This is a genomic window from Brevundimonas sp. GN22 (assembly GCF_054824005.1).
In genome coordinates, this window is the sequence record NZ_JSYD01000033.1 from 1 (window position 1) to 41,907 (window position 41,907).

At 61.7% G+C, this 41,907-nt stretch carries 39 protein-coding genes and 1 pseudogene; 28 read left to right on the forward strand and 12 right to left on the reverse strand.

What is annotated here, in order from left to right; all coding sequences use genetic code 11:
* Positions 1 to 166: 166 nt before the first annotated feature.
* The 5 genes from OB03_RS05185 (at position 167) to OB03_RS05205 (ending at position 4,852) form a co-directional block, all read left to right on the forward strand.
* The gene (locus tag OB03_RS05185) at positions 167 to 1,612 is read left to right on the forward strand and encodes an AMP nucleosidase (RefSeq protein WP_461343425.1); all 1,446 of its coding nucleotides are present in this window, start codon (positions 167 to 169) and stop codon (positions 1,610 to 1,612) included.
* 150 nt (positions 1,613 to 1,762) lie between these two features.
* Positions 1,763 to 2,389, forward strand: coding sequence for a hypothetical protein (locus tag OB03_RS05190; RefSeq protein WP_242912918.1), 627 nt, complete (start codon positions 1,763 to 1,765; stop codon positions 2,387 to 2,389).
* Position 2,390: 1 nt separating this feature from the next.
* Positions 2,391 to 2,705: a winged helix-turn-helix domain-containing protein gene (locus tag OB03_RS05195; protein ID WP_242912920.1), complete on the forward strand. Its 315-nt coding sequence runs from the start codon at positions 2,391 to 2,393 to the stop codon at positions 2,703 to 2,705.
* Between the two features lie 37 nt (positions 2,706 to 2,742).
* Positions 2,743 to 3,519, forward strand: coding sequence for a tyrosine-protein phosphatase (locus OB03_RS05200; protein WP_461343426.1), 777 nt, complete (start codon positions 2,743 to 2,745; stop codon positions 3,517 to 3,519).
* A gap of 1 nt (position 3,520) precedes the next feature.
* Positions 3,521 to 4,852 carry an anthranilate synthase component I family protein gene (locus OB03_RS05205; RefSeq protein WP_461343427.1) on the forward strand — a complete coding sequence of 444 codons (1,332 nt, stop codon included), beginning with the start codon at positions 3,521 to 3,523 and terminating at the stop codon, positions 4,850 to 4,852.
* Here OB03_RS05205 and OB03_RS05210 read toward each other — a convergent pair.
* Positions 4,820 to 5,407 (reverse strand): TadE/TadG family type IV pilus assembly protein, encoded by a 588-nt coding sequence (locus OB03_RS05210; protein WP_242912927.1) that lies wholly within the window; start codon positions 5,405 to 5,407, stop codon positions 4,820 to 4,822. The two genes, OB03_RS05205 and OB03_RS05210, sit on opposite strands and share 33 nt — an antisense overlap.
* Positions 5,407 to 5,925, reverse strand: coding sequence for a TadE/TadG family type IV pilus assembly protein (locus tag OB03_RS05215; protein ID WP_461343428.1), 519 nt, complete (start codon positions 5,923 to 5,925; stop codon positions 5,407 to 5,409). The genes OB03_RS05210 and OB03_RS05215 overlap by 1 nt, the downstream gene beginning before the upstream one ends.
* Before the next feature lie 408 nt (positions 5,926 to 6,333).
* On the opposite strand from OB03_RS05215, the gene OB03_RS05220 reads away from it, so the two are divergent.
* The 9 genes from OB03_RS05220 to OB03_RS05260 all read left to right on the forward strand — a co-directional run bounded on the left by OB03_RS05220 (position 6,334) and on the right by OB03_RS05260 (position 15,653).
* Entirely contained in the window at positions 6,334 to 6,513 is a 180-nt protein-coding gene (locus OB03_RS05220) for a Flp family type IVb pilin (RefSeq protein WP_242912931.1), read from the forward strand.
* A 109-nt stretch (positions 6,514 to 6,622) separates the two neighbouring features.
* Entirely contained in the window at positions 6,623 to 7,129 is a 507-nt protein-coding gene (locus OB03_RS05225) for an A24 family peptidase (protein ID WP_461343429.1), read from the forward strand.
* A gap of 111 nt (positions 7,130 to 7,240) precedes the next feature.
* Positions 7,241 to 8,227: a Flp pilus assembly protein CpaB gene (gene cpaB / locus OB03_RS05230; protein WP_242912934.1), complete on the forward strand. Its 987-nt coding sequence runs from the start codon at positions 7,241 to 7,243 to the stop codon at positions 8,225 to 8,227.
* A gap of 11 nt (positions 8,228 to 8,238) precedes the next feature.
* A complete protein-coding gene (locus tag OB03_RS05235) occupies positions 8,239 to 9,684 on the forward strand; it encodes a type II and III secretion system protein family protein (RefSeq protein WP_461343430.1) in 1,446 nt (481 codons plus the stop codon).
* Between the two features lie 5 nt (positions 9,685 to 9,689).
* Positions 9,690 to 10,370, forward strand: coding sequence for a CpaD family pilus assembly protein (locus OB03_RS05240; protein WP_461343446.1), 681 nt, complete (start codon positions 9,690 to 9,692; stop codon positions 10,368 to 10,370).
* A 3-nt stretch (positions 10,371 to 10,373) separates the two neighbouring features.
* Entirely contained in the window at positions 10,374 to 12,119 is a 1,746-nt protein-coding gene (locus tag OB03_RS05245) for an AAA family ATPase (protein WP_461343431.1), read from the forward strand.
* Between the two features lie 3 nt (positions 12,120 to 12,122).
* Positions 12,123 to 13,667 (forward strand): CpaF family protein, encoded by a 1,545-nt coding sequence (locus OB03_RS05250; RefSeq protein WP_461343432.1) that lies wholly within the window; start codon positions 12,123 to 12,125, stop codon positions 13,665 to 13,667.
* Positions 13,668 to 13,672: 5 nt separating this feature from the next.
* Positions 13,673 to 14,656: a type II secretion system F family protein gene (locus tag OB03_RS05255; RefSeq protein WP_242912942.1), complete on the forward strand. Its 984-nt coding sequence runs from the start codon at positions 13,673 to 13,675 to the stop codon at positions 14,654 to 14,656.
* Between the two features lie 13 nt (positions 14,657 to 14,669).
* Positions 14,670 to 15,653, forward strand: coding sequence for a type II secretion system F family protein (locus OB03_RS05260; protein ID WP_242912943.1), 984 nt, complete (start codon positions 14,670 to 14,672; stop codon positions 15,651 to 15,653).
* 24 nt (positions 15,654 to 15,677) lie between these two features.
* Here the strand turns inward: OB03_RS05260 and OB03_RS05265 are convergent, their stop codons facing one another.
* Positions 15,678 to 16,109, reverse strand: coding sequence for an SRPBCC family protein (locus tag OB03_RS05265; protein ID WP_461343433.1), 432 nt, complete (start codon positions 16,107 to 16,109; stop codon positions 15,678 to 15,680).
* A 141-nt stretch (positions 16,110 to 16,250) separates the two neighbouring features.
* On the opposite strand from OB03_RS05265, the gene OB03_RS05270 reads away from it, so the two are divergent.
* From OB03_RS05270 to OB03_RS05280, 3 genes are read left to right on the forward strand one after another with little or no spacing between them, the layout of a single operon-like run.
* Entirely contained in the window at positions 16,251 to 16,397 is a 147-nt protein-coding gene (locus tag OB03_RS05270) for a hypothetical protein (protein WP_461343434.1), read from the forward strand.
* 50 nt (positions 16,398 to 16,447) lie between these two features.
* The gene (locus tag OB03_RS05275) at positions 16,448 to 16,789 is read left to right on the forward strand and encodes a RidA family protein (RefSeq protein WP_242912946.1); all 342 of its coding nucleotides are present in this window, start codon (positions 16,448 to 16,450) and stop codon (positions 16,787 to 16,789) included.
* Positions 16,789 to 17,004: a hypothetical protein gene (locus OB03_RS05280; RefSeq protein WP_242912947.1), complete on the forward strand. Its 216-nt coding sequence runs from the start codon at positions 16,789 to 16,791 to the stop codon at positions 17,002 to 17,004. The genes OB03_RS05275 and OB03_RS05280 overlap by 1 nt, the downstream gene beginning before the upstream one ends.
* Positions 17,005 to 17,016: 12 nt before the next feature.
* On the opposite strand, the gene OB03_RS05285 is transcribed toward OB03_RS05280, so the two are convergent.
* Both OB03_RS05285 and OB03_RS05290 read right to left on the reverse strand, forming a co-directional pair.
* The gene (locus OB03_RS05285) at positions 17,017 to 17,325 is read right to left on the reverse strand and encodes a hypothetical protein (RefSeq protein ID WP_242912949.1); all 309 of its coding nucleotides are present in this window, start codon (positions 17,323 to 17,325) and stop codon (positions 17,017 to 17,019) included.
* Between the two features lie 140 nt (positions 17,326 to 17,465).
* Positions 17,466 to 17,999 carry a hypothetical protein gene (locus OB03_RS05290; RefSeq protein WP_242912954.1) on the reverse strand — a complete coding sequence of 178 codons (534 nt, stop codon included), beginning with the start codon at positions 17,997 to 17,999 and terminating at the stop codon, positions 17,466 to 17,468.
* A 161-nt stretch (positions 18,000 to 18,160) separates the two neighbouring features.
* Between OB03_RS05290 and OB03_RS05295 the strand changes: the two genes are divergently transcribed.
* Both OB03_RS05295 and OB03_RS05300 read left to right on the forward strand, forming a co-directional pair.
* Positions 18,161 to 19,363 (forward strand): threonine ammonia-lyase, encoded by a 1,203-nt coding sequence (locus tag OB03_RS05295; protein ID WP_242912955.1) that lies wholly within the window; start codon positions 18,161 to 18,163, stop codon positions 19,361 to 19,363.
* Positions 19,344 to 19,886, forward strand: a complete 543-nt coding sequence (locus tag OB03_RS05300; RefSeq protein WP_242912957.1) for an FKBP-type peptidyl-prolyl cis-trans isomerase — start codon at positions 19,344 to 19,346, stop codon at positions 19,884 to 19,886. The genes OB03_RS05295 and OB03_RS05300 overlap by 20 nt, the downstream gene beginning before the upstream one ends.
* Before the next feature lie 4 nt (positions 19,887 to 19,890).
* Here the strand turns inward: OB03_RS05300 and queG are convergent, their stop codons facing one another.
* The 3 genes from queG to OB03_RS05315 form a co-directional block, all read right to left on the reverse strand.
* Positions 19,891 to 21,000, reverse strand: coding sequence for a tRNA epoxyqueuosine(34) reductase QueG (queG, locus tag OB03_RS05305; protein WP_461343435.1), 1,110 nt, complete (start codon positions 20,998 to 21,000; stop codon positions 19,891 to 19,893).
* A gap of 25 nt (positions 21,001 to 21,025) precedes the next feature.
* Positions 21,026 to 21,712: an FtsZ-binding protein FzlA gene (gene fzlA / locus OB03_RS05310; RefSeq protein ID WP_461343436.1), complete on the reverse strand. Its 687-nt coding sequence runs from the start codon at positions 21,710 to 21,712 to the stop codon at positions 21,026 to 21,028.
* A 67-nt stretch (positions 21,713 to 21,779) separates the two neighbouring features.
* Entirely contained in the window at positions 21,780 to 22,727 is a 948-nt protein-coding gene (locus OB03_RS05315; protein ID WP_461343437.1) for a cation diffusion facilitator family transporter, read from the reverse strand.
* Positions 22,728 to 22,847: 120 nt separating this feature from the next.
* Between OB03_RS05315 and OB03_RS05320 the strand changes: the two genes are divergently transcribed.
* A complete protein-coding gene (locus OB03_RS05320) occupies positions 22,848 to 23,654 on the forward strand; it encodes an undecaprenyl-diphosphate phosphatase (protein WP_461343438.1) in 807 nt (268 codons plus the stop codon).
* A 63-nt stretch (positions 23,655 to 23,717) separates the two neighbouring features.
* Here the strand turns inward: OB03_RS05320 and OB03_RS05325 are convergent, their stop codons facing one another.
* Positions 23,718 to 24,683, reverse strand: a complete 966-nt coding sequence (locus tag OB03_RS05325; RefSeq protein ID WP_461343439.1) for a complex I NDUFA9 subunit family protein — start codon at positions 24,681 to 24,683, stop codon at positions 23,718 to 23,720.
* A 336-nt stretch (positions 24,684 to 25,019) separates the two neighbouring features.
* On the opposite strand from OB03_RS05325, the gene OB03_RS05330 reads away from it, so the two are divergent.
* Entirely contained in the window at positions 25,020 to 25,430 is a 411-nt protein-coding gene (locus OB03_RS05330; protein ID WP_242912967.1) for a hypothetical protein, read from the forward strand.
* Between the two features lie 76 nt (positions 25,431 to 25,506).
* On the opposite strand, the gene OB03_RS05335 is transcribed toward OB03_RS05330, so the two are convergent.
* Positions 25,507 to 27,552 (reverse strand): M1 family metallopeptidase, encoded by a 2,046-nt coding sequence (locus tag OB03_RS05335; protein WP_461343440.1) that lies wholly within the window; start codon positions 27,550 to 27,552, stop codon positions 25,507 to 25,509.
* 53 nt (positions 27,553 to 27,605) lie between these two features.
* Positions 27,606 to 28,850, reverse strand: coding sequence for a multidrug effflux MFS transporter (locus tag OB03_RS05340; RefSeq protein WP_242912970.1), 1,245 nt, complete (start codon positions 28,848 to 28,850; stop codon positions 27,606 to 27,608).
* A 115-nt stretch (positions 28,851 to 28,965) separates the two neighbouring features.
* Here OB03_RS05340 and OB03_RS05345 point away from each other — a divergent pair, with 115 nt between their 5' ends.
* The gene (locus OB03_RS05345; RefSeq protein WP_242912971.1) at positions 28,966 to 29,943 is read left to right on the forward strand and encodes an MBL fold metallo-hydrolase; all 978 of its coding nucleotides are present in this window, start codon (positions 28,966 to 28,968) and stop codon (positions 29,941 to 29,943) included.
* On the opposite strand, the gene OB03_RS05350 is transcribed toward OB03_RS05345, so the two are convergent.
* A complete protein-coding gene (locus OB03_RS05350) occupies positions 29,940 to 30,521 on the reverse strand; it encodes a PadR family transcriptional regulator (protein WP_461343441.1) in 582 nt (193 codons plus the stop codon). The two genes, OB03_RS05345 and OB03_RS05350, sit on opposite strands and share 4 nt — an antisense overlap.
* Positions 30,522 to 30,598: 77 nt before the next feature.
* On the opposite strand from OB03_RS05350, the gene OB03_RS05355 reads away from it, so the two are divergent.
* The 6 genes and pseudogenes from OB03_RS05355 to OB03_RS05380 all read left to right on the forward strand — a co-directional run.
* On the forward strand, positions 30,599 to 32,614 hold the full coding sequence (locus OB03_RS05355; RefSeq protein WP_461343442.1) for an oxidoreductase: 2,016 nt from the start codon (positions 30,599 to 30,601) through the stop codon (positions 32,612 to 32,614).
* A gap of 19 nt (positions 32,615 to 32,633) precedes the next feature.
* The gene (locus OB03_RS05360; RefSeq protein WP_242912973.1) at positions 32,634 to 33,071 is read left to right on the forward strand and encodes a nuclear transport factor 2 family protein; all 438 of its coding nucleotides are present in this window, start codon (positions 32,634 to 32,636) and stop codon (positions 33,069 to 33,071) included.
* A gap of 168 nt (positions 33,072 to 33,239) precedes the next feature.
* Complete coding sequence (locus OB03_RS05365) at positions 33,240 to 37,913, forward strand: Ig-like domain-containing protein (protein ID WP_461343443.1); 4,674 nt, start codon at positions 33,240 to 33,242, stop codon at positions 37,911 to 37,913.
* A gap of 122 nt (positions 37,914 to 38,035) precedes the next feature.
* Positions 38,036 to 39,316, forward strand: a complete 1,281-nt coding sequence (locus tag OB03_RS05370) for a TolC family protein (RefSeq protein WP_461343444.1) — start codon at positions 38,036 to 38,038, stop codon at positions 39,314 to 39,316.
* Positions 39,313 to 41,430 (forward strand): type I secretion system permease/ATPase, encoded by a 2,118-nt coding sequence (locus OB03_RS05375; protein ID WP_461343445.1) that lies wholly within the window; start codon positions 39,313 to 39,315, stop codon positions 41,428 to 41,430. Before OB03_RS05370 ends, OB03_RS05375 begins: the two co-directional genes overlap by 4 nt.
* Positions 41,423 to 41,907: pseudogene (locus OB03_RS05380) on the forward strand (hypothetical protein); the annotation flags it as partial. The gene OB03_RS05375 and the pseudogene OB03_RS05380, both read left to right, overlap by 8 nt.

Here is a 41,907-nt window from a genome sequence, read left to right on the forward strand (position 1 = left end):
TCAGAGGTAGAACGTCAGCTTCCCAAGCTGAATGTCAGGGGTTCGATTCCCCTTACCCGCTCCAATATCCTCGACCGTCTAGCTCCGCGCATCTCTGAAACACGATGTTGCGGGCTTTGACATTGGGGTGTCTCGCCTTTGTCATGGTTTTCCGTTAGAGGAAGCCATGACAGATAAGATGACCCCCAAGGCGGTAATCGACCGCCTCGAAACCCTCTACAATCAATCGGTGGCCAACCTTCGCGATGCGGTGAAGGTCTTTTTGGAAACCGGCGAACGTGCAGACCCCGAAGCCCGCGCTAACGGCCTGTTCTCCTATCCGCGAGTGACGGTGAGTTGGTACGGCGAGAAGCCCGAGAACCTCGAAACGCGCGCCTTTGGCCGCCTTTCGCGTCCGGGCACATATACCACCACGACCACGCGCCCTGACCTGTTCCGCAACTATCTGTTGGAACAGCTGACCCTGCTGGCCGACGAATATGACGCGACCTTCGAGGTCGGCCCGTCGGATCAGGAAATCCCGTTCCCCTACGTACTGGATGGTTCGGGTGTGGTGCTGGACAGCTCGATGACCGCGGCGATTGCCCGCTGGTTCCCGACCACGGATCTGGCCCACATCGGCGACGAGATTTCGGACGGTCTGTTCGATCTCGACAAGGATTTCCCGCTGTCGCAGTTCGATGGCCTGCGCACCGATTTCTCGCTGGCCCGCTTGCGTCACTACACCGGCACGCCGGTGGAGTCGGTACAAAGCTATATCCTGTTCACCAACTACAACCGCTATGTGGACGAGTTCGTGCGCTGGGCAGCTTCGGAGTTGCAAAAGCCGGACAGCCCCTACGATAGCCTGACCTGCTCGGGCGGTGTGGTTGTGACCAAGGACACCCCGAACCCCGAAGCGGCGGTGATGGACTCGGCCTGGCGCAAGCATCAGATGCCGGCCTATCACCTGACGCGTCCGGACGGTCAGGGCATCACCCTGGTCAACATCGGTGTCGGCCCGTCGAACGCCAAGACTATCTGCGACCACCTTGCGGTTATGCGTCCGCACGTGTGGATGATGATCGGCCACTGCGGCGGTCTGCGCGGCAGCCAGACCATCGGCGACTATGTGCTGGCCCACGCCTATCTGCGCGACGACCACGTTCTGGATGCCGTCCTTCCGGCGGATATCCCGATCCCCTCCATCGCCGAAGTCCAACGTGCCCTTTATGATGCGACCAAGCAGGTCTCGGGCGCGCCGGGCGAAGAAGTGAAAAAGCGTCTGCGCACGGGCACGGTTGTGACAACCGACGACCGTAACTGGGAGCTTCGCTACACCAAGTCGGCCCTGCGCTTTAACCAGAGCCGCGCCGTCGCCATCGACATGGAAAGCGCTACCATCGCTGCCCAAGGCTATCGCTTCCGTGTCCCGTACGGCACCCTGCTGTGCGTCTCGGACAAGCCGCTACACGGCGAGATCAAGCTGCCGGGTCAGGCCAACCGCTTCTATGAAGGTGCGATTTCCGAACACCTGCAGATCGGTATTCAGGCTGTCGATCTTCTGCGAGCCGAGGGCGCTGCTCTTCACTCGCGCAAGCTGCGTGCGTTCGACGAGCCGCCGTTCCGTTGAATGCGGGACCTTTGCTGGACCGTATGTGGGCCGCTCCGAAAGGGGCGGCCTTTATGCTGGACTAAACCTGATTAGAACAGCGTTATAAAAAGTACTTTACAACACAAAGTGGATTGTAGATAAGAGGGGCAACACGAAGGAAACCCGCCCATGTCCCAGGAACCGCTCGCCGATATCCATGGTGATATCGCCTATATGAAATCCCTTGCCGCCGAGGGGCGCGATGCCCCCGTGCTGGTCGGACCTATTCTGGTTGCCGCCGCGCTTTGGTTCGGAGCCGCTACGGTCGGACAATGGCTGATCGCGCTGGGCAAGATCCCGCTGTCGGGCTGGGGCGTGATGTGGATGTGGGTCGGCGCGGGCATAGGCTTTGCCGCTCTGCTCTATGTCCTAATCCGCCGCATCGACGCCAAGTCGGGTAGCAAGACCAAGGACAATACCGCCATCGGAGCCGCTTGGTCGGCGTGCGGCTATACGATTTTCGGCCTGTGGCTGGTGTTGATGGCCTTTGCGCTATCGACGGGCAACTGGTCGGTCATGGCCCTGATGCCTGCCATCGTGATGATTGCGTATGGAGCCGCATGGCTAATCGCAGGGCAGGTCGCCCGGCGCGGTTGGATGATGCTGACGGGTCTAGTCAGCTTTGCGGGCGCGGCAGCCTTGGGCTGGTTCGCCTTCACCCACTGGACCTACGCCATCTATCTGGTGCTGCTGGTTCTGGTCGCTTTGGCCCCGGGCCTGCATCTGATGAAGCTGGCCGCGCGTTCGAGGGGCTGAGATGTCGGAGCCAAAGCACGATGCGTTCGACATCAACCGCATCGACGAAGTCATCCACGGACGCATCCGGCTGGGCATCATGGCCTATCTGTCCGGGGCTGAAGTGGCCGACTTCGCAGAGTTGAAGACCCGCCTTGGCACGACAGACGGAAACCTTTCCGTCCATCTGCGCAAGCTTGAGGAAGCCGGCTTTGTCGAGGTCGAGAAGACCTTTCAGGGTCGCAAACCTCTGACCCGCGCCAAGCTGAGCGCGCAGGGGCGCGAGGCCTTCATCACCTATCTTGACCAGATTTCCGCTCTGGTGGCCCAACGCTAGGTGGAATGGTGACGTAATCAGGTTATGGAAGGCGGTCATGAGCGACCGCCTTCTGCCATTTGAAGCCATCGAAAACTTCCGCGACTTCGGGGGCTATGCCACGCCGTCAGGGACGGTGCGGCGGGGCGTGCTCTACCGCTCCGGCCAGTTGGCCCGCGCGACCGATGCGGACATTGCGCGCTTGGGTGATCTGGGGTTGGGCCATGTGGTGGACCTGCGCCGCTCCAGCGAGCGCGCCAAACAGCCCGACCGTCTGCCGCAAGGATGGGCGGGCCGTATGGTCACGACCGATCTGGGCGGCGAGGGCGAGGCCCCGCATATCCAGTTTCTCAAGACCCAGCCACTGACCGAGGATTCCGGCCGTCGCTATATGGGGCAGACCTATGAGCGCATGCCGTTCGAGCCGTCGCATGTGGCACTGTTCCGCGATTACTTCGATGCGCTGGCGTCTTCGAACAAGGCTGTGCTGGTCCACTGCGCGGCGGGCAAGGATCGCACGGGACTTCTGGTTGCGCTGACGCACAGTCTGATGGGCGTTCACGATGACGACCTGATGGCCGACTATCTGGCCACCAATGCCGCCGTGGACCTTGAAGGCCGCGCCGAGGAGTTCGGGCGCGCGCTGCAGAAATGGACAGGCAAACCGGTATCGCATGGTGCAGTGGTCGCCTTCCTCGGTGTAGAGCCAGCTTTCCTGCACCGCGCTATCAAGGCCATGGAGCACAAACACGGCTCGCTGGAGGGTTACCTCGCGGCTGTTCTGGGCGTGGACACGGCCAAGCGCGACGCGATTATCTCGAGGTTGAGCCTTTAGCATGCCTGTTTCGCGCCGCCCGCTGGAGTGGGTGTCGCCGCTGGTGATCGCCACGGCGCTGAAGGACGAGACCGATCCGCTGGCTCTGGTCGCAGGGGCCGATGATCCGGACCGCCACGGGGGGCGATGGTCCTATGTGGCTATAGAGCCCGATCAGGTCGATGTGGTGGAACGGGCCGACGATGGCGCGTTATTCGACGCGCTCCGCTCGGACAGGTGGTCGAATGGACCCTGTGTGGGTCTGTTGTCCTATGACGCAGGCGCGCGCGTGGCGACGGGCTCGCGTGCGCCGATCTGGCCGGATTTGATACTGGCCCGCTATCGGGCATGGCTGGCGTTCGACCACGCAAAGCAGATCGTTTGGGCCTGTGGGTGGGGCGAGGACGAGGCCTCAGCCCAACAGACGTCCGATCACGCCGCGATGTGGCACAAGAGGCGGGCGCACGGGTATCTACCCGCGCCTCCGTCCGACCAGTTTACCCCCGAAGCCCCCGATCAGGATTATTGCGATGCCGTGGCCGATGTGGTCCGGCGCATCGGCGAGGGCGAGCTGTTTCAGGCCAACATCGCCCGCGCTTGGTCCGGCACGCTGCGGCCACATGCAGAGCCCTTCGATGTATTCGCCCGACTGGCCGGTCGGGGCGCGGCCTACGGGGCGTGCTGGCGCATCGGGGATCACGCGGTGGTATCGAACTCGCCCGAGCTGTTCGTGTCCTTTGACCAGCAGCAGCGCCGCATCGAAGCCCGCCCGATCAAAGGCACGCGCCCGCGCTATGCCGATCCCGTCAGCGACCGCTCCGCCGCCGAGGACCTGTTAACCAGCGAAAAGGACCGCGCCGAAAACCTGATGATCGTCGATCTGATGCGCAACGATCTGGGCCGTGTTGCCGAGGTGGGTTCGGTGCGCGTCGATGATCTGTGGGGGCTGGAGAGCCATCCCACGGTCCACCACCTGACCTCGGTCGTGGTCGCCACCACTAGGCCGCAGGTCACGTGGCCCGATGTGTTGGAAGTGACCTTCCCCGCAGGCTCCATCACCGGCGCGCCAAAGCATCAGGCCATGAAGGTCATAGCCGCGCTGGAGCCACCGCGCGGCGCGTGGTGCGGCACGCTGTTTGCCAGCGGGCTTGGCGAGGCGGGAGTAACGTCGGCCTCTGTGCTGATCCGCTCCGCCTTCTTCCAGCGCCACGGCCAAGGCTGGCGGTGGCGCACTCTGGCCGGCGCAGGGATTACCGCCGACAGCGACCCTCAGGCCGAACTGGAAGAAACCGATGCCAAGATCAGGGCCTTGGCGGATGCCCTATGTCTTCGGACAGTCGGTGCAGCTGACTGAGGCCACCTCGCGCGGGCGCAGATAGAACTGGCGCTGGAAGGTGGTCACGCCCGACAGGAAGTCCGGGAATCCCGGAACGGCAATGTCGAAAGGCGAGTTATAGCGATAGATGGTCTCGGCATAGATGACGCTATCGGTCGCCTTTTCCAGCAAGCCGCTAGGGACGGTCATGACCGTGCCCGGCTTCAGGGGCGTCATGGTGCTGCCATAGCTCCACACGACCACATCCTGATTTTTGGCATTGCGCTGGATGCTGGTCACGCGCCCTTCCAGAGGGCCGGCCGAATAGGGGGCCATGATTAGCCCGCCCACCGCGAAATAGTCGGCCAGTTGCGATTGCGTCACCGTGCCGGACTGCGAGACGATATCGGCCATCATCGAGGCGGAGTGGTGCGCGCGCCGCTGCACCATAAAGGCCTGTGTGAACTCGATGACGCACAGGTAAATGATCAGGAACAGCGGCAGCAGCAGCGCGAATTCCACGGCAGCAGCGCCTTCGCGCGCTTCGACGAAACGGCTGACTGACTGGCGGATATGTTTAACGACCTTGCTCATCAGAACGGCTCGTTTCGGAAGGCTGTCGCGGCGTGCAGCAGATAATCTCCATTGGCCAGCTTGGTCATGGAATGGCCGAGGAAGGGCGAGATCACCGGCTGTTTGTACCAGACGCGCATCAGCATGAAGCTACGCGGGTCGCCGATGTTGAACTTCAGCGTTTCGGGCTTGAACTCGCCATTGTCGATCGGGGTGGAAATACCGGGGTTGGAGAAGGAGGCCACCGGCTGCAGGTCGATCTCGATGCGGTTCATACAGGCACCCTTGAAGACCGACATGCGGTCACAGACCTCCTGTTTGAACTCTTGCGCCGTAGCATTTTTGGAAATCTGGCCGGTACGCACCAAACGGCCGCTGTTGGCGACGGCCGATTCCAGAATAGTGTTCAGGGTCAGTACGACGGCGACTTCGAAGATCCCCAGCAGTAGCCCAAAGAATGGCAGAGCAACGAGCGCAAACTCTACGGCTGTTGCGCCCTCGCGGCGTGATCGGTTCTTTCGAACAAGAAACTTTCTCAACGCGTTTTCCCCGTTCAGTATTCGCGCGGTTGTCCGGCGGATTTGGCAGCAACCTCTGTCCGCGAGGCTTAGTCGATAAGTGTAAAGCAAACCCTGTAGGTGTGGGGGAATGGTCGGGCAGGGCAGTCCTTGGACGTCACCGGTGCCCATAAATAGGCGCATAAGGTGCCATATTTATATAAGGGCCTTCAAGCGGCGCGGATCGCAATAGAATATGCCGCACCCAAATCTGCCTTTTGTTTACAATCAGCTAACCATCATTTTCGCGCTCTAGGTGCCAGAACTTTACTCGCGTTTAAGGGATGGCGCGCATTTTGTCCTGCAATGGCTACACGGTTTGCTGTGTGGCCAGTCGAGGCGGGGGAGCAAATCTGTTTCCTCCCGATAATAACCGAGAGAGGACTACACATGCGTAACCTGCTGAACCGTTTTGCTAAAGACGAGTCGGGTGCAACGGCAATCGAATACGGCCTTATCGCCGCTCTGATCGCTGTTGTTCTGATCGGTGCCCTGACTGCCGTCGGTGGCTCGCTGAAAGACAAGTTCCAGAACGTTTCTGACGAACTTGAAGCCGCACCTACGAAGTAAGACACGTCTCCACTTAGGTGTATTAGAGGGTCGGAGCCAAAAGCTCCGGCCCTTTTATTTTGGAGTTGCCGCAACCTTGGCTTAACCAAATTATGGCACTTACGGGGCCATGTTCTATGTCTTGAGCGCGCTACTGTTCTTTTTCCCGGCCTTGGTCATCCTTGGCGGTGTTTACGATCTGACTACGATGAAGATCCCCAATTGGATATCCATCGCGCTGGCGGTCGCGTTTGTTCCGGTCGCCTTGATGGTCCAGTTGCCGTGGCAGGACATTGCGCTCTCGCTGGGCATCGGTCTGGCGGCTCTGGTCATCGGTATCGCGCTTTTTGCATTCCGTATCCTCGGCGGCGGTGATGCCAAGCTTCTTTCAGCCTCGCTGATGTGGGTGGGAATGTCAGGGGCGCTGGGCTTTGTGCTGGTGACTGCAATCGCCGGAGGGGCGCTGTCCCTTTACCTGCTGGCCGCGCGCAAATGGTGGCCGATGATGCCGTGGACGGCTCCGAAATGGTTCACCCGGCTGATGGAGCCTAAAGGCGACATCCCGTACGGAATAGCAATTGCGGTCGGCGCTGTACTCGCTTTTCCGAATTCAGAGTTGTTGTTGAAGTTATCGTAACGAGTTTCTGTAGTAACATCGTTCTGGTGTGCTGCATGGTAAACAATATCTAAAGCCTTTGGGTAAGGTCGGCGTGGAGATTTACTGCATGTTGCCTGCCGGAGAACGTCGATGAAGCCTGCAAAAATTGCTGTAATCTGCGTTGCTGCACTGGCCGCTGTCGGTCTTGCGCTCGTAGTGCGGTCTATGGGGTCGCCCGGGGGCGACAAACCTACTGCGGCTGCGACCGCGCCGGTGGCCGCAACAACCAAGGTACTGGTTGCTGCCGTCGACCTGGCACCGGGTCATCAGCTGACAGCCGCCGATATGGTCTGGAAGGATTGGCCCGTGGCCGACCTGAATCCGGCCTTCGTCACCGACGGTTCGGTGCCGATCCCCGCTGCTGACACCCCGACGGCCGCCGCGGTCGAGTCCGAAAAAGGCAAGGAAGAGGGCACGGTCAGCAAGGTTGTTGATGCCGTCGTATCCCTGAACAGCCCGACCGCGATGGACGCCTTTGTCGGTGCCATCGTCCGTGATCAGATTTTGTCGGGTGAACCCATTCAGGCCCGCAAAGTCGTGCGGGCCGGCGAAAGCGGCTTCCTCGCGGCCTTCCTCGATCCGGGCATGCGCGCCATGAGCGTGCCGGTATCGGCCGACACTGCCGCCGGTGGCTTCATCCTGCCGGGCGACCGTGTGGACGTACTGTTGACCCGTGAAGTCGACCAGCAGGTCGGCGAGGACACTCGCAAGCGCACCGTCAGCGCAACCGTCCTGCAAAACCTCAAGGTTCTGGCCATCGACCAAGCCACCCAGGCTCCGACCGAAGACAAGTCGGTCGTTGGCACCACGGCCACGCTTGAAGTGAACAACAGAGATGCCGAGACGCTGGCACTGGCCCGCGCTCAGGGTGATCTGACGATCGTCCTACGCTCCTACGCCGATGCCGGTGGGCCGCGCGGCCTGATCCCGGGCGCTGTGCGCCGCGGCGAAAGCTTTGGCGGTGGTGCACGCACCTCGGCTCCGGTGACTGCAGCGGCCGGTAGTGCCGCTGGTAACGAACGCAGCGTCCGCATTTTCCGCGGTGACGCCGCTCCTGAAGTGGTGGTTCTGCAATGAGAGGTCTTGTGATGAAATCCACCCACAGCCGCTTCGGCGTCAGCCTCGCGGCCATGGCTGCTACCGGACTCCTCGCCATGGCGATCCCTGTGCAGGCCCAGACGATCAGCCAGACCTCGGCAGGCTCGGCCACCGTTGTGACCGGCTCGACGCCCCGCCGCATCAATCTGCCCAAGGGTTCGTCCTTTGCGGTCGATCTTCCGGCAGATGTCCGCGATATCGTGGTGACCAATCCGGCGGTCGCCAATGCCATGCTGCACACCCAGCGCCGCATCACCCTCGTGGGTCTGGCTCCGGGTGAAACCGACGCAGTGTTCGTCGGCAGCAACGGCCGCGTGATCCTGACGCTCAAGGTTCGCGTGGATGCGGGCGTTAACGCCCTGCAGGACGCCCTGACCCGCACCTTCCCCGGCTCGGATCTGCGTGTCGAGGCGGTAAACGAGAACTTCGTGCTCAGCGGTACCGCCACCAATATGGGCGATGCCGAGCGCGCCGCCCAACTGGCCCGTGCCCACGCCGGTGATCCGGCCAAGGTCGTCAACATGATCTCGATCAGCGGATCGGATCAGGTGACCCTGCGCGTGCGTGTGGTCGAGGTGCAGCGTAGCGCGATCAAACAACTGGGCTTCAACTCCCAGGCCCTGATCAACGGCAATGGCCGCCATCCGTTCGAGTTTGCAACGGGTGTGAACTTCTCGGTGAACTCGGGCCTGCAAGGCGGCCTTGCCGGTCGCTGGCAGCGCTTGCCCGATCCGGGCAGCGACCTGACGTCGGCGCAACTGGGTATCTCTGCCTTCGAGCGCGTCGGTCTGGCCCGTACTCTGGCCGAGCCGAACCTGACCTCGGTCAATGGTGAAGCCGCAAGCTTCCTCGCCGGTGGTGAATTCCCCATCCCGAAGAGCCGCGACCGCGATGGTCAGGTCACCGTGGAATACAAACCCTATGGTGTGGGCCTGTCCTTCCGTCCGGTGGTGCTGTCCGAGGGCCGCATCAATCTTCAGGTCAAGGTCGAGGTTTCCGAGCTGAACCCGTCGTCGGGTATCACCATCGGTGCCGGTACGCCGTCCGCCATCACCCTGCCGGGCCTGACGGTCCGCCGCAGCGATACGACGGTTGAAATCCCGTCGGGTGGCTCGATGATGATCGCAGGCCTGCTGCAGGAATCCACGCGTCAGGCTATCGACGCCCTGCCGGGTCTGACCAATGTGCCCGTTCTGGGTGCCTTGTTCCGCTCGCGCGACTATCTGATGGGCGAGACCGAACTGGTGGTGATCGTAGAGCCGTACATCGTCGGCCCGACCTCGCCGTCGCGCATGCAGACGCCGGCTGATGGCCTGCGAATGGCAACCGACGCCCAGACTATCTTCTTTGGCCAGCTGAACCAGGTCTATGGCTCTCCTGCACCGGGGGTCTCGACCTCTGGCTGGCAGGGCCCGGTCGGCTATGTGATCGAGTGACCCAGATGATGAACCGCTCCTTCTATGCCTGCCTGCTTGGCGGCGCTGCCCTCGCCCTCTCGGCTTGCGTCGGTCCGGACGCCAATCTAGATCGCGGCATGGGGCCGATGCCTCTTTCCCGCTATGTCCTTCAGGTTGAGCCGGATCAGGACCGCATTGCTCTGGCCGTGCACCAGAACGGCCTGTCGCTGAACCAGCGCCAAGCGATTATGGCTCTGGCCCAGCGCTATCGCGGCTCGAACCAGACCGGTCTTGTGATCCAGGTGCCCACCGACGGCGAGCAAATGGCCAACCAGACCGCCTCGCAAATCGCCAGCACGCTGGAAAACGTGGGCGTGCCCCGTGCACAGATCTCAGTCGAAGGCTATCGCGCCCCGTCGGCCAATGCGCCGGTGCTCGCCGGTTTCACAACCATCCGCGCCGCAGTACCGCGTTGCGGTGCTGAGTGGGGCAATCTGGGTCGTACCGGAAACAACGATGGTGCTTCCAACTTCGGTTGCGCTGTGAACGCCAATCTGGCGGCGCAGATTGCTGACCCCAACGATATTGTGGCACCGCGTACCATGACCCCGCCGAGCGCCCAGCGCCGCACTGTTGTCTTTGAAGCCTACCGTCAAGGTCAGGCTACCTCGGCCCAGCGCGAACAATTGCTGAGTGAATCGCGCGTATCTGACGTCGTTGAGTAAAACATGAACAAGCGTCCCCCGGCAGTCGATCCCCTCGAGGATTTCGAGATCGACGATGACTTTCTGGAAACGATCTCCAGCCTCGCGGCTGAAGACAGCACGGGTGATGCCGCGTCTGATGACGTGACGGATGCCGGAGCACCTCCTGTGGCTCCGGCGACTCCGAACTTTATGGAAAGTGCCCTTAGCCGCACCGAAGCCGCGCTCTCCGCGGACGGCCCAGCGTCCTTGGTACCTCCTGACAAGACTGATCCTGTAGAGGCATCCGACATGTCTGCTTTGAAGTTCGCCGATCAAACGTTTGAGGCCGGAGCTGTCGCTGACGCGCCGGTGACGATCGAACTGGATGACATCGAGATCGTCGATGCGCCGGCGGCAGACGTTATCGAGTTGAAGCCGGACGTCCTCGACGAACCGATCGCTTCGGGTGGGGACTTTGCCTCGGCCGCGCCGACCGAAGATATCCAAGCAGCCTCCAGCGGCTCGACCATGCCGGTTCTCGCGGGCGCAGCCGGTCTGGACTTTGATCCGGACACGGTCGACGTCTCGATCCCGCGCATCGCAGTCCATATCTTCGCCGAGCGTCAGGACACGCTGGCTGCCGCCGAGCGCGCAGCTCAGGACCGCCGCATGTCGCGTGCGACCACGCAGGTGCGCGTGGGTGGCATCGCCGCGGCTATTGAGACTTATCAGAACGAGCCTACCCCGCCGCTGATCCTGGTCGAGTGCATGAAGGATGCCCGCACCCTTCTGACCGAGATCGACCAACTGGCCGAGGTTTGCGACGCGGGCACCAAGGTTCTGGTCGTGGGCGCTGCCAACGACATCCTGCTTTATCGCGAGCTGATGCGCCGCGGCGTTAGTGAGTATCTGGTCGCTCCAATCCAGCCGCTCCAGCTCATTGCGGCCATTGGCGGATTGTTCACCGATCCGGACCAGCCGTTTATCGGCCGCACCATTGCTTTCGTGGGCGCTCGCGGCGGCTCGGGCTCCTCCTCGGTCGCACACAACACCGCCTTCGCCATGAGCGAGCGCATCGGTGTGAACACGGTCATCGTGGACTACGACCTGCCGTTTGGCACCTCTGGTCTGAACTTCAATCAGGACCCGATTGGCGGGGTGGCGGATGCCCTCAGCCAGCCCCAGCGTCTGGACGCCACCTTGCTGGATCGGATGATGGTGCGTTGCACGGATCGTCTGAGCCTGTTTGCTGCACCGGCAACGCTGGACGCGGACTGGGACATCGACACCGAAGCTTTCGACGAGGTGACCAACCGCATCCGTAGCACGGCACCGTTTGTGGTGCTGGACCTGCCGCATCTGTGGTCGGGCTGGATGCGTTCGCAGCTGGTCTCGGCAGATGAAGTGGTGCTGGTAGCCACCCCTGATCTGGCATCGCTGCGCAACGCCAAGAACCTGATCGATCTGATCAAACAGGCGCGTCCGAACGACGCGCCACCGCGCGTCATACTCAATCAGGTAGGCATCCCCGGTCGTCCCGAGATTCCGGCCAAGGAATTCGGTCAGGCCCTCGGCATCCACCCGGCCCTGTCGATCCCGTTCGATGCCAAGGTCTTCGGATCAGCTGCGAACAACGGCCAGATGATTCTGGATAGTGCGGCCAAGACCAAGGCTGCAGAAGCCTTTGAAACTCTGGCCCAAATCGTGTCTCAGCGTCAGCTTCCGGCGGTTCCGGCACACCCGCGTAAGACTTCGTCAGGCCTCGCAGGTCTGTTCAAGAGGCGTTGATAGATGTTCGGCAAACGGCAATCCACGGGCAAGCCCGGTCTGGGTCCTATTGAACCCGCAGAAGTCCTGCCTGTGCTGGATGAGCCGGTTGTGGACGAACCCGCGCCTGCACGACCGACCAAAAGCGTCTCTGCGAACCTTGACGGCTTTGGCCTAGAGGATCTGGAAGAAGTCTCGGCTGCCCCTGCTGCCGAGAAACGTGCAGGCCCGCGCAAGACGGCCGGTCTTGAGCAGATCAAAAAGGCGCAGGCCGTCACCGAGATCGTCCGCGAGCAGAGCGACTATTATCACGCCACGAAGACCACCATCTTCAATGCGCTGATGAACACCATTGACCTGTCCCAACTGGCCCAGTTGGACCAGAAGGCCGCACAGGAAGAGATCCGCGACATTGTCGCCGAACTAGTGGCGATCAAGAACGTCTCCATGTCGGTGGCCGAGCAGGAGCATCTGGTTCAGGACATCGTCAACGATGTGCTGGGCTATGGTCCGCTTGAGCCTCTGCTGGCTCGTGACGACATCGCCGACATCATGGTCAACGGTGCCAACCGCGTCTTTATCGAAGTCGGCGGTAAGGTCCAGCTGACCAACGTCCGCTTCCGCGACAACACCCAACTGATGAACATCTGTCAGCGGATCGTGTCGCAGGTCGGCCGCCGCGTCGATGAAAGCTCTCCAATCTGCGACGCCCGTCTTCCGGACGGATCGCGTGTGAACGTGATCGCCCCGCCGCTGGCGATCGATGGTCCGACCCTGACCATTCGTAAGTTCAAAAAAGACAAGCTGACCATGCGCGATCTGGTGGAGTTCGGCTCCATCAGTTCAGACGGGGCGCGCGTTCTCGGCGTCATCGGTGCCTCGCGCTGTAACGTGCTGATCTCAGGCGGTACAGGTTCGGGCAAGACCACCTTGCTCAATACGATGACCGCCTTCATCGACCCGACAGAGCGCGTTATCACCTGTGAAGACGCCGCCGAACTGCAGCTTCAACAGCCGCACGTGGTGCGTCTGGAAACCCGTCCGCCGAACCTTGAGGGTCAGGGCCAGATCAGCATGCGCGATCTGGTGAAGAACTGTCTGCGTATGCGTCCTGAACGCATCATCGTCGGCGAAGTCCGTGGCCCCGAGGCCTTTGACCTGCTGCAAGCCATGAACACCGGCCACGACGGCTCGATGGGTACGCTGCACGCCAACAGCCCGCGTGAAGCCATCAGCCGTATGGAATCGATGATCACCATGGGTGGCTATGGCCTGCCGTCCAAGACCATCCGCGAAATGATCGTCGGCTCGATCGACATCATCATTCAGGCCGCGCGTCTACGCGACGGTTCGCGCCGCATCACCCACGTGACCGAAGTCGTGGGTCTCGAAGGCGATGTGATCGTGACGCAGGATCTGTTTGTCTACGATATCACCGGCGAAGACGCCGCAGGCCGCGTGAGTGGTCGTCACCGTTCCACCGGTATCGCCCGTCCCCGCTTCTGGGACCGCGCACGCTATTATGGCCTCGAGCGCGAACTGGCTGATGCTCTGGACGCAGCGGAGTAACGATCATGATGATGGCTCTGGCAGCGCTATTGGCCTTCATCACCATCGCGGGGCTCGGTTGGGTCTTCGTTGGCGGTGACAGCAGCGCGACCGACGGTGTGCGCCGCGCCAAGGCACTCGCGGCGTCGCGACCGGCACAATCCAACCAGGGCCGCCGCAATGCACAGGCTCCGGTCACGCCCGAAGCCCGTCGCAAGCAGATCCTCACACAGTTGCAGGACGCAGAGCGCCGCGACCGCAAGGCCCGTGTGAGCCTGGGTGCGCGCATTCGTCAGGCCGGCCTCAATATCTCGCTGCGGACCTATCTGCTGGTCAGCCTGGGCCTTGCGGTCGTGGGCTTCATCATCCCGCTGGTACTGGGCCTGAATATCTTCATGTGCCTTGGCGTGATGATCGTGTTCGGCCTTGGCTTGCCGCGCTTCTATCTGGGCTTCCTGGCCAAGCGCCGGATCAAGAAATTCTCGGCGGCATTCGCCGATGCGGTCGACATTCTGGTGCGCGGTATCAAGACCGGTCTGCCGGTCAACGACTGCTTCAAGATCATTGCACGCGAAAGCCCCCAGCCGCTGGGCGGCGAGTTCCAGCGCATGCTGGAAGGCTTGGGCGTCGGTATGTCCCTGCCCGAGGCGCTGGACCGCATGTATGACCGGATGCCTACGCCTGAGCTGAAATTCTTCTGCATCGTGATTGCGATCCAGCAAAAGACGGGCGGTAACTTGGCCGAAGCCCTGACGAACCTGACCTCGGTTCTGCGCGCACGTCGTCTCATGCGCGAGAAGATCAAGGCCATGTCGTCCGAAGCGGTCGCTTCGGCCCTTATCATCGGCGCGCTACCGCCGCTGGTTATGACCATGGTTATGGTCACCAGCCCCAGCTACATGATGACGATGTTCACCGATATCCGTGGCCAGTTTATGCTGTTGGTAGCAGCATGCTGGATGGGCATCGGCATCTTCGCCATGAAGCGTATGATCAACTTCAAGTTCTGATCGGGGACGCGACGTGGAAGCCTTTATCCGTTTCATCACCACACCGGAAAACCTGCTCTCGGTAGGTGTGGCTATCGCCGTGTTCGCATCGCTGTTCACCCTGTTGACCAGCTTTGGCGGCGGTCAGGACCTTGAAAAGCGTATCAAGCACGTCGCCGACCGCCGTGAGGATCTGCGCCGTCGTTCTCGCTCGGCCATGCAGGGCGGCACCACGCCCACTCTGCGCCAGAGCGACGAGGGCTTTAAGAAGCGCGTCGTTGACCGGCTGAACCTGATGACCCTGCTCGAAGACCCAAAGGTCAACGAGAAGATCATGCAGGCCGGTTTCCGTGGTCAAAGCCCGATCACGACCTTCTACTTCTTCCGCCTGATCATGCCGTTCGTGCTGATGGTCGTTGCGGCTTTCTACATATTCGCGCTGACGCACTTCGACATTCCGCTGATGACCAAGATCGCGATTGTGGCTGTGGCGTTTGCCATCGGCTTCTATGCGCCGAACATCTACCTGTCGAACCGCATCCAGAAGCGCCGCCAGAAGATCATCGAGGCCTTCCCGGATGCGCTGGACCTGCTGCTGATCTGCGTGGAATCCGGCATGTCGATCGAGGCCGCCATCCAGAAGGTCAGTCAGGAAATCGGCACCCAGTCACTGGAACTGGCCGAGGAACTCAGCCTGATGTCGGCCGAGCTGTCGTATCTGCCGGATCGCCGCATGGCCTATGATAATCTGGCGCGCCGTACCCAACATCCGGGGATCAAGTCGGTGGCCACGGCTATGACGCAGGCGGAAACCTACGGCACGCCGCTCAGTACCGCGCTTCGCACCATGGCCAAGGAAAACCGCGAGCTTCGTCTGGCCGCAGCGGAAAAGAAAGCCGCCGCTCTGCCAGCTCAGCTTACCGTGCCGATGATCATCTTCTTCTTGCCGGTGCTGTTCGTGGTCATCTTGGGACCGGCGATCATCAGTATCATCGACATGATGGCAAGCGGCGGCTGATAGCCGACAGGGTCGAGGCGGGCTTTAAGCCTCGACCGCTTCTTTCAGGCGCTCGCCGATCTGCTCCATAGCCTGACGCAGTTTGGCGCGATGCTTGTCGTGGAACATCTCACCGCGTAGGCCGGCGAACATGATCCCCATGGTTACGATGGTCGCGCCCTTCTCGACCTCGTCCAGAATGATGAAGCGCGACGAGTTCGACAGGAAGCCACGCTTGTCATTGATGACCAGCTTGCCCACCGGCACCCAGTCAACCACGACGGCCTGCGCCTGACGCGCAGGGATATCGGGATAGGCTTCCTGATAACGGATGACTGCGCCCTGACGGATCGCGCCCTCTACATTCTGTTCGTAGGGGTTCCAGTGCTGCCAGCGTTCAAGGTCGCCGATAAGCTCCCAGATGTGCTCTGCCGATGCGCGAATGCCGATACGGGTTTCGATACGCGTGCTGTCCATATCCTGCCTCTGACATGAGCGCGATCAGGTGAAAAGGGGCAAAGCCCGCCGGACGATGAAATCGCAGCCCGCAATCGGGATCAAGCGCGGCAGTTGGGCGTTTAATTCGCATATCCCCTAACGCCGTGAGGCAGACCGTATATGAGCAAGATTCCTGTCGATCTCCCGCCGGACACCTATCCGGTCACCCAGAGAAGGGCGGCACGCAAGGGCGGCAATGTGGTGCTGTTTGTTGGCGTGTTCGCAGCGGCGTTCGCCTTAATCTGGATGCTGCTGGAAATTTTCTAGGCCGCGCGCGTCTGTGCCGCTATTGGGCAGGCAAACGAAAGGTCTCTCCAATGATCCAACGCATCCAGTCCGACGCCCGCATGAGCCAGGCTGTCGTCCACAACGGCGTCGTCTATCTGGCAGGTCAGGTTGGCGAGCCGGGCGACGACGTCGTTACCCAGACCCGCACCGCGCTGGCCGAAATCGACGCCTTGCTCGCAGAAGCAGGGACCGACAAGTCGAAGATTCTAACGGCAACCATCTGGCTGGCCGACATCGCTGATTTCGACAAGATGAACAGTGTCTGGGACGCGTGGGTGGATCAAGCCAATCCGCCCGCGCGCGCGACGGGTGAATCCAGACTGGCCGCGCCCGAGTATCTGGTCGAAGTCATCGTCACGGCAGCGGTGTAATGGACGATAAATCCGAACTCGAGCGTTTCCGCGCTGCGCGGGTCACGGCGCTATACCGGCTCGATCTGATCGAGAAAGGCGCGCAGATCCATTATGATGACGGCACGCCCGTAGATATGGCATCCGAAGCCAGCCGCCTGAAGGATCAGGTCGCGGACATGGATCGCCGCATCCGTAATCTGGAAGACAAGATCAAGCGCCAGTCCATGAACTGACGCGAGAGCGTATTATGGCGTGGCGGTCACAGCGGGGCCGCCCGTCGCACTGGCCGTCGTCGTTGCCGCCACAGGCTTGGACGGTGCCACCTGGACGTGGCCCCGCGCCGTAGGCACAGCCGCATTGCCACGGTCCATCAGGATGGGCGTGAGAGCGAAAACAGCCACTAGCGCCCCGACGATCAGAGCGATGATCGCGACTGCCACTGTCATCATGGTATTGCGACGGCGACGTCGGTTAATCCCGACCGGTACCTTGCGCACGATGATGTAGGGGCGACCGTCAAAGGCTTCAGAGCCAATGATATTATGTTGGGACAAACTGAACGCTCCCGAGCCAGACAGTAATCGGCTTAAGACTCCTGATCGGTAAGGCCAAACAATGTCCGTGAAATGATCGTCCTATGTCACCCGCGCGTTTGGCCCGAAATCTTCGGGCCAATCGCGCATCAGTGACAAGGTTACAGGCTCAGGTTAACCGTGCGGCCATTACGGATCTGAACCTGCTGCATGATCACCGTAACAGGGCCCGAACCGGCGCGGACCGGCGCAATCACGTACCAGCGACCGTCCGGCAGGCCGTCGAAGCTGAAGCTGTTGTTCTCGCACGTTGTCGAGCGGACGTACTCGCGATAGTCCTCGTTCGGGTCCGACACAGTGCGCGCGCGAACCACATCGGCGGGCAGCTGCGCGCGGGCGGTCGATCCGTACAAGGTGCGGAAACGCGCATCGGTGAACGGGGTCGACGGGGTCAAGCCGACCGAGCCAACGCATGCGAAGGCGACATTGTCCTGCGACGAGGCGATCTTGCCGTCGATGCCGCCCTGGCCAGCGCCAGCGGACCAAGCGAAATCAGCCTTGTTGAAAGCACCCGAGGCCGTGGCGACCGGCACCGACGATGTCGGCATCGACGAACACGCCGCCAAAGATCCGGCCCCTGCCAGAGCGGCCAGTGCAAGAGCGGGGCGGATGGCGGAGATGAGCTTAATCGACATTCGAACCTCGTTAGATGGGGGCCTTCAGGCATGGCCCCTAAGGTGACGCAGTGTCAAGCTTGTCCACGGACGGGGTGTGGTCCACAAGTGTCAAAACGTCCGCAAACCATAATGGCTGCCGCAAAGCTCGGCGGACAAATGAGGAAACCCCCGTTCCAGTCATGACTGTAACTTTCGAAGATATCCGCGCCGCCCAACAGCGCATCGCCGGTCAGGTTGATCGCACGCCTGTGCGCCACTCGCGCCGCCTGTCGCAACTGACAGGGGCCGACATCTGGATCAAATACGACAACCTGCATTTCACCGGATCGTTCAAGGAGCGCGGCGCGCTGAACCGCCTGCTGCAACTGACGCCCGAAGAGAAAAAGCGGGGTGTCGTTGCTGCCTCGGCAGGCAACCACGCACAGGCTCTGGCCTATCATGGCGGGCGTCTTGGCGTGCCTGTCACCATCGTCATGCCCGAGGGCACACCCTTTGTGAAGGTCGACGGCACGCGCGCGCACGGTGCCAATGTGGTGATCCACGGCCTGGACTTTTCAGGCTCGACCGAAGAGGCCAAGCGGCTTCAACTCGAGCATGGCTATGTCTTTGTTTCGGCCTTCGACGACGAGGGCATCGTTGCCGGGCAGGGGGTCTGCGGTCTCGAGTTTGTCGAGGATGCGCCCGATCTGGACGCCCTGATCATCCCCATCGGCGGCGGCGGTCTGATTGCAGGCAGTGCGATTGCGGCAAAAGGCCTCAAGCCGGACATCAAGATTTTCGGCGTCGAGGCTGCGCGATACCCGTCTTTCACGGCCCGTCGTCGCGGCGAGCCCCCCGTCTGCACGGGCCAGACCATCGCCGAGGGCATCGCCATCAAGGCCGTGGGCGAGATTCCGTTCGCCTTGTGCAACGATCTGGTCGACGAAATCTTTGTCTGTGAAGAAGCCGACTTTGAAAAAGGCGTGGCCTTGCTGGCGACGCTGGAAAAGACGGTCGCAGAGGGCGCGGGCGCAGGTGGTCTGGCCGCCATTCTGGCTAATCCCGAACGCTTCAAAGGCATGAAGATCGGCATCGAGTTGACGGGCGGCAATATCGATGCCCGCATGTTGGCCGTAGTGCTGAACCGCGAGATGGTGCGCGAAAAGCGCCTGATCGTTTACCGCATTCTGGGCGATGACCGTCCGGGAATGCTGTCGGCGATGGCTGCCGTCATCGGGGGGCTTGGCGGCAACATCATTGATGTGGTTCACAACCGCCTTGCACTGGACGTGCCGGCCAAGGGGGCGGAGTTCGACATCATGGTCGAGACCCGCGATGCCCGACACGCCGAAGACATTGGACAAGCCTTGAAGGACAAGGGTTATGAACTTCGCATGGGCTAAGCCCGCTACTGTCGTTGCGGCCATTGCAGCGCTGGCTCTGGGGGCTTCGGCCTGTGGTCGGAGCGAACGTGCCCCGTCGATTGATGACGAGGCCGCCATCAAGGCCGCGCAGGAATTCCTGATCGAAAATGGTACGAAGGACGGTGTCAAAACCCTCCCGTCAGGTCTTCAGTACAAGGTCATCGCTTCGGGACCCGCCACTGGCGTCCAGCCCGACAGCAATGATCTGGTGCGGGTGCACTATGAAGGGACGCTGACCGACGGGACGGTGTTCGACTCCTCGTTCGATCGCGGCACGCCCGCCATTTTCGCGCCGGAACAGGTCGTGCCGGGCTGGACCGAGGCCCTGCAATTGATGCGGCCGGGCGACGAGTGGTTCCTCTATGTTCCGCCCGCGCTTGGATATGGCGAAAGCCAGGCGGGTCCGATCCCGCCGCACTCTGTGCTGGTGTTCCGCTTGAAGGTGCTGGACGTGGCACCTGTTCCGGGCGGTCACAAAGGTGGACCCGCCGTTAACGGCTAAGGCTTTACGCCTCCCATTCGCTCCTGACCGAAGCCTCGCTCTCGGTCGGGAGCTTTTCTTTTTTCGCCGTCTCGAAGTTCTGGGGCGAGAGCTGTTTCAATGCCCACACCGCCGTTGCGCGCACGACCGCGTCCGGGTCATCCAGCAGTCCCTCGACCGGAGCAATCAAGTCTGCGTCGTTCGAGTTGCCAGCAGCGTGCAAGACGTTGCGGATAAAACGGTTGCGTCCGATCCGTTTCACCGGCGACTTTGTGAACAGGGCGCGGAACGCCGCATCATCCAATAAAAGTAGATCGGCAAGCTTGGGCGACACCAACGCCTCGCGTGCCTGCAGGCGGGTTTCCTGCGCGGTCTGTGCGAACTTGTTCCACGGACAGGCGGCCAGACAGTCGTCGCAACCATAGATGCGGTTGCCCGTCATCGAGCGAAACTCGCGGGGCCATACCCCGCCATACTCGATGGTCAAATAGGACAGACAGCGCCGCGCATCCAGCTGGAACGGGGCGGGAAAGGCCTTGGTCGGACAGGCGTCCAGACAGGCGCGGCATGATCCGCAGTACTGAACCTCGGCCTTGTCCGCTTCGATCTTGGCGGTGGTCAGGATGGTGCCGATGAAGAACCAGCTTCCCAATTCACGGCTGAGAAGGTTGGTGTGCTTGCCTTGCCAGCCCATGCCAGAACGCTCGGCCAGAGGCTTTTCCATCAGGGGGGCGGTGTCGACAAACACCTTGACCTCTTCGCCCAGCCGTGCGCCGATCTGGCCCGCCAGTATCTTGAGGCGGCCCTTGATGACCTCGTGATAGTCATCACCGCGGGCATAGACGGAAATATAGCCGTTTGCAGCCTCGTCCAGTTCAGGGCGCGGGTCATGATCGGGTCCATAGTTCATGCCCAGCACAATGGCTGTCTCCGCACCCTCCCACATGCCATTGGGATGGCTGCGGCGCTCCAGCGTGGTTTCCATCCACGCCATCTCGCCATGATAGTCGGACTCTACGAAGGACTTTAGCCGCTCGCCCGCCAGCCACGGGTCGCGTACGTCCGCAAAGCGGCAAACGCTGAAGCCCAGTTCAGCGGCGCGCTTACGAATAAAGTCTCTGGGGTCGGCAGCCATCTGCGCCCTCTACGCCGTTGGAGGCCTAGAAGTCGAGGTCCGTGTACCAGCCTGCGGGAGATACGCCGGGCAGTCGGTCTGACAAGAGCGTACGGAAACAGGGCCGCGACTTGATCTTGGAATACCAGACCTTGAGCGACGGCACGACGCCCCACGGCATCTCGCCGAAGTAGTCGAGAACCGACAAATGTCCCGCCGCGACGATATCGGCCTGACTGATCCGGCGACCCGCAAGCCAGTCGCGCGCGGCGGCCAGTTCTTCCAGCATCACCAGATGGTGCTTCAGAGCCTCGCGGCCCTCGCGCAGTTGGCGGGCATCGGGAGAGCCCAGACGGAGCAGGGGCTTCTCGACACGTTCGTGCAGAAGAATGGAGTCTACGTCGTCCGAGAAACGTCGGCTGAACCACGTCACCAGACGGCGCGCCTCGGCGCGTTCGGCAACATCGCTGGACAGCAGGACTTCACCTTTTCCGCGATCCTCGATCCAGCCGAGGATGGCATCCAGTTCGCACAGATTTATCGAACGGCCCCGCTCGATAATGTTCAGAACGGGCGGCATCCCCGAGGGATTGAGCTCGAACAGGGGGCAGCTTTCATCCCACGGACGCACCAGTTCCTCGCTCCATTCAATCTTGGCTTCACCCAGCGCCAAGCGCGCCGCGCGGGAGGCGGGGTGAAAAGCGAAATGGTACAGGACGGCAGGGGATGACATTGCGCCCACTCAAAGCACGCTGCCCGTTAAGAGTACGTTTACCGCAAATGGATCGCGACGTTTTTCCTTAACCCCAAGGGCCGGAAGATTCATCGCCGGGTGACGGCGCGTGCAGGTCCGTGGCGTGACCCGCGGGAACCGGATGGGGATCGGCGTGAATGATGATGTCGGCGTTGGGAAAACGCTCCAGCACCCGCTTCTCTGCCGCCACCACGATGTCGTGGGCATCCACAAGACTAAGGGATGCATCCAGATCGACGTGCATCTGCACCATCAGGGTCGCGCCTGCGATACGTGTGCGAAGTTGGTGAACGTTGGACACGCGGGGATCAGCCAGTACCGCGCTGACGACCGCATTGCGATCCTCGTCGGGGGCGGCGGCATCCAGCAGGTGGCTGGACGCAGTCTTGGCCAAGCCGATGGCACCCCAGCCGAGCCACACCGCAACAACCAGACCTGCGGCCGCATCCAGTCCTGGTGCCTTGAGCACAGCACCGGAGATCACGCCGATCAGCACCACGGCGTTCGCGGCCAGATCTGCAGCATAGTGGGCGCGGTCACCTTCGACGGCCACCGAGCCGGACGCCTTCAATGCGCGGCCCTGTTGCCAGATCAGCCATGCGGTCAGTGCCATGGAGATCACCATGACGCTGATGGCCCAACTGCCTCCGTTTACGGCGACGGGATTGAAGATGCGGCGCACGCCCTCCAGTCCGATAAAGACCGCCGAGGCTGCGACGAGGCCGGATTGCACCAGCGCCGCCAGACTTTCCGCCTTGCCGTGACCATAGCGATGCTCGGCGTCAGGCTCGGCGGCGGCCCAGCGTACCGCGAAAAAGGTGGCCAGCGATGCGACGAGGTCCAGCGCGGAATCCGTCAGGCTGGCCATGATGGACACCGATCCCGACGCGCCATAGGCGAACGCCTTGATAAGAACCAGAATGATGGCGACGCCAACACTCAGGGTCGTGATGCGCTTGTTGATGGCGGCGGTGTCTGTGGTAGCGGTGGTCATATCCACCTTGTCGCGCAAAAGGTGTGTTTCGCCAATGGCGGCAAAGGCCGCAGAGGGCTAAGATTATCGCCTGAACCGGCTTGGCCGCCATGGTGCCGAGCCTGACTACTGTGAGGAACTATGGCCGATTGGCTGATTGCGATCCTGATGGGGATCGTCGAGGGCTTGACGGAATTCATCCCGGTGTCGTCGACCGGACACCTGCTGCTGCTGGGCCATTTCCTGGGCTTTGAAAGCACGGGCAAGACGTTCGAAATCGTGATCCAGCTGGGTGCCCTCCTCGCGATCATCAGCATCTATTTCAAACGCCTGATCTATCTCGCTACCCGCTGGCCGGTCGATGCCGAGGCGCGTCGCTTCCTCATCGGTCTGCTGGTGGCCTTTATTCCTGCGGTGATCATCGGTTTCGCAGCCTATGACTTCATCAAACAGGTCTTGTTCGAGACGCCGCTGGTCATCTGTGTGGCGCTGATTGTCGGGGGCTTCCTGCTGCTCTGGCTGGACCGCATCAAGAAGGTGCCGGTCTATCTGGATGCCGACAAATACCCGCTGCGGGTCTATTTGCTGATCGGCTTGTTCCAGTGTCTGGCCATGATCCCCGGGGTCTCGCGCTCGGGGGCGACTATTGCCGGTGGGCTTTTGCTGGGAACCGACAAGCGTTCGGCCGCCGAATTCAGCTTCTTCCTTGCCCTGCCGACCATGGGCTCGGCGGTGTTTTGGGACCTGCTTCAGAACCGTGCCAATCTGAACTTTGACGACATCGGACTGATCGTCATCGGCTTTGTGTCAGCCTTCCTTGCGGGTCTGGCGGTCGTGAAATTCCTGCTCGACTTCGTCTCCAAGCGCGGCTTCGGTCCGTTCGCATGGTGGCGCATTATCGTTGGCGTCGCCGGCCTGATCGGACTTGCGGTCACCGGCGGCTTCTAAAGCAGCCAAAAGAAAAGGGGCTCCGTCGGGAGCCCCTTTTTTGTGGTTGGTCTTGGTCGCGGATCAGGCCGTAACGGCGGCGTACTGACCGCCATCGCGGTAGCGCCACAGATAGCCTTCGGCGATAGCCTTCATGCCGGTGGGCTCGATGCCCAGATCGGCGAAGCCCTTGGCACCTTCGGCAACCACGTTGTCGGTGCCCAGCATCTTGACCTGATCGACGGTCAGGGCCGGGGTCAGACCGATGGCCGCAGGGATCTGTGCCAACGAGGCAATCGCCTTGGCGGCAATAGTCGGCAGGGCAACGGCCATACGGCTGCGGCCGGTCTCGGCCAGCACGTAATCGATGATTTCCTTTATCGTCCACACGGTCGGGCCGCCCAGTTCGAAGGTTTCGCCGGAAAAGCGGGTGTCTACGGTGGCGCGGGCGATGGCCTCGGCCACGTCCATGACGTGCACCGGCTGCAGGCGGCTGTTGCCTTCGACCACGGGCATGACGGGCATGCGCGAGGCCATATTGCCGAAGCGGTTCAGGAACTGGTCTTCCGAGCCGAAGATCACCGACGGGCGAACCACGATGGCACCGGGGAAGGCTGCGCGAACAGCTTGTTCGGCTTCGCCCTTGGTGCGGGCATAGGCGGCGTCGCTGTTAGCGTCTGCGCCAAGAGCCGACATCTGAACCAGTTGCTTCACGCCGGCTGCGGCGGCAGCCTCGGCAATGTTGCGCGAACCGTCGACGTGCAGGGCGTCGAATTTGCGGCCACCCGTCTCGTACAGAATGCCCACCAGATTAATGGCGGCATCGGCACCTTGAAGAGCCGCGACGACGTCTTCCTTCTTGGTGATGTCGCAGAGGGTCAGTTGCACCTGACCGACATCGCCAGCCATACGCAGTTCATGAGCCAGCGCAGGCTTGCGCACAGCAATGCGGATACGCCAGCCGCGACGGGCCATGGCACGCGCGACCTGAGCGCCAACAAAGCCCGAGCCTCCGAAGATGGTCACCAGACCGGGGGCAAGTTCAGCCATTATTTGCGTGCTCCAAACACCAGACCGCATGCGCCCCTTGGCGCACGCGATGAAATCTACGTCGGGGGCTTAACCGATGCGAGCCGCGCCCGCAACAAACTGGGGCTTCAAGGCCCGTTTGAAGACTTTAATCGAATGCATGCCGCACCTTTTCTCCTGCACAGCCGTGGCTTGTGCGACACGCCATTCAGGATTGTGCACTCTGGCGGAACGAAAGTTGCTCGCAGCCACTAATGGTTCACACGAATTATGGCAGGAAATGGTTCACTCAGGTCCTGTTCATTTTGTCTGTTCTTTCCTGTCTCCATCCCCCTACGGGTTTGAAAGGGTTTCAAGATGATCGCGGCGCTGGCCTTGCTGGTTATGGCAGGGGCAAATCCTATTCCGCAGCCCGCCGTAAAGCCGGTGGCCGCATTGGTGCGCGTGCGTCGTCAGGCTGTGCCGACTGAAATGGTGCAGTCCATACCCGTGACCCTGCATCAGCCAACGGTCTGCGCCGCCCATATGGAACTCCTGCTGGAGAAGCTGTCGGCGCGCGATGAAGAGCCGGATGCCTCGTTCCTCATGGTTCAGGAATACTGGCAAGAGCGCCTTCCCGACCCGGACGGTCCGGGGGCCATTTCTGACGATCTGTTTGCCCGCATCAAAGAGCGGTTGGACGCAACCGCCACCAATGACGCCCAGACCTATCTCGCAAGCCTTCAGGAATGCGTGGTCGCCGCTGCCCGCAGCGGCGCGCTGCAATAGGGCTTGATTATCTTCCCATAACGAAAAGGGCCGCCCTCCTGATGGAAGGCGGCCCTCTTTCGTTTAGCGCCAGTCCTTATGGACGGCCCACCACCGCGTCGACGGAGTTGGTCGTCACCGGATGGTACAGCGGACGCGACTTGGCATAGATGCGGCGTGCGATCGGTTGACCCCAGTCGCCCTGTGCCCACAAGGTGTTGAACAGGGGCAGGACGAATTTGCGGCGACCCACGCTGGTGAGGAATTTATCCGCAGTCGCCACCGACGGCTCATAGCGGTGCGCCAATGCGACTTGCAGCCACGCGAACAGCACCTCGGAGTTGCCCACCGCGTTCAGATCCAGCGTGCGGTCCAGATCGGCGAGTTGCGCTTGGGTGAGCCAGGACTTGGCACCGTCGGTCGGACGCCACGACAGGAAGTGCTGGCGCTGCTGGGTATTCCAGTTGGCCCACGGAATGGCCGAGGCCGGTCCCTTGGCCACATAGAAAGCCTGCGCCGCCTGATCGACGACGGTAAAGGCGTTCGATACCGGAGCGACGGCGTTGGACGGCAGACCCGGTTGATGGATCCACTGTTCCATCATCAGGGCGCGTTCCAGTTGCGCGTCACCCTTCACCAGATGGGTGCGGATGTCCTCGAGGAAGCGGTCCGTGGTCATCGGCCGCCAAGCATTGCGCTCGAAATAGCCGCGCATCCAGACGTCGAACTTCTCGCGCCCGACGATGCGCTCGATCGTGCGCAGGAAGGCCGCCCCCTTGTCGTAGGCGATAGTGTTCATGCCCTCGTCAGGGTCACGCCCTTCGAGCTCCAGCTTCAGGCGGGTGTCTGCCGGATCAAGCGTCACCAGTTCTTCCTGAAGGCCGGTCCATGCCAGAACCTGTTCCTGAACCGCAGCGTCATGGCCGTAGATCGACTCCATGATGCGGTTTTCGAAATAGGAGGTGAAGCCTTCGTTCAGCCAGAAATCGTCCCACGTGGCATTGGTCACGAGGTTGCCCGACCAGCTGTGCGCCAGTTCGTGCGCGACCAGCGACACCAGCGAACGGTCCCCCGCGATGATGGTCGGCGTGGCGAACGTCATCATCGGGTTTTCCATACCGCCAAACGGGAAGCTGGGCGGCAGGACCAGCAGGTCATAGCGGCCCCACTGATACGGGCCATAGAGCGCCTCGGCGGCGTCGACCATTTCGGCCGTGGGTTCCAACTCATGGTGCGAGGCGGCCAAGCGGCTCGGCTCGGTCCAGACGCCGGTGCGTTCGTCAAACGCCTTGAACTCGATGTCGCCGATGGCGAGCGCGATCAGGTAGGGCGGGATCGGCTTGTCGAGGGCGAAGCTGAACGCTTGCGTACCTTGGTCGATGGCTTCGTCGGTCCGTGTGCGGTCTTCGGCAGACATGACCGCACGCAGGCCCTCCGGCACCACAATGCGGGCGCTGTAGGTCTGACGGATGCCAGGGCTGTCCTGCGTCGGAATCCAGGTGCGGGTCAGGATCGCCTGACCCTGGCTGAACAGATAGGGCTTCTTGCCGCCTGCGGTCTGCTGCGGAGACAGCCATTGCAGGGCCGAGGCATCGGGACGGGTGGCATATTCGATCGAGATATCGATCTGGCTCGCAGCCATAGCCTGAGGAATGGTGATGATCAGAGGCTGACCCTTGATCGGATCGGACGCGCCAAGCGTAAAGGGCATGGCCGCACCGCTGGAACCGTTGCGAACCGACTTGATGTCGAGGTTCTTGGCATCCAGCACGACTTCGCGTGCGCCCTGCTGGAGGGCGACCACCAGATTGGCGTAGCCGCTGAGGGTCTTTGCCTCGAAATCAGCCGTCAGGTTCAGATCGACGTGCTTGACGGCGGCTTCGTTGGGGCGCGCATAGGAGTGGGTGTCGGTGACATAGGCCTGCGCCGCTCTATCAGACACAGCCATACCCGCCATGGCCGCCGCCACGGTGGCTTCAGCCGAAGAGAAAGCGGCGGGAACGCCGATACGGTTGGATTGCATTGGCGACGATACCTCGCCTGCAGATGCGGAAGAGGTGGACGTGGCGCAGGCACCAAGGCTGAAGGATAGTGCGGTTACGAGGGCAAGGGCGGACGCCTTGCCTGCCAGACGGAAGTTCATCGGCAGCTCCTGAATTCAGATGCTGCCGAAGTGCCCCCGTTCTGGCGAAAAGATCAAGTTACAGCGTGGTGAGATGAATGGCGGGCTTTGAACAGTTTGCCCTTCTCCGCCCACAGCACCAGCACAAGGCCAACAAGCGACAGGGCTGCAAAACCCACCGTCAGCGGCACGGTGGTGCCGTCAAAGCTCTGGCCGATGGCAAAGCCCAGCAAGGCACCGATAATTGTCGAGATAAAGCCCTGAACTGACGAGGCGGTCCCTGCGATATGGCCCATCGGCTCCATCGCCATCGAGCCGAAATTACCGGCGACCAGACCGAAGCAGAACATCTTGCAGCCTTGCAGGATGGAGAAGGTCCAAATGTTGTCGAGACCGGCCAGAGAGATACCGGCGTGCACAAGGCTGAAGAAGATGAAGCCCATCAGCGCCGAGTGGGAAATCAGGCGCGAGCCCAACTTTTCCACCAACTGCGAGTTCAGCAGCGACGAGACGGCAATCCCGCAGGCCACCAGCGCAAAGACGGTAGTGAACAGTTCGGGTGCCTTGAACACGTCAAAGAAGATTTGCTGCGACGAGTTGATGAAGCCGAACAGACCGCCAATGATGAAGGTCATAGCCAGCGTATATCCCATGGCCTGACGGTTGGTCAGGGCCTGACGGAATGCCTGGGCAATCGGGGCCAGACGGATTTCGCGACGGTCTTCTGGGTGCAGGGTCTCGGGCAGGCGAAGGCCGGCCCAGATCATGAACGTCCCGCCAAACAGAGCGAAGATCCAGAAAATCCACTGCCACGGTCCCACCAGCAGGACCAACTGCCCCACGGTCGGCGCAAGGATTGGCACGCCCAGAAACACCAGGAAGCTCAGTGACATGACGCGGGCCATGGTGCGGCCCTCATAACGGTCGCGAACGATTGAAACGGCCAGAACGCGGGTTGCAGCCACACCCATGCCCATGCCGATGCGGGCCAGCAGCAGCAGCGTAAAGCTGTGCGAGAAGGCTGCGACAACGGAGAAGGCCACATAAATGCCGATACCGATCAGCAGCACAGGCTTGCGGCCAAAGCGATCCGACAGTGGGCCATACGCCAGTTGGGTCACCCCGAAGCCCAACAGATAGGCGGTGATGATCCACTGGCGGCTGTTTTCGTTTGTGACACCCAAATCAGCGCCGATGGCAGGCAGCGCCGGCAGCATGGCATCAATAGCCAGCGCATTCAGCGCCATCATGATGGCGATCAAACAGACGAACTCGGCAAAGCCGGGGCCTTTGGCGGGCGTAGGGGAAGTGGATGTCATGCCTTGCTGATGCCGTCTGCGTCCGTGTGACGCAACCCCGTTCATTGACGCTAGGGGAAACTGTGGGCGGACGTGGCAACCTTGCCAATATTACTAATATAATTGTTAGTAGAGTATGGCATTGATCTCCTATCTCCGCAGTTGGGCACTTATCGGTGCCCTGTTGCTGGCTATAATCTGCGTATCGGGTGGCCTGTTGGCGCTGCGCCGCCCATCCATGGCCGATTGGCCGCGCCTAGAGACCCAATCAGGCGACGGCTTCGGGGTATGGTTCTACGGCACATCTTCGCTGGCCTTTGTCGATCGGGACGGGGCCTTTGTGCTTGACGGCTTCGTCAGCCGGCCTTCGATCGGGCGTATCATTTTCAGCCGTATCCGCGCCGACGACACCCTCGTCCGCCGGACGTTTTCGTCCAGCGGTGTCGGGTCGGTTTATGCTGTGCTGACCGCTCACAGCCACTACGATCACGCAATGGATGCGGCCGCCGTGGTTCGGCAGTTCGGCGGAGAGGTGTGGGGGACGGCGTCGACCGCCAAGATAGCCAGCGCAGAGGGCGTCGCTCATCGATTGGTCTCAGCAGGAGACGTGCTTCAGGCAGGCGGGTTCACCGTGCGGGTCTTTGGCAACGGCCATTCGCCGGGTGGGATTGCCATGGATGATATCGGCGACGACTTTCAGGTTCCGGCCAAGGTGAAGGACTACCGTTATGGCGGGGGCTTGGGTCTTCATCTGACCCGGGATCGTTGCCGGATTATGGTCATCCCGAGTTCAGGCATGCCTGACCGCGATCTGGCAGCTTATCCGGCGGATGTGATCTTCCTGTCCATCGCGCAGCTTGGGCGTCAGGATGCGGACTATGTCCGCCGCTATTACGACGCCACGGTAAAGGCCAGCGGGGCCAGACTGGTCGTCCCGATACATTGGGACGACTTTACCCGTCCGTTGGCCAAGCCGCTTGTGCCCTTGCCGTATATGGTCGAGCGCACGGACAAGGCTATGCGCTATATTATGGCGATCAAAGATGACGATGTTCAGGTGAGACTGTCCGTGGTCGGGAGCGCCCTTCAACTGCCGGCCCCTTGTAACGGCTAGCTTGTCTTTAACAGGGTTAGCGCTTCGTCCAGAGTTTCCATCCAGCCGCGTTCGTGCCGGATGCCTGCCTTTAGGATTAGGTGTCGTAACTGGCTGGCTCGGTCGGTCAGGCCCTTCGCCACATCGCGACGTTCAAACGCTTCGTACTCGGCCAGTTTGGTGCGGTGGTGTTCAAGGCGCGTCTCAAGCGTTTTGATCAGAGCCAAATCTCCGCCCTGTCCGGTTTCCAGCACGGCTTCGGCCCTCAGCCTGACCATCAGGGTGTCGCGCAGAACGGGCACAGGGTCGTCTTGCCCCAGCCATTGCCGTAACGCCTCAAAGCCTTTGGGTAGGACGTGATAGTTGCGTTTGCGCCCGCGTGCATCGGCCTCGGCTTGCGACGCGATCAGCCCTTCAGCTTCCAGTCGACCCAGTTCCCGATAGATCTGCTGGTGGGTCGCCTGCCAGAAATGGCCGATCGATTTGTCGAACCGGCGCGCCAGATCGAGGCCGGAACCGGGCGATTCAATCAGGGCCGTCAACAAGGCGTGGGGCAGGGACATGCGGGCCAATAAAGCCTGTTCGACGGTAAATGCCAACGCCTTTTGCAACCAGTTGCAAAACTGGGCGAGTGATGGTCTAGATAGCCGCCAAAGACCCCACCTGAGGCATGGACATGACCCATTATCCGCACCTGAACGCCCCGCTTGATCTGGGCTTCACCACGCTGAAGAACCGCGTGCTGATGGGCTCCATGCACGTCGGGCTGGAAGAAGCGCCCAATGGCTTCAACCGCATGGCCGCCTTCTATGCCGAACGCGCTGCGGGTGGTGTGGGACTGATCGTGACGGGCGGGATTGCCCCCAACGCCCGTGCCGCGCCGTGGCCGGGTGGCTCCAAGATGACCACCACCGAAGAGGCCGATCACCACAAGGTCGTGACCAAGGCTGTGCACGACGCAGGTGGCAAGATCGCCATGCAGATTCTGCACTTCGGTCGCTATGCCTATTCGTCGGAGTTGGTCGGCCCGTCGCCGATCAAGGCCCCGATCAACCCCTTCGTGCCGCATCCGCTGACGGGCGAAGAGGTCGAGCAGACGATCGAGGACTTCGTCAACGCCGCCTACCTTGCCCAATACGCAGGCTATGACGGCGTCGAAATCATGGGCTCGGAAGGTTACCTCATCAACGAGTTCATCGCCGAGCGCACCAACCAGCGTGACGACGAATGGGGCGGCTCATACGAGAACCGCATCCGCTTCCCCATCGAGATCGTGCGCCGCGTGCGCGAGAAGGTCGGTCCGAACTTCATCATCATCTATCGCCTGTCGATGCTGGACCTCGTGGAAGGCGGATCGACGCTGGACGAGGTGATCCAGCTAGCCCAGGCCATCGAGAAGGCCGGTGCCACCATCATCAACACCGGCATCGGCTGGCACGAAGCCCGCATCCCGACCATCGCCACCAAGGTGCCGCGCGCAGCCTTCGCGTGGGTGACGAAGAACCTGATGGGCAAGGTGGGCATTCCGCTGGTGGCCACCAACCGCATCAATACGCCTGAAGTTGCCGAGCAGGTGCTGGCAGACGGCAATGCTGACATGATCTCCATGGCCCGCCCGTTCCTTGCCGACGCCGAGTTTGTGAAGAAGGCTGCCGAGGGGCGCGCAGACGACATCAACACCTGCATCGGCTGTAATCAGGCGTGCCTAGATCACACTTTCAGTTTGCAGATCACGTCTTGCCTCGTGAACCCGCGCGCCTGCCACGAGACGGAAATTGTCATCAAATCGACTGAGGCCAAGAAGACCATTGCCGTGGTCGGTGCCGGTCCTGCGGGTCTGGCCTTTGCCACCACGGCGGCTGAGCGTGGCCACGACGTCACCCTGTTCGATGCCGACGACAAGATCGGCGGCCAGTTCAACATCGCCAAACAGGTGCCGGGCAAGGAAGAGTTCTACGAGACCCTGCGCTACTTCGGTCGCCGTATCGAACAGACGGGCGTGACGCTAAAGCTGAACACCCGCGTCTCGGCGGATGACCTCAAGGGCTTTGACGATGTGGTTCTGGCCACCGGCATCGCGCCGCGTCGTCCAGAGATCGAAGGCGTCGATGGTCCGAATGTACTGGGATATCTGGACGTGCTGCGTGACAAAAAGCCGGTCGGCGAGAAGGTCGCTATCATTGGCGCCGGCGGCATCGGTTTCGATGTGGCCGAATACCTCGTTCACGAAGGCACCAGCCCGAGCCAAGACCTTGAACTGTTCAACACCGAATGGGGCGTGGACCGCTCCTACGCGACTGCTGGCGGTTTGAAACAGCCTGCCCCCCATGCCCCCGCCCGTCAGGTCACCCTGCTGCAGCGCAAGACTTCCAAGGTCGGTGCTGGCCTTGGCAAGACGACCGGCTGGATCCACCGCGCAGGTCTGGTCGCCAAGGGGGTGAACATGATCCCTGGCTGTACCTATGAGCGCATTGACGCCTCGGGCGTGCACATCTCGGTCGATGGCCAGCCGCAACTGATCGAAGCCGATACGGTGGTTATCTGCGCCGGTCAGGATCCGGAGCGTTCGCTGCACGCGGCGCTCACGGAGGCAGGCGCGTCGGTTCACCTGATCGGCGGTGCCGACGTCGCTGCGGAACTCGACGCCAAACGCGCCATCAACCAAGGCACGGTTCTGGCCGCCGCCATCTAAAGAAAAAGGGGAGGACACCATGCTGAGCCAAGAGACAACTCTGAACCCAAAAATCATCGAGACGCTGGAGCGCTGGCACGGCGTCGTCGAGAACAAGGACATGGAGACGCTGGCGGCCATCCTGCATCCGGACGCCGTCTTCCGCTCGCCCATGGCCTTTAAGGGCTATGAGAGCGCCGCAGCCGTCCTGCTGGTGCTCAGCAATGTGATCGAGGTGTTCGAGGACTTTACCTATCACCGAAGCTTTGCCGGAGCCGACGGTCAAAGCGTGGTCCTCGAGTTTTCGGCCAAGGTCGGTGACAAATCTCTGAAGGGGATCGACATGATCCAATTCGACGAGAACGGCCTGATCACCGACTTTGAAGTGATGGTACGTCCGTTCAACGGCCTACAGGCCTTGGGGGCCGCTATGGGGGCTCGCCTAGGGCATATGCTGCCCGCCTATAAGGCCAGCTGATTTTACAACTTTGGCGCGCGTCGTTAACGGAAACTAAACCATAAAAACTAAGTTAAACAGGAATTTGCGGGCAAATACTCAGTAATACTACCTAGCAACGTAACACGGGTATGTAACGTTTTAGGGGGCAACGTGCGCAGGTAATGCGTTTGATCCGGAGCACCCCCCATGCCCACTGCCGTCGTAAATCCCTTCTCTGTCCTTGCGAAACTCGTCCCTTTTGGCGCGCCCTCGAGCGCGGGCCAGACGGTGCAGGCCAATGGCGTCCTTGATGCCTTTGGCGCTGACCGTATCTTCCTGCGTGAAGCGGCCGGAAATATCACCGGCATGGTCCGGCAAGGGGCCGATCTGCTGGTTTATGGCCCTAATGGCGAAATCCTGACGGTCCAGAACTTCTATACCGGTGTCGAGGCCAAGCACCTGCTGTTGCTGGATGGCAATGGCGGCGTCGTTGCTATGGAGACCGCGGTCGTCTCCGACGGCCCGATGGGGCTGTATTCCACCCAAGTCGCGGAACCGGCCCCGTTTGAAAGCCTGACCAACAGCCCTGATGGACGCGAGGGCTCCAGCGGCGGCGGCGCGGCTGCAGTCGTCGGAGGGTTGATGGCCGCCGGTTTCGCGGCCGCACTTTCGCAGGAAAGTGACGCTCCGACGTTCGACAGTCCGTTACCCGACACAACGCCGCCTGCAGCGCCCACAGGGCTGACATTTGCGGCGAACGGCACAAGCCTTAGCGGTACCGCAGAGCCCGGCTCGACTGTCACGGTGCGAAATGCTGCCGGTGCTGTGATCGGCAGTGCCCAGGTCGGCAATGACGGTCGGTTCACCGTCACTCTCTCCCCCGCGCTCGTTAACTCCGAAACGGTATCGGTCACGGCCACTGATCCCGCCAACAACACTTCCACCCCGTCCAGCGCCACGGCCCCCGACCTGACCGCCCCTAACGCGGCGACGGATGTGGTCGTGGCAGCCGACGGCGAGACGGTTACCGGCAAGGGCGAAGCTGGGGCCACGGTCGAGATCAGGAACAGCCAGGACGCGGTTGTCGGCACCGGACAGGTTGGCGCGGACGGGACCTTCACCGTCACCCTCGAACCCTCCCAAGTTGACGGCAGCAGCGTCAGCGTTGTGCTGACCGACGCTGCAGGCAACGACTCCGCGCCGACGACGGCGGTGTCTCCGGACCTCACGGCACCGGATGCGCCGACCGATCTGCTGGTAGGAGCGGATGGTGACACCCTGTCGGGTCGCGGTGAAGCCGGAGCGGACGTCGAGGTGCGCGACGCTCAAAACGCGGTCATCGGTACGGGACGCGTTAATCCGGATGGCACATTCAGCGTAACGCTTGATCCGGCCCAGACCGAGGGCGGCACCGTCAGCGTCGTTCTCAAGGATGCGGCTGGCAATACCTCTGCGCCGGCAACTGCTACCGCGCCCGATTTGGGTGTCGAGCCCGAGCCGCTGGGTACGCCCACTCTCGATATTCCCGAAGCGGCGGACGACATTGACGCGGTCGATCTCGATGACGGGATCGACGCCCGTGTCGGTCTGCCGAACGGCACCAATGTGGGTGACACTATCGTCATCACATTGACCTCGAACGGGGTCTCGACCGACGTTACCCACGTCGTCATCGGCGATGATATTGCACTGGGCTATGCCAACATTAACCTCGGGGCCACCTATGCGGACGGCTTCTATTCCGTCGTGGCAATCCTGCGCACCGCCGACGGTCGCGACAGCCCCCCATCCACGCCGGTAACCTTCAACCTGTCGGGCGACGAGGGATCGTATGGCGGTACCCCGCTGGGTCGACCCGACCTGACGATTGCCGAGGCCGCAGACGGCGTGGACGCCGGTGAACTGGCCGATGGTATCGAGGCACGCGTCAGCCTGCCGCAAGGGGCCGACGTTGGTCAGACCATCACGGTCACCATGACGTCCGGCACCGACACCTATCAGGTCACCCACGTCATCATCGGTGACGACATTGCCCTCGGCTATGCGAGCATCAATCTGGGATCGACCTATCCTGACGGTGCCTATTCGGTGGTGGCGGTCATCACCGCACCGGACGGGCGTGTCAGCCCAGCCTCGACTGCGGTGACGTTCGACATTTCGACGACCGGCGGGATTACCATTGGCACCAATGAAGCCGAGCTGAGCGAGATGATCCCCGATGTTGCCGTTACCGGGCAACTGGCCTTCTCGAACGCCGTCAATGGTCAGGTCACTCTCGGCCTACCGGATGCTCAGGGCCTGACGTCGCAAGGCGAGGCCATCACCTGGCAGTTCGCAGCCGATGGCACGCTGCAAGGCATGGCAGGAACGCGCCTTGTTCTGTCTGTGAGCATGAGCGCGACCGGAGCCTATTCGCTCCAGATTCACAGCGGGATCGATCACCTTGATGCTGATGTGAAGGCTATCAATATTCCGGTCACCGTCACCGACGCATCGGGTTCCTCCACCGGTACCCTCGTGATCAATGTCGAGGACGGTGCGCCACTGAACGGCGGACCGATCACGCTCGCGCCTGCTGGTCCAACCACTCTAGCCGGCAGTCTGTTGGTGGATGTGGGTCTGGACGGCGGCACGCTGCAGAGCGTGACGGTCGATGGCGTGACCTTTACCCTTGAGGCTGGAGGTACTTTGGATGTTATCGGCACCTCCGATACCATCACCTCCTACGCGCTGGATCAAGGCAATCTGCTGCTGACAACCACGCGGGGCGAGACGGTTACCGTAAACCTCACGACGGGCGAATATAACGTTCTGGTCACGGGTATTACTCCCCCGCCATCCGTGCCGGGTACAGCACCGCTGGTCGATGTCGGTGGCAGTTCGGGACTGGGAAATGTTCTCCAGCTGAATCTGCTGGGCATTGTCGGTCTGTCCAAAGATCAGGCGATTACGGTCGCCGATGCCGACAATGACATCACCAGCCTGGAGTTGGAGTTCTCGGGACTGACCTTGCTCAGCGGTAGTCCGTTCCGTTGGGACGGCGCGCTGGCCGATGAACTGGGGTTGAGAGTCATCCCGGGCACGGGCCTGAACAGTGGTCGCATCACTATTTCCAGCACCACTACGGGCGGCACCATTGATGCATTCAAGCTGAATGAACTTCTGGGCACCCTGACGCTCAATCCGAGCATTCTGGGTGGACTGCTGCCCATCGATCTGTCGCTGTTCCAGAGCTTGACGGCGCGGGTCGTCGACGCACAGGGCCAAGAGGGTGACGCGATCGACTTCACCCTGATCGATGCGGGCGTGGCCAATAACCTGTTGAATGGTGTGCTGCCCAACGAGGTCCGCCAAGGCGACGACAATGCGAACACCTTGAACGGTCTGGACGTCAATCTGGGGCAGGGGCTCGATAACCGTATTTATGGTTATGGGGGCGACGATATCCTCAATGGTGCGCGCGGCAACGACCTGCTGCGCGGCGGCTCGGGCAATGACACCCTTAATGGCGGAGCCGGCAATGACATTCTGATCGGTGGTGCCGGCAACGACATTCTGACCGGCGGCGAAGGCAGCGATGTCTTCCGGTTCGAGCGGGGTGATATCGCGCTGGGCGTGGTGGAGACGGATGTGATCACCGACTTCAACGCCGCTGCACTGGCAAGTGGCGGAGATATCCTCGACCTGTCCGATATCCTGCTGGGTGAAGGCCGTATCGGCCAGAGCGCGGGCAATCTGACCAACTTCCTGCATTTTGTGCAGACGGCAGAGGGCACGGAAATCCACATCGCCTATCGCGGTGGTTTCAGCGGCGGTTACAACCCCCTGCTGGTGGACCACAAAATCCTGTTGGCCGGCGTGGATCTGATCGGGGCAGGAGCCAGCGGTCTGGGCATTATCTCCCGGCTGCTGCTGGACGGTAAACTGGTGGTCGACAGTGCGACCCAGCCTGCAGGTGCTCCGCCCGCCGCTGACCTGACGATCGAAGGAAGCTTCGTTGACGGGGATGGCGACGCCGGTCAGTCGACGGTGATCGTAAGCGACGATAACATCGGCAATCCGTCGGCCAATGATGCACCCGCCCTCGGCGCGGAAGCGGCCCTTCTGCAGCCATTGCTTGGCGGGACGTTCGCCGACTATGACCTGGGCCAACAGGATCTGAGCGTCGCCGACCCCGACAACAATCTGGCGAAGGTGTCGCTGGAGTTCCGCTCCTTGGTGGGCGTGAGCCTCAGCCAGATGGCCTTCGGTTATGATGCAACCCTGGCCCATGCACTCGGTTACACGGTCAAACTGGTCCCGCTGGATGGTGTTCTGGGTGTCGTGCTGCCGGGTATCCGGTTGGAAGTCACCGCTGCCAACGGCCTTACGCTCGACAACGAGCAGATCAACCTCTTCCTGCGGACCGTGCACCTGACCAATGGTGACGGCGGCCTGTTCGATGAGTCCCTGCTCAGTCTGGGCGTATTGAACGCCACGACCCTGACGGCCACCGATGTCTGGGGCGCTTCTGCCAGCGACTCGCTTGGCAACCTGCTCACCGTCAATGCGCTGACCACACTGCTGGGTGGCGGCGGAGCAAGCTCGTTCTCCTATCTCGCCGAGTCCTTCGAGGTCGGCGATGAGGGTATCGATGTGCAGGCTCTACTCGGCGATCTGGAGGGCGCAGCCAATGATGCGTTCGACCTTGATGGCTCCGGTGACAGCTTCCGTTCGTTGGCCCACTCGGTGCTCGAAGATACCGAACAGGTGATCGGTGACATAGGCGACAGTCTGGCACCGGCCCACACGGCCTTTGATCCGGCATTCGAACCCTTGCCCGACCTGGCTGTCCCGCAAGACTGGGGCACGCCGGTCGACGATCACCTTCAGACCCTGTGACGCAGGCGGCGGCACCCGTGCACGGGTGCCGCCGACCAGCACAAAGCTTTGCTACTCAATTCCATATTTCAGCGTTATCTAATTTCAATCTGAGTCGTTCGTATCTGCTGTGGGGGCATAAAGTGCAGGTTTCCAAGGTTTCCCTTTCGTGCAGCCTCGCCGTCGCTCTGTGTCTGGGTGCATTGGGGACCACTCAGGCGGTGGCACGCGATCCGGCGGGAGAGGCTGAAATGGCCGCCGCTGTCCGCGAGGCCCTGCGCCGCGATCCGGCAGCCCGCGCCTCTTTGGCCGAGGTCGAAGTCGCCGAGGTGGAGGGCGATATTGCGCGTAACGGCTATCTGCCCGCCATTAATGCCTCCGCAGGTCCGGAGTCTTCCGGCGTCGGTTATGACGTCAGCATTTCGCAAACCCTGTATGACTGGGGTCAAGTCCGCAGCAGCGTCGATCGCGCCGATGCGCTTACCGCGGAGCAACGCGCCAACTATCGCATCAAGCGGGATGATATCGCCCTTCAGACCGTCGAGCTTTGGCTGGATATCGCGCAGGGCCGCGCCCAACTTGATCTGGCGCGCGGGCACGTCGAACGCCTCACCCGACTTCAGTCCATGGCTCAGGAGCGGGTCGCGGGCCGGTTCTCCGATCAGGCAGAACTGGGCCGTGCCAGTCTGGCTCTGTCGACGGCACAGGCCACACGCGCACGCCTGAACGGGGACCTCGCCGAGGCCGAGAGCGCGTTTGAAGTCGTCGTCGGCTATCCCGCCACGCGGGTGCTGATCCCGGATCAACCGGCTTTCATGGCGCAGGTTGCTACAGAGCCTCAGTTGGAGGCCGCCATCACCGCTTCGCCGCTCTATAAACGTGCGGTCTATAATGCCGAAGCTGCCGATGCGGCCTATCGTAACTCGCGCTCCTCGGCGTTGCCGCGACTGGTGGTCGAGGGATCGGTTCAAAAGCGCGAGATCGGCGGGCGTCTGATTGACGATTCCTCCATTGGTTTGCGGCTTCGGATGTCGACCCAGCAGGGCCTGTCCGCCTTCCAGCGTCCGGGTCTGGAAGAGGCGCGCCGTGACGCCGCCCAACTGGGCACCGAAACGATCGCGCGCGAGTTGAAGCGCAAGGTCGCCTCCCTGCAGGTGAGCGACCGCGCACTGGACAGCCGTATCGATGCCTTGGCCGACCAAGTCAGCCAGTCGGACAGTGTGCGCACCACCTATGCCGAGCAATTCATCGTCGGCCGTCGCGACATTCAGGATCTGGTCCTGATGGAGAACGAGTATTTCGAGGCAGAGCGCCAGATCATCGAACTGACGATTGAACGCCTCCGGACCCAGTATCGAGTGGCCGCCCAACTCGGCCTTCTGGCCGACAGCTTCGCTCCGGCAATGGAGCGTGCCAGCCGATGACACGTCCTCTTCCCCCGGAGGTTGATCCCCTAAGAGAAGGCCTTAGCCTGCTGGCCGCAGAGCTGGGATGCAAGGCGACCGCCGCCATGCTGGGGGACGGCTTGCCGTTGGAAGACGGACGGCTGCCGCTGGATCAGGTCCGGCGGGCCATGCGCCGCGCGGGTTTGTCGGCACGCGTCGTGCCTCTGGCGCTCGATGATGTGCCCGAAGATTTGTTCCCGACGCTGGTGCTCCTGAAGAACGGACGCAGTCTCGTCTTTGCCGGTCGCGATGGCGACAACGCCATCGTCCTCAGCGCCTTTACCGATGGGGGTGCCAGCCTCATCAGTATGGAGCGACTGCGCAGCGCCTATTCCGGCCAGATGGTCTTTGCCCGTCCCATCTATCGCAGCGACGAGCGGGCCGGTGCCTATGCCCGACCTGCAAAACGCCACTGGCTGCGCGGTGCGGTGGCGGAGGCCTGGCCCAACTTTATCGAGGTCGGCGCGGCGGCCATCTTTGCCAACCTTCTGGCCGTCGCCACATCCTTGTTTGCGATGCAGGTCTATGACCGCGTTGTCCCCACCTCAAACTTCCCCACCCTGTGGGTGCTGGCGTCCGGTGCCATTATCGCCATTCTGCTGGAGTTGTTGCTGCGCCAGTTGCGGGCCCATCTGCTAGAAGCGACGGGCAAGTCACTGGATCTGAAACTCTCGTCCCGCCTGTTTGAACAGGTGATGGCGGTGCGTCTTTCGGCCAAGCCGGGATCGACGGGAGCCTTCGCCAGTCAGGTCAAAGAGTTTGAGTCCGTGCGCGAATTCTTCACGGCCTCGACGGTCGCGGCGATTTCGGATGCGCCCTTCATCCTGCTGTTCATCGGCGTGATCGCTGTTCTGGGTGGGCCGGTGGCGTTCGCCCCTGCCGCAGCCGTCATTCTGATGATCGTGCCGGCCTGGCTGATGCAGGCAAAGCTTGCTGAACTATCGCGCGAGAACCTGCGCGAGGGCGCGGTGAAACACGGTCTCCTGCTGGAGACGGTCGATAACCTCGAAGGCCTGAAGGCCGCGCGCGGCGAGGGGCGTAATCTGCGCCAGTGGGACTTGATGTCGGCCACGTTGGCCTCGTCCGGCCTCAAGAGCCGCAGTCTGTCGACAGCCCTTTCCTCTATCGGCTCCAGCGTTCAGCAACTGGCCTATATCGGCGCGGTGGTGATCGGCGTCTATCAGATCGCGGGTGGCCAGATGACCATGGGCGCGCTGGTGGCATGCTCGCTGTTGGTGTCGCGTGCTGTGGCCCCTACCAACCAGTTCGTCGGCATTATGTCGCGCTGGCAGTATATCAAGGTTGCGCTCGAGGGGCTGGACCAGTTGATGGCCGCCCCCGTAGAGCGCCCCGAGGACCGAAGCTTTACGCGCAAGACCGACATTCGAGGGCATTTCCGCATGGAAAACGTCGAAGTCCGGTTTGATCCGGAAGCCGCGCCTGTCCTGGATATAAACCAGCTCGAGATCATGCCCGGCGAGCGGGTGGCGTTGATCGGTAATAATGGTGCAGGCAAGTCCACCTTGCTGAGAGTGCTGTCGGGGTTAGGCGACGTTACGGCAGGCCGTGTCCTGCTGGACGATATCAGCCTGACCCAGATCGATCCTGCCGACCGCAGGCAAGCCATTGGATACCTTCCCCAAGATGCGGTGCTGTTCCACGGCACCTTGCGGGATAATCTGACGCTTGATGGTGCGCGTCACTCCGATCAGGACTTGCTGGATGCGCTGGATGCGGTGGGACTAGGCGTCTATGTGCGCGCTCACCCGCAAGGGCTGGACCTGCCGCTTGTCGGACGCAACAGCGTCTCGGGCGGCCAGCGTCAGGCCATTGGTCTGGCGCGAGTGATCCTGCAGGACCCGCGCATCGTCCTGATGGATGAGCCGACCGCGGCCTTTGACCAGAATAACGAAAACCGCCTGCTCGGCTTTCTTGCCCATTGGCTCGAAGGGCGGACGGTTTTCATCGCCACTCATCGCCGCTCTGTCCTGACGCTGACGAACCGCATGGTGGCCCTGTCCAACGGCCGCGTCGTGGGCTCGGGGCCAACCACGGGTGCCAGCATAGGGGAGGCCCGTGCCGCCAATGGCTAGGAACGCCGCCGTCACCCGTCAGCTTCGCCGCGCGCTTGCCGACACGCGTGAGGGCGAGGCCCACCCGCTGGCTCGCCCCATATTGTGGGCCTGTGTCGGTGTGGTCTTTGCCTTTGTCGTCTGGTCGTCGTGGGCCACGGTGGACGAGGTGGTCCGCGGCGAAGGCAAGATCGTTCCCAACAGCCGCGTTCAGGTGATTCAAAGCCTTGAGGGCGGAATCCTGCGCGACCTGCTGGTACGCGAGGGACAGGTCGTCGACGCGGGCCAGGTTCTGGCCAAGCTGGACGATACCCGCTTCAACACGGCGGCCGGAGAAACGGCGGCACAGGTCAACGCTCTGACGGCCGCTATTGCACGTCTGGAAGCCGAGGTACTGGGCCAGACCGAGATCAACTTCCCCTCGTCGATACCGGCCAACGATCCGGTGATTACGTCCGAGCGGGCGTTGTTCCGCGCCCGTCGGCAGAACCTGAATGC

Bases quoted from the DNA above. Each gene is read 5' to 3' on its own strand.
- OB03_RS05185 (WP_461343425.1), top strand. From the start codon at position 167: ATGACAGATAAGATGACCCCCAAGGCGGTAATCGACCGCCTCGAAACC.
- OB03_RS05190 (WP_242912918.1), top strand. From the start codon at position 1,763: ATGTCCCAGGAACCGCTCGCCGATATCCATGGTGATATCGCCTATATG.
- OB03_RS05195 (WP_242912920.1), top strand. From the start codon at position 2,391: ATGTCGGAGCCAAAGCACGATGCGTTCGACATCAACCGCATCGACGAA.
- OB03_RS05200 (WP_461343426.1), top strand. From the start codon at position 2,743: ATGAGCGACCGCCTTCTGCCATTTGAAGCCATCGAAAACTTCCGCGAC.
- OB03_RS05205 (WP_461343427.1), top strand. From the start codon at position 3,521: ATGCCTGTTTCGCGCCGCCCGCTGGAGTGGGTGTCGCCGCTGGTGATC.
- OB03_RS05210 (WP_242912927.1), bottom strand. From the start codon at position 5,407: ATGAGCAAGGTCGTTAAACATATCCGCCAGTCAGTCAGCCGTTTCGTC.
- OB03_RS05220 (WP_242912931.1), top strand. From the start codon at position 6,334: ATGCGTAACCTGCTGAACCGTTTTGCTAAAGACGAGTCGGGTGCAACG.
- OB03_RS05225 (WP_461343429.1), top strand. From the start codon at position 6,623: ATGTTCTATGTCTTGAGCGCGCTACTGTTCTTTTTCCCGGCCTTGGTC.
- cpaB (WP_242912934.1), top strand. From the start codon at position 7,241: ATGAAGCCTGCAAAAATTGCTGTAATCTGCGTTGCTGCACTGGCCGCT.
- OB03_RS05235 (WP_461343430.1), top strand. From the start codon at position 8,239: ATGAAATCCACCCACAGCCGCTTCGGCGTCAGCCTCGCGGCCATGGCT.
- OB03_RS05240 (WP_461343446.1), top strand. From the start codon at position 9,690: ATGATGAACCGCTCCTTCTATGCCTGCCTGCTTGGCGGCGCTGCCCTC.
- OB03_RS05245 (WP_461343431.1), top strand. From the start codon at position 10,374: ATGAACAAGCGTCCCCCGGCAGTCGATCCCCTCGAGGATTTCGAGATC.
- OB03_RS05250 (WP_461343432.1), top strand. From the start codon at position 12,123: ATGTTCGGCAAACGGCAATCCACGGGCAAGCCCGGTCTGGGTCCTATT.
- OB03_RS05255 (WP_242912942.1), top strand. From the start codon at position 13,673: ATGATGATGGCTCTGGCAGCGCTATTGGCCTTCATCACCATCGCGGGG.
- OB03_RS05265 (WP_461343433.1), bottom strand. From the start codon at position 16,109: ATGGACAGCACGCGTATCGAAACCCGTATCGGCATTCGCGCATCGGCA.
- OB03_RS05270 (WP_461343434.1), top strand. From the start codon at position 16,251: ATGAGCAAGATTCCTGTCGATCTCCCGCCGGACACCTATCCGGTCACC.
- OB03_RS05275 (WP_242912946.1), top strand. From the start codon at position 16,448: ATGATCCAACGCATCCAGTCCGACGCCCGCATGAGCCAGGCTGTCGTC.
- OB03_RS05280 (WP_242912947.1), top strand. From the start codon at position 16,789: ATGGACGATAAATCCGAACTCGAGCGTTTCCGCGCTGCGCGGGTCACG.
- OB03_RS05290 (WP_242912954.1), bottom strand. From the start codon at position 17,999: ATGTCGATTAAGCTCATCTCCGCCATCCGCCCCGCTCTTGCACTGGCC.
- OB03_RS05295 (WP_242912955.1), top strand. From the start codon at position 18,161: ATGACTGTAACTTTCGAAGATATCCGCGCCGCCCAACAGCGCATCGCC.
- OB03_RS05300 (WP_242912957.1), top strand. From the start codon at position 19,344: ATGAACTTCGCATGGGCTAAGCCCGCTACTGTCGTTGCGGCCATTGCA.
- queG (WP_461343435.1), bottom strand. From the start codon at position 21,000: ATGGCTGCCGACCCCAGAGACTTTATTCGTAAGCGCGCCGCTGAACTG.
- fzlA (WP_461343436.1), bottom strand. From the start codon at position 21,712: ATGTCATCCCCTGCCGTCCTGTACCATTTCGCTTTTCACCCCGCCTCC.
- OB03_RS05315 (WP_461343437.1), bottom strand. From the start codon at position 22,727: ATGACCACCGCTACCACAGACACCGCCGCCATCAACAAGCGCATCACG.
- OB03_RS05320 (WP_461343438.1), top strand. From the start codon at position 22,848: ATGGCCGATTGGCTGATTGCGATCCTGATGGGGATCGTCGAGGGCTTG.
- OB03_RS05325 (WP_461343439.1), bottom strand. From the start codon at position 24,683: ATGGCTGAACTTGCCCCCGGTCTGGTGACCATCTTCGGAGGCTCGGGC.
- OB03_RS05330 (WP_242912967.1), top strand. From the start codon at position 25,020: ATGATCGCGGCGCTGGCCTTGCTGGTTATGGCAGGGGCAAATCCTATT.
- OB03_RS05335 (WP_461343440.1), bottom strand. From the start codon at position 27,552: ATGAACTTCCGTCTGGCAGGCAAGGCGTCCGCCCTTGCCCTCGTAACC.
- OB03_RS05340 (WP_242912970.1), bottom strand. From the start codon at position 28,850: ATGACATCCACTTCCCCTACGCCCGCCAAAGGCCCCGGCTTTGCCGAG.
- OB03_RS05345 (WP_242912971.1), top strand. From the start codon at position 28,966: ATGGCATTGATCTCCTATCTCCGCAGTTGGGCACTTATCGGTGCCCTG.
- OB03_RS05355 (WP_461343442.1), top strand. From the start codon at position 30,599: ATGACCCATTATCCGCACCTGAACGCCCCGCTTGATCTGGGCTTCACC.
- OB03_RS05360 (WP_242912973.1), top strand. From the start codon at position 32,634: ATGCTGAGCCAAGAGACAACTCTGAACCCAAAAATCATCGAGACGCTG.
- OB03_RS05365 (WP_461343443.1), top strand. From the start codon at position 33,240: ATGCCCACTGCCGTCGTAAATCCCTTCTCTGTCCTTGCGAAACTCGTC.
- OB03_RS05375 (WP_461343445.1), top strand. From the start codon at position 39,313: ATGACACGTCCTCTTCCCCCGGAGGTTGATCCCCTAAGAGAAGGCCTT.